The sequence below is a fragment of the Paraburkholderia sp. Clong3 genome (assembly GCF_050436485.1).
In the GTDB taxonomy this organism is placed as follows: domain Bacteria; phylum Pseudomonadota; class Gammaproteobacteria; order Burkholderiales; family Burkholderiaceae; genus Paraburkholderia; species Paraburkholderia tuberum.
Genome location: NZ_JBNDMH010000002.1, coordinates 3,213,387 through 3,270,485, shown reverse-complemented (window position 1 = coordinate 3,270,485; position 57,099 = coordinate 3,213,387). Strand labels below are relative to the sequence as shown.

Genomic DNA, 57,099 nt, shown 5'->3' with positions numbered 1-57,099 from the left:
ACTCCGAGTTGCGATCGCCGATGTTCATCGTCGTCATGCCCGCGAGCACCGCGCCGCCGCCGAACACCTTGGCCTCGAAGCGCTCGCGCCGCCCGCCCGCCTTGATCAGTTCGTTGATCAGCACTTCCATCGCGTACGCGCCGTAGCGCATCGAGTCCGACGCGGCCTGCGCGACGTCGGCGCCGTCGTCGGGCAGCATGAAGTGATTCATGCCGCCGATGCCCGCGGTGCGGTCCTGGATGCAGGCCGCGACGCACGAGCCGAGCACGGTTACGAGCACCATGTCTTCGCTCGTCGTATAGAACTCGTTGGGCAACAGCTTCACGCCGGGGCGCTGGAAGTGGTTGTCGTAGTACAGGTTCGAAGCGATCGGCAGCGTGCTGCTCATGCGGCCACCCCGCTCGATTGATGCGCGTCAGGCGCGTTGGCGCGCGACGGCGCGCGAGTGCCGCCCGCGTCGCGGGTCAGTTCGTAGACGGTCTGGCCGCGCAGCCGGAACGCTTGCGTCACGTACGTGAAGTTTTCCGAATGGCCGGCGAACAACAGGCCGCCCGGTTTCATCAGCGGCTCGAAGCGCGTCAGCACCTGCGCCTGCGTCGGCTTGTCGAAATAGATCATCACGTTGCGGCAGAAGATCGCGTCGAACTGCGTGCGCAACTGGTAATCGCGATTGGTCAGGTTCAGTTGCTCGAAGCGCACGAGCGCGCGCACTTCGGGACGCACCTTGACCATCCCCGCATGCGCGCCCGTGCCCTTCAGGAAGAAGCGCTTCAACCGCTCGGGCGACAGGTGCTTGACCTGGTCGAACTGGTAGACGCCGGCCTCGGCCTTCGCGAGCACCTGGGTGTCGATGTCGGTCGCGAGCACCGACGCCTGGCGCGCGCCGCTGTCGCCGAGCGCTTCGATCAGCGTCATCGCGATCGAGTACGGCTCCTCGCCCGTCGATGCCGCCGAGCACCACACGGACACCGGTTGCGCACGGCGCGGCACGAACTCGGCGAGGATCGGAAAGTGATGGGCTTCGCGAAAAAACGCCGTGAGGTTGGTGGTCAGGGCATTGGTGAACGCTTCCCACTCGGCCGGATCGTTTTCCGCTTCGAGCAGATCGAGATACTGCCGGAACGTATCGATGCCGCGCGCCCGCAAGCGGCGCGCGAGGCGGCTATACGCCATGTCGCGCTTGTGGTCCGACAGCGAGATGCCCGCCCCGCGATGAATCAGCTCGCGGATGCGGGCGAAATCCGCCGCCGTAAATTCGAAATCGCGGCCCGTCTCGACGGACCTGGCCGGCTCTGTGCCGTCAGGTGCTGCCCGCGCGGGGCGTTGTGTTGCGCGCGTTGCCATCATGAAAATTCCTGTCTGCGATATGAGCCATCACGCTCGCCGCCCAGCCGGACTGCCTGGGAGGTAGGAATTGTCGTCGCGGGGTCGCGCCCTCCCGCGAGTACCATCGCCATATGGCCGGCTCGCGACACGCGTACTGTGCGTGCTTCGATGCTTCGCCCATCCGCGGGCGCGATGCCGGTTGACCACATGTCACTCTGCCGTTGCCTAAAACGTTTCCCAGTCCGCGTCCGAACTCGCCTTCGCCGTGCCCGGCGGAGCGCCGCGCGTGGGCGTGTCGGTCGTGACGCGAGCCGCTACTGCGACCGGCCGGGGCTTCAATACCGGTTCGACGCGTGCGGTTGCGTCGTGCTGCGTCGGGGTCGCCGCGCTCGCCGCGATTGCCTTCGATTCCTTGCTCGCGCCCACCGGGTTCACCGGAGTCGCCGCGCTCGCCGCTTGCGGTGCAGCCCTGGCGAGCTGCGCGGGCGTCTGCGCACGCGTCGCCGGGGCGCTCCGACGCGCCGGTGTGCCGGTTACCTTCCAGCCGCCCAGCACCGCCTGCAACTGCCGCGTCTGATCTTCGAGCGACGCCGCCGCGGCCGCCGCCTGTTCGACCAGCGCCGCGTTCTGCTGCGTGACCGAATCCATCTGCACGACCGCGCGGTTGACCTGCTCGATGCCGCCCGACTGCTCTTCCGACGCCGCGCTGATCTCGCCCATGATGTCGGTCACGCGACGCACCGCCTGCACGATTTCTTCCATCGTCGTGCCCGCGCGGCCGACCAGCTCGGAGCCGCTCCTGACCTTGTCGGCCGAATCGCCGATCAGCTCCTTGATCTCCTTCGCGGCGCTCGCGCTGCGCTGCGCGAGGCTGCGCACTTCGCCCGCGACGACCGCGAAGCCGCGGCCCTGTTCGCCGGCGCGTGCGGCTTCGACCGCCGCGTTCAGCGCGAGGATGTTGGTCTGGAACGCGATGCCCTCGATCACGCCGATGATGTCCACGACCTTGTTCGAACTGGTCGCGATTTGCTGCATCGTCGTGACGACCTGGCTCACCACGTCGCCGCCGCGCGTCGCGATGTCCGACGCGTTGACGGCGAGCTGGCTCGCCTGGCGCGCGTTCTCGGTGTTCTGCCGCACGGTGCCGGTCAGCTGATCCATGCTCGATGCGGTTTCCTGCAGCGACGCCGCTTGCTGCTCGGTGCGCTGCGACAGATCGGTGTTGCCCATCGCGATTTCGCGCGCGCCGGTGTCGATCGATTCGGTGCCGCTGCGGACTGCGCGCACCATCGTCGCGAGGCTTTCCTGCATCCGCTTGATGCCCGCGAACAGACGGCCGATTTCATTGTTGCTGAACACCTCGACGGGGGTGGACAGGTCGCCCCCAGCGATCCGCTCGAAGCACGCGGTCGCGTCGTTCAGCGGCTGCACGATGAGACCGCGCAGCGCGAAACGGATGCCGACCACCACCAGCAGCGCGAGCACCGTGGTCACGCCGATCAGCATGATCATCAGCGACGCGCTCGACTGCGCGCTCGTTTCCTGATCGGCCACGCTCTGCCGCAACGCCTGGATCACCGCGGCGGCGGCCGCGTCGTAGGCGATGAACATCGGGCTGATCTTCGTGTCCGCGACCCCGTGATACGCGTCGAGATTGTTCGCGTTCAACGCGGCGAATTCGACGTCGACGCCGTCGTGCATCACCGTCGTGTGCTTCGCGAGCACATCGTCGAGCAAGGCCTGCTCGACGCGGTGCTTCGGCGCGTCGAGATACGCCTGCCAGCTCTGCTTGCTCTTGCCGAGCAGCTCCTGCGCGCGATCGAGCGCCTTCTTCGCCTCGTCCGCGTTACCGGCGGCCGTCAGCGTGTTGAAGCGATCGATCGCGATGCGCGAACGCAACAGATACGCCGACGCATCGTCGAGCGCATGAATCGCGACCAGTTCGCCGCGTGCGACGCGATCGAGCGAGCCGCTCGCGCGATTCAGCGCGGTCAGCCCGAGCGCGCCGACCACCACGGTCAGCGTCGCCAGAAGAATCCCCACCATCGTCAGCGACGTGCGGATCGACCACCTGCTCAGCATTTTGATGCTCCTTGTGCCGGGTTCCGTTACTGCCTGCGCTCAGACGCCGAGCGTTTCGGTCAGCGACATCTCGGAGCTGGTCATCAGCTTCTCGATGTCCATCAGGATCAGCATGCGGCCGTCGACCGTGCCGAGACCGGTCAGGTATTCGGTCGTCAGCGTCGCGCCGAATTCCGGCGCCGGCATGATCTGATCGACCGCGAGCGTCAGCACGTCCGACACGCCGTCCACGACCATGCCGACCACGCGATGCGCGACGTTCAGGATGATCACGACAGTCTGATGGTCGTACTCGACGCGGCCGAGATGGAACTTGATCCGCATGTCGACGATCGGCACGATGATGCCGCGCAGGTTGATCACGCCCTTGATGAACTCGGGCGCGTTGGCGATGCGCGTCACGTTGTCGTAGCCGCGGATTTCCTGCACCTTCAGGATGTCGATGCCGTACTCTTCCGCGCCGAGCGTGAAGACGAGGAATTCCTGACCGCCGGCGTCCGCCTGCGCGTCGCGGCGACCCTTCGCCCCGCCCGCGACGCTCGAATTGATGGATTGGACTTCTGCCACGTTAGCCCCCAAACGGTTGGGATGAATTGAGTTGAAGTTGTGTTGCGAATGTCTGTCAGTGCCGCGTTTGCTGCGTGCGTTACGCGAGGCTCATCGCCTGCGCATGCCCATGCGCATGACGCGATTCGCGGTTCAGCGCCGCAACGTCCACGATCAGCGCGACGCTGCCGTCGCCCAGAATGGTCGCCGCGGAAATGCCGTGCACCTTGCGGTAGTTCGTTTCCAGATTCTTCACGACCACCTGCTGCTGGCCGACGAGTTCATCGATCAGCATCGCGAAGCGCCGTCCCTCGGTCTGCATGATCGTGACGATGCCCTGGGTCGGCTCCTGCTTCGCATCCGACACGTTGAACACCTCGTGCAGCGCGACGAGCGGCAGGTATTCGCCGCGCACGCGCACCACGCGCTCGCCGTTGGCGACCGTGTAAATGTCTTCGGCTCGCGGTTGCAGCGACTCCATCACGAAGTTCAGCGGCAGGATGAAGATCTCGTTGCCGACCTTCACCGACATGCCGTCGAGGATCGCGAGCGTGAGCGGCAGCACGATCCGCGTGGTGCTGCCCTTGCCCGCGTGCGACGTGATCTCGACGTGACCGCCCATCGACTGGATGTTGCGCTTCACCACGTCCATGCCGACGCCGCGGCCGGACACGTCGGTGACCTGCTCGGCGGTCGAGAAGCCCGGCAGGAAGATCAGGTTCCAGACTTCCTCGTCGCTCATCGTGTCGCTGACCTGCATGCCCTGCTTGGCCGCCTTCGCGAGAATCTTGTCGCGGCGCAGGCCCGCGCCGTCGTCGCTGACCTCGATGACGATGTTGCCGCCGTGGTGCGCCGCCGACAGCACCAGCTGACCGGTCGAATCCTTGCCCGCCGCGCGCCGCGCCTCGACGGTTTCGATGCCGTGGTCGAGACTGTTGCGCACGAGGTGCGTCAACGGGTCGATGATCCGTTCGATGAGGCTCTTGTCGAGTTCGGTCGCCTGACCGAAGGTGACGAGTTCGACCTCCTTGCCGAGTTTCGCCGCGAGATCGCGCACCAGACGCGGGAAGCGGCTGAACACGTAATCCATCGGCATCATGCGGATCGACATCACCGCTTCCTGCAGATCGCGCGCGTTGCGCTCGAGTTGCGCCATGCCGTTGAAGAGCCGGTCGTGCAGCGCCGGATCGAACGTGCTGGTGGTCTCCGCGAGCATCGCCTGCGTGATCACCAGCTCGCCGACCAGATTGATCAGCTGATCGACCTTCTCGACGCCGACGCGAATCGAGCTGCCTTCGCCGCCGGCCGCCGCGGCGGCAGGACGGGCCGCCTTGCGGTCCTGATCGGCGGACGCGGCCGAAGCCGGTTTGGCCGCCGCCTGAGCCGCCGCGGGTGCCGCGGGCGGCGGCTCGATGCTGTCCGCCTGAGCGGGTGCGCTTGCGGCCGCAGCGGCGAGGGCCGCCGGGGTCGACGATGCTGCGGGCTCCGTGTGAAGGACCGGCTGCGCCTGCGCTTGCGCCGCGGGAGCGGCGGGCGCGACCTGCGCGGATTGCGCCGGTGTCGGAGCGGCAGCGTCGGGCGTTCCAGGTTCGCCCTGCTGCGCGTCGTCCACCGGCGCGGTGCCACGGCCGATCGTGATCTGACTTTCGTCGATCACGAAGCAGCACACGGCGATGATGTCGTCGGAGGATACGTCGCTCGAGAGCCACAGCGTCAGATCGCTGCCGCTCTTGACCTGCCCGACGATGTTGCCCAGGTTGCCCAGCTCTTCGGTGAGCAGTTCCTGGTCTTTCTCTCCCACGCCCCGTAGCGTAATTTTCAGATGTGGGCCGGCGCTGTCGGCCGTGCCCGCGGCTTGTCCGGTCTGTGCCGGTTCGCCGTCGATCCATTCGCCCGCCGCCTGCACCGCCTGTTCGACGACGTGCTCGGGCGGGGTGCCGCCTTGCTGCTGTACCGCGGTTGCTTGTGTTGTTGTTTGGGTTGCCGTCGCCTGCGCTGCCGCGGGCGCGGGGGCGCTCACGGCCGGCGCGGTTTCGGCGCTCGACGCCGCTGCCGGCGCGCCGCCCATGCGGCTTTCCGCGTGCAGCTGCTCCAGCTTCGCGCAGATCGCGCGCGCCACCGCCGCATCGGGCTCGGCGCTCGCGCGATAGTCGGCGAGCTGGCCGGACAGCACGTCCTTGGTTTCGAGGAACGTGTCGATCATGTCCTTGCGCAGCACCAGCTCGTTGTTGCGCGCGCGATCGAGCAGCGACTCGAGAATGTGCGTGGTCTCGGTGAGCGCGGTGAAACCGAACGTCGCCGCGCCGCCCTTGATCGAATGCGCGGCGCGAAAGATCGCCGCGAGGTCTTCGGGGTCCGGGTGGGCCACGTCGAGATTGAGCAGCAATTGCTCCATCTGCGCGAGCAGTTCGTCCGCTTCGTCGAAGAACGTCTGATAGAACTGTGTGATGTCGAGTGTCATGCCTGGTTCACCGCGAGAGTGCCTGTCTGGCGTAAGTCGCCGTAGAGGCGCGTCGAGAGCTATCTGTACTGTGTCTAAAGGTGTTGATGACGCGGATCAAGCCGGGTCCGGTTCGGCCAGCGCCGCCACCAGCTCGGTCAGCATGTCCGGGTCGAGCGGCTTTTCGATCCAGCCGGTCGCGCCCGCCGCGCGCGCCGCCTCTTTGAAGGGTTCGCCCGATTCCGTCGTGAGGACGAGGATGGGCGTCGCCTGATAGGCCGGATTTCCGCGCAGCGCGGTGATCAGATCGAGACCGGTCTTGCCGGGCATGTGCTGGTCGGTCAACACGAGATCGAACGCCATCGCGAGCGCGTTTTCGAGCCCTTCGTTGCCGTCCGCCGCGAGCGTGACTTCATAGCCGGCGCCCGTCAGCGTCGCGGCGAGGATCTGCCGCATCGATGCCGAATCGTCGATTGCCAGGATGTGCCTGATCATGAAAACCTCGCTGCGCTTAACACTGGGCCGCCGGGCGGTGCGCGCCGGTCGGGCGCGGGCCGCGGCCCGGCGGCCGCGGTCTGTTACTGGGCCGGTGGCGCCGCCGCCGGCAACTTCGGTGCAGCCGTCACCGGCTGCGCAAGTCTTTGCAGCAGCGGCTTCGAGCCGGCTGCGTCGTCCGACAGGGTCGTCGTCGTGGAGTCGTCGTGATCGAGCGCCTCCTCGGACTTCCTGTTCAACACGATGATGCTGATGCGACGGTTTTCCGGATCGAGCGGGTCCGCCTTGTTCAGGTTCTGCGTCGACGCGAGACCGAGCACGCGCATCACCTTCGCTTCGTCCATGCCGCCCGCGACCAGCTCGCGCCGCGATGCGTTGGCGCGGTCGGCCGACAGCTCCCAGTTGCTGTAGCCCTTCTCACCGCCCGCGTACGGCACGGCGTCGGTATGGCCCTGCACGATGATGCGGTTCGGCACGTCGTTCAGCGTGTGGCCGATCTCGCGCAGGATGTCGCGCATGTACGGCTCGACGACGTCGCGTGCGGTCGCGAACATCGGCCGCTTCTGCGAGTCGACGATCTCGATGCGCAGGCCGGTCAGCGTCGAGTCGATGCGGATCTGCTGCTTGAACTGGCGCAGCACCGGGTTCGCCTCGATCGCGGCCATCAGCTTGACCTGCAGGTCGTGCAGGCGCACCTGTTCCTGGCGTTCGAGCGCGCCCGTCAGCTGCTTCACGGAGTCGTCGTCGTTGTGCGACGCGGTGCGCTCGGCGCGGCTGCTGCTGCCGTCGGTCGAGCGGGTCACGCCCTGCGCGTCGGTCGAGATGTCGCGACCGCCGCCCTTCAGGATGCTCGAGTCTTCGGCGCTGCGATCGCCGCCCCACAGCGTGATCTTCAACGGCTGGTTGAAGTAGTCGGCGATACCTTTCAGCTGCACGGTGGAGGCCGAACTCAGCAGCCACATCAGCAGGAAGAACGCCATCATCGCGGTCATGAAGTCCGCGTACGCGAGCTTCCACGCGCCGCCGTGATGACCGGACTTTTTCGGCGCGCTGCGCTTGACGACGATTGCGCGGTCTTTGTCCTTGCTGCTCATCGGTTCGGTTCCCGTCGCCTGCTTATTTCGCCTTGACGCGGCGCACGTGCTCTTCGAGCTCGGCGAACGACGGGCGCTCGGTCGAGAACAGCACCTTGCGGCCGAACTCGACCGCGATCGCCGGCGCGTAGCCGTTCAGGCTCGCGAGGATCGTCACCTTGATGCACTGGAACATCTTGGTCGACTCGGTCACGCGCTGCTCGGCGACGCTGGCGAGCGGCCCGATCAGCCCGTACGAAAGCAGAATGCCGAGGAAGGTGCCGACGAGCGCCTGCGCGATCATTTCACCGAGCACCGCGGGCGGCTTGTCGGCCGAGGCCATCGTGTGCACGACGCCCATCACCGCGGCGACGATACCGAACGCCGGCATCGCGTCGCCGACCTTGGTCAGCGCATGCGCGGGCGCCTCGCCTTCCTGGTGGTGCGTCTCGATCTCCTCGTCCATCAGGCTTTCGATCTCGAATGCATTCATGTTGCCGCCGACCATCAGCCGCAGGTAGTCGGTCAGGAACTCGATGATGTGCTTGTCGGCGAGGATCTTCGGGTACTGCGTGAAGATCGGGCTCTTCGACGGATCGTCGATGTCGGCTTCGAGCGTCAGCGTGCCTTCCTTGCGCGCTTTCGCGAGCAGCACGTACAGGAGCCCCATCAGCTCCATGTAGACGTCCTTGTTGTACTTCGCGCCCTTGAACAGGGTCGGAATGACGCGCAGTGTCGCCCGGATCGTCTTCATCCCGTTACCGAGAATGAATGCGCCGACTCCGGCGCCGACGATCATCAGCACCTCGACGGGTTGCAGCAGCGCGCCGAGATGGCCGCCTTCGAGCGCGTAACCGCCGAAAACGGACAACAGCGTCACGAGTGTTCCCACGAAAATCAGCACTGCCGAGCCCTCACAAAAAAGCGACGGTTACCGTCGTTAGTCAGGTTTACGGCACCGAGGCGGAAAACTTTGGGGAAAAAGACGGCGCTCGAGTCCGGTGTAAACGAGAGGCTTGCGCTGCCTCAACGCGTGCTGCTCAGACTTCGGCGGTGACGACGGTATCGAGCGTGGGGGCGGGGCAGCGGGCCTCGTGAGCTCGCGCGTCGGACACTTGCGGCACCTCGGCCGGCACTCCGGCGACGGCGATTTGCCGCTCGGCCCGCGTTTGCGCCGCCTTCTTCGTCTTGCCCGCGCGCGACGGCGGCTGACACAGCCCGCAAACGAACCCGTGCTGCGGATCGTGCGCGTGCGCGACGAAGTGGCCGCCGCAGCGGCGGCAGGCGCTCATCTGCAGCATGCCCGAGTCGAAGAAGCGCGCGAGCGTCCAGGCGCGCGTGAGACTGAGCACCGGCTCGTCGTCGTGCAACTGCACGTGCTCGAGATACAGCCGGTAGCTCTTCACGATCGATTCGATCGCGCGGCAGCCGCCGTGACCGGCCATGAAACGGTAGATGTTGTAGAACAGCGACGAATGAAAGTTCGGCTGCCAGGTCATGAACCAGTCGGTCGAAAACGGCAGCATGCCCTTGGGCGGCGACACCCCTTTCAATTCCTTGTACAGCTTGACGAGCCGGTCGCGCGACAGGCTGGTTTCCGCCTCCAGCAATTGCAGACGCGCGCCCAGTTCGATCAGCTCGATCGCGAGGGTGATTTCCCGGACTTCGAGTACGACGCTCTTACTGGCCATCAGCCGATCTGCTCGACCGGCTGGCTCGCCATCAGGATCGCCGAATGAGCCTGTGCGATCGCGCTGGACTTGTCCTTGTCCGCGAGGGCGGTCAGCACCGCGTGATCGTCGAAGCGGAAGCGGCACAGCATCTGGTTGGACGCCGCGAGCTTGACGGTCTGCGCCAACGACAGATTGGCGAGCACGTCGGCCAGCTGGTCCGAAATACCCATGCGGAACATGCCCATCGGCTTGTCTTCGCGCAGCAGACGCTGGGCGAGCAGCAGATAGGAAAGATTGACTTCCCTGATCTCACTGAGCATATGGCTAGTCGTGCTCATGATTTCCCCCGTTCGTATGCCCGGCTGGTCAGGCCGATTTTTGCGGAAACGTTTGCTCGAACGCGCGCGCTGAATCCGCGCGAATCCGCTCGTCTCTGGTCTTGCAAGCATTGTCTCGAAAGGGGGCACAGCCGAAAATCGGAGAGACACCCCAGCTGGGTGACGGATTAATCCGTCATTTGTGTAGGAATTATTCCTACAACCCGGGTTGCGGCGAGGCACGAATTGGGCCGAATTGATGCGCGGGGCGGGACTGACGATGCGCGCTGGGAATTTATACGGCTGCGGCGTGTACCGGATGGTGAGTTTTCAGAACTTCACCGCCGCACCGTAAAACGGTGGAAAAGAATTATAAGACGTTTTCACCCGGCTGCAATCTGGCTCGGTTAGAGATCTTTCCCGGCTCATCCGACCCTCGGGTCCGCCGCTTGCTACGGTGCATTTCGCCTGTCGAGCTTGATTGAGTCGGTCGAATTACGCTTCCCGATTATGGGGACCTGTTGGCTGCTCGACCTTGCGCGGCAGCTGTAACGGTCCATGTTTCGCGCTGTAACAACATTAAGCGTTTGAAAAATAACTCGAATTACCGCGGTCGATCCCGATAATGAAGGCTAAGGGATTACCCGATAGCTATTTCGGAGCACCCTCGGGCGGGGCAAACCGCGCCCAACCGTCCGGTTAGGCAGACGTACCACGCGCCATTCAGCCGTCGTGCGAAGCCCCGGTAAGTATCAAAAATCCGCATGGGATCCGGGTCGGCGCGACAGCGCTAACTCTGATCGACACAGGAGAAAACGCATGCGAATCGCACAAGTCGCGCCGCTCTACGAAGCTGTCCCACCGAAACTCTATGGCGGCACCGAACGTGTCGTGTCGTATCTGACCGAAGCGCTGGTCGAACTCGGCCATGACGTCACGCTGTTCGCGAGCGGCGACTCAGTCACGTCCGCCAATCTCGAGGCATGCTGGCCGCGCGCGCTGCGCCTCGATCCGACGATTCGCGATGCATTGGCGCCGCACGTGCTGATGATGGAAAAGGTCCGCAAGATCGCGCACGAGTTCGACGTGCTGCACTTCCATCTCGACTACCTGCCGTTCCCCCTGTTCACGACGATGGACACGCCGTTCGTGACCACGCTGCACGGTCGTCTCGACCTGCCGGAATTACAGCCGGTGTTCGACGCATTCTCGCACGTGCCGGTCGTGTCGATTTCGGATTCGCAGCGTCTGCCGCTGCAGCAGGCCAACTGGCTCAACACGATCTATCACGGTCTGCCGGACCAGTTGCTGACGCCGCAGCCGCACAAGAAGCCCGAATATCTCGCGTTCCTCGGCCGCATCTGCCCGGAAAAACGCGTCGATACAGCTATCAGGATCGCCGCGCAAAGCGGTCTGCCGCTGAAGATCGCCGCCAAGGTGGACAAGGTCGACATGGAGTACTTCAAGCGCGAGATCGAGCCGCTGCTGTCGATGGCGCATGTCGAGTTCGTCGGCGAGATCAACGAGGCGCAGAAACCCGAGTTTCTGTCGGGCGCGAAGGCGCTGCTGTTCCCGATCGACTGGTCCGAGCCGTTCGGCCTCGTGATGATCGAGTCGATGGCCTGCGGCACGCCGGTTATCGCGTTCAACCGCGGCTCCGTGCCTGAGGTGATCGACCACGGCGTGACCGGCTATATCGTCGAGGACGTGCAAGGCGCGGTAGCGGCTCTGCAGCGTCTCGACGAGCTGTCGCGCATCGAAATCCGCGCCCAGTTCGAACGCCGCTTCAGTTCGAAAACGATGGCGCAGAACTATATCGACGGCTATTCCGCCTTGATTGAAACGTCGCGGCGCCCGGTATTGCGCCAGGTCGCGGTCGGCTAGGCGCGCCTGAAAACGGCCGGCGCTTTTACGGCTGGCCGTTTTCGGCCCGCATTGAAGCGGCGCTGTGAACCTTCGCTTATAACGCCGCAATAGCGGCGAGTCCGGCATCGGAATCGTTTGCGCGAGCGAAAAACGAAGTCTTTTGGCTGCCGGACGCGAAAAAGCCGCCCTGTATGGGCGGCTTTTTTAATACAGGGATGGTTGCGCTTCCACGGTGGATTTGCGAGCGGCGAATAAGTCAAACAGCAAAGAAACCTTCAGACCGCCTTCACCCCGTCTCACATCAGGTCGGGCGAGCGTCACGCCGAGCCAATCAGAAATCGCTCGCGATTCTTGCCGACGATCCATTTGGGCGGCTTGCCGCGCCCGCTCCATGTATTGCCCGACTTCGGGTCCTGATATTTCGCCGGCAGCGGCGTCTTCTTGGGCGGGCGGCCGCGCTTGGCGGCGACCGCGAAACCGAGATCCTGCGCGGTCAGACCGTATTCGGCGATCTTTTGGCGGATGTCGGCGACGACATTGTCGATTTCCGTGCGTCGCGCTTCTTCTGCCTGTGCCTGCAATTTGGCAATCTGCGCCTTGAGGTCTGCATATTGAGACATTCGGTTCTCCCCTTTTCTAGAACTCATTCGACCGCAGACTAGCTGCAATTATAAAAATTCGCAATGGCGACTAATACCGGTTTAGCGAATTTTCCTCTGATAATTATTAAAGAGTGTGAATTGTAAAACCTGCGCTTTATCTCGCAATAGTTTATAAATTCTGTGCGGTTTGACAATCTTTGACACCCGATTTGGCGCTGTCTGCCTAGAATTGCGCGCTCAAGGTACGTACTCGCCCTTTCGATGCGTGCTTCTGAAGTACCCATTCTTTTTAGGATCGCCAAACATGCAGTTGTCAAAGCGCCTCGTTGCCGAATTGTTCGGCACCTTCTGGCTCGTGCTCGGAGGCTGCGGCAGCGCGGTCCTCGCCGCCAACTTCGCCGGGCCGTTTCACGGATTGGGCATCGGCTTCGTCGGCGTGTCGCTGGCCTTCGGCCTGACCGTGCTGACGATGGCTTTTGCGATTGGCCACATTTCGGGCTGCCACCTGAATCCGGCGGTGAGCGTCGGACTGGCCGTCGCCGGCCGATTTCCGGTGCGCGATCTTCTGCCCTATGTCGCCGCGCAGGTGGTCGGCGCGGTGCTCGGCGCATTCGTACTGTCGCTGATCGCGTCGGGCAAGCCTGGCTTCGACCTCGTCGCGAGCGGCTTCGCGACGAACGGTTACGGCGAGCAATCGCCGGGTCACTACTCGCTCGCCGCTGCCTTCATTTGCGAAGTGGTCATGACTGGCTTCTTCCTGTTCGTGATTCTCGGCGCGACCGACCGCCGCGCGCCGGCCGGCTTCGCGCCCATCGCGATCGGCCTGTGCCTGACGCTGATCCATCTGGTCTCGATTCCTGTCACCAACACGTCGGTCAATCCGGCGCGCTCGACGGGCCCGGCGCTATTCGTCGGCGGCGTGGCGATCGATCAGCTGTGGCTGTTCTGGGTTGCGCCGATCATCGGTGCGGTGATCGCGGGTGTCGTCTATCCGCTGATCGCTGACGATCGCAGCAGCGATGCGCGCAGGCTGGCGCTCGACTGACGGCCAGTTCGACGCGCCGGTCTCGCGATCGTCGCGTAGTGGGCATGAATGGGCGCCTCGGCGCCCATTATTCATTGCGCTCGCCAATGCGATATGAATGCCGCGCCGGCCGCGTGCCGGTGGGCACCGCTGCTAGAATCGGGCGACTTCCCAGCCTCGCACAGGTGCTTTCGATGAACCGTTTCCGCGGATTCCTGCATGGCGTCGCACTGTCGCTCGGCGGTCTGTGCGCGAGCACGATGACGTTGCCGGCCGCGTCCGCGGCGACGAACACGGCGACCGTCGTTGCCGCGGCGGGCGGCAATATCGAAACCCTCGTATTCGTTCGACACGGCGAGAAACCCGCGCAGGGGTACGGCCAGCTAGACTGCCAGGGGCTCAACCGTGCGCTCGCGTTGCCGGCCGTGATCGCCGCCAAATTCGGCAAACCCGATGCGATCTACGCGCCCGACCCCGGCCAACAGAAAGACGACGGCGGTCATCCGTACTATTACGTGCGCCCGCTCGCGACGATCGAACCGACCGCGATTCAATTCCAGATGCCGGTCCAAACACCGTACGGTTTTGCGCAGATCGACCAGCTCGGCAACGCGCTCGTCGACCCGGCCAATCGCGGCAAGCTGATCGTCGTTGCCTGGGAGCACAAGCTGATCGAGAAGCTGTTGCGGCAGATGTTGAGCACGCATGGCGGTCGCGCGGCCGACGTGCCGAAATGGCAAAGCGACGACTTCGACAGCATTTACGTCGTCCGACTCGACTGGCAGAACGGCACGCCGCGCGCGAGCTTCAAACACGATCGCGAAGGGCTCGACGGGCGGGCAACCGATTGCCCTTGCGCGGCCTTGCCGGGAGTGTCGGCATCTTCGGCAGGGGCGGCCTCTTCCGCAACTTCGGCCGCTTCGGCGCCCGCGGCGGATTAATTGAGCAATACAGATGTAAGCCGTGTTTACGTGCGCCGGCGCGGCAAGCCGCGAGCGTGCGCGAAGAGCCGTCTGCCGGCTTGAATTGACCGGCCGCAAAGCCCCGTGGGGCGCGGCTGCAAGCGAAGTAAGGTGTTTGCGCGCAACGTCCGCGCGAGCGTTTTTTCTAGCTTCGATGACTTCGACGATGCTTGCAGTCCGTAACATCTGGTCGCAGTCCAGCCCGCCTCGAGTGCGTACATTGGTCCTGTGCGACAAACCTACGTCGCCTCACAGGAGAGACCAACATGAAACGCATCGTCACTCACTTGCTGGTTGCTGCCGGACTCGCGGCGGGCGCATGCGGTGTCGCGCAGGCGCATACGGATCTGAGCGTCGGCCTATCGCTCGGCGCCCCGGTTTATGCCGCGCCCGTGAGCGTCTACGCCGCGCCGGAGCCGGTGTATTACGGCGGCGGGGATCATCGCTACCCGCGTGGTGACTACTACCGCGACTATCACCGCGATGATCGCGGCTGGGGTCACGACAACCGTCGCTGGGGTCATGACAATCGAGGCGAGCACCGCGGCTGGCGGGATTGACGAGCGCAAGCGGAGCGCACGCTGCGCGCTTCGCGAGCAACTTCTGCGGCCCGCATCCACGCGAGTGGATGCGGGCCGCTTTCAATCGCAGTGACTGCGGTTCAAGATGCCAGTTCGTCGTTGAGCGCAAACAGTTTGCGCAGATGATGCGCAACGCCTGCCTCGAAGTTGTTGCCGATGCGCGGCACATGCGGCAGGCGGGTGATCAGATCGGGATTGGCGTTGTTCATCATGAATGGATGGCCGGCCGTCTCGAGCAGATCGATATCGTTCATGTTGTCGCCGAACGCGACGCAGTGCGACGCGTCGACACCGAGACGCTTGAGCACGATCTGCAGGGCGCGCCCCTTCGACACATTCGCGGTCATCACTTCGAGACAATCCGGCAACGAATACGTCACGTACAGTCGTTCGCCGAAGTCGCGTTCCAGATTGGCGGCCACCTGCGCGAGATCGGCGGGGTCGCCGATATACAGCGCCTTGGCAATGTCGACGCCATCGTGCTTCGGCAGGTCGGTCACTTCGTACGTGAAGCCGGAATCCTGGTGAAATTCCAGCAGATGGGGCGCGTCGCGGTCGATGAGCCACGCCTCGTCTGCAAACAGACTGACGATCACTCGACCATGCGCGCCGACAATTTCGGGCTGCACGAGACGCTGGACGATCGCCGGCGGCAAATCGTCGGCGTGGATCACCGTGTTGTCAGGCGCGTGAATGCGCGCGCCGTTCGACGTGATCAGATACGGATTGATGCCGAGCAGATCGCGGATGCCCGCGACGTCGCAGTAATGCCGCCCGGTGGCGATCACGAACTGCAGCCCGTCGCTTTCGAGCTTGCGCACCGTGGCGACCGTGAACGGGTCTACCTGGTGATCGGCGTTGAGCAGTGTGCCGTCGAGATCCGTGGCGATGACTTTATACATGGTGAGTCCGGCGGCTGAACCGTCGAGGCAGCGTCAAAGCGGGTATTTTACAGGTCTCCTCGAGCCAGCCGCTGCGCCTCGCGCTGCGCCAGTTGCAAGCCGCCATGCGCCGAATCCGCCCGCGGCTCGCGCAGGCGCGCCTGATACGCCTGCGGCACGTACTCGCGCAACGGCGTACCGAGGCCTCCGCATAACGCGACCGGCAGCGCGCCCGTCGCGTCCAGCGCGGTGATCATCTTGCCGACTTCGACGCCGGCCTCGCCGAGCAGCCGCGCCGCGAACGGATGTGCGCGGTGTTCGATCGCGATCGGCGCGAGCCGCGCGTAGGCAGTCTGATTGGCCGTGCACAGCCACACGACGAGACTGTCGCGATCCCGCGCGCCGGTATGCGCGAGCAGCGCTTGCGTGAGATCGTCGACGGCAACGCGGCCGTCCAGCGCCTGTTGCGCGTGCACGATCAGCCGGAGGCCGAGCCACGCGCCGCTCGCTTCGTCGCCCGATGGAAAGCCGTAGCCGCTGGCCATGCGGAATTCGCCGTCGCTCGCGAGCGAAGCCGCGACGCTGCCGGTGCCGAGTGCGACGATCACGCCGGGCGCGCCGTCGTGCGCGCCGAGCAGGGTCGTGTAGGCGTCGGTTTCGACGGCCAGTCCGGCGAGCCGCGGCGCCTGCTGGTGAAACTCGGCGAGCCAGTCGCGATTGTTGACGCCCGCCAGTCCGCAACCGAGCACGCAGCGCGACCAGTCCAGCGCGACTCCGGCTCGCTCGAACGCTTCGCCGCAGGCGGCCTGAATGGACTGCCATGCGCGCGGGATGCCGAGCCCAAGGCCCGATGGGCCGCTTGCCGCTTGTGCCAGTTGACGGCCCTGCGCGTCGCCGAGCACGACGCGCGTGCCGGTGCCGCCGCCGTCGACGCCGATCAGAAAGAAGTCGTGGTTCATCGAATCGAATCAGTTCCGTGGGTGAATAACGCTTAGCGTGGCAGGTCAGTTTGAATCGCGCAATTAGCCGATTGGCCAGCTTGCGGCGCACACCGCTTCCGCTATGCTGGCGAACGACATGACCACGCGGGGGCACGACAGTGACACAACGATGCAACTGGGTATCGAGCGAAGCGCTCGCACAGTACCACGACACCGAATGGGGTGTGCCCTCGCGCGACGACCAGCACCTGTTCGAGATGCTCGTGCTCGAAGGCGCGCAGGCCGGTTTGTCATGGTCGACGATCCTCAACAAGCGCATCGGCTACCGCCGTGCATTCGCCGACTTCGACATCGACAAGGTCGCGGCCTTCACGCCGAAGCGCGTGGATGCGCTCGTCGCCGATGAAAGCATCGTTCGACATCGCGGCAAAATCGAGGCGGCCATCCTGAACGCGCGCGCTGTGCAGCAGATTCAGGCCGAACATGGCTCGCTCGCGAACTTCGTGTGGTCATTCGTCGACGACACGCCGATTCAGAACGAATGGGCTTCGTATAAGCATGCACCTGCGTCGACGGAAGTATCGGACGCGCTAAGCAAGGCGCTCAAGCGCTACGGTTGCAAATTTGTCGGTTCGACGATCTGCTACGCATTCATGCAGGCGGTCGGCATGGTCAACGATCATGAGACGACCTGCATGTGCCGTGAGCGATGCGTGTCGCTGGGCAAGAAGGGGCGTGGTCGGAAGGCGAGGTGAGGCCACGGCGTCCGCGGGAGGCGCAAACGCGTGAATTGGCGCCCTTTCATGCCCGTAGTCGGCCCTTCGTCGGACGACGCACGGCGGATACTCGTCGCCATGCGCTCACGCGATGCGCGCTCAACAACAAATAACTACCGCCTCGGACGCGGGAGACCAACCATGAAAACACTTAGCTTCCTGACCCACCAGGACATTTACGATCAGTCCGTCACGCATCTGTTCGAACAGAAACGCGCTGCATTGCTACCAAGGGGCGGCGGCGCCTACCGTGGCTATTGCGGCGGCTGCCCGGTCGGCAACCTGATCAAGCCGCGCGATTACATGACCGCAATGGAAGGCGTGCCGGTGCGCTTCATCGGCAAGCCACTGGCCGAAGTGCCCGCTTACATGGATGTCGGCCTGGCCGCGCTGAAAAAAGCGCTGCTTCGCGCCCGCATCAACGTATACGATCCGGTGGCCATCGCTTTGCTCAGTTGCCTGCAAAACGTGCACGACGTGTTCGGCACATGGGAGTGGCACGACCGGCTGGGCTCGATCGCGCGCGAGTTCGGGCTGTCGGCCGAGCGGCTGAGGAGCGCGGCGTAACGGCTGCACGCAGGGGCAAAATCCGACGCCGCAAAAGCAAAACGGCGATGTGGCTTCTTTCGAAGCTCACACCGCCGTTCGGCGTATCTAAAAAGCGTGCTTAGTGCAGCTTTTTCGGCAGCATCTGGCTGCGCAGACGCTTGTGCAGGCGCTTAACAGCTGCTGCCTTCTTGCGCTTGCGAGCCGTGGTCGGCTTTTCGTACGACTGGCGTTCACGCAGTTCAGCGATCAGGCCATTCTTTTCGATTGCGCGACGAAAGCGGCGAATTGCCACTTCGAACGGCTCGTTTTCCTTCAGAAGAATCGTCGTCATGTAATTCCTAACTCAATCACTAGATACGGGTTTAATTGCATGGCGGTAACCGCTCAGGTCACCACTCACGCGCCGGCCCTCCGGTCGCTTCGATTCATGGCCAGTAACAGGCAAACGCGAGGCTGATAAACAACCCCGGCCAAACCACGAATGAAGCGAGAGGCAAAGCGGCCACGGAGGCCGGAAAAGAGAGGTGGGGAGTTCACCGCGGAACGCGGACAGACGTAATGCAAAAGCCGCGTCTGTTGCCGTTTCGCCAACCTTTCATCAACGAAGAACACTGACGAAACAGGCAAAGATCTCAATTCACTCCCGATCATATCAGGAAACTCCCCATCCTACCAGGGGTTTACCGATTGCGCCAGGCTTTTCCCTGGCGCGGATCGCCCCCGCGTTGGCGGCCGAGGTGTTCGCCTTATCAGGCGCTCGCTTCGTCCAGCTCACGAATATCGTCGGCGGCGAGGGACAGCTGGACGGCCGCGACCAGGCTCTTCAACTGCTGGACCGAGGTTGCGCTCGCAATAGGGGCCGTAACGCTCGGGCGCGCCATCAGCCATGCAAGCGCGATCGCCGCCGGCGTGCTGCCGTGCCGTTGCGCGACGCGGTCGAGCGCGCCGAGAATCCGCAAGCCGCGCCCGTTCAGGTATTTTTCGACCCGGCTCCCGCGCGCCTTGCCGGCCAGATCGGCCTCGCTGCGGTATTTGCCTGACAGGAACCCGCTCGCGAGGCTGTAATAGACGACCACGCCGAGATGATTCGCGAGCGCCACCGGCTCGCTGTCGCTCTCGTATTGCGCGCGGTCGTACAGATTGTATTCGGGCTGCAGCAACTGATACCCGGGCAGCCCGTGCTCGCGCGACACCGCGAGCGCTTCCTCGACGCGCGCGCCACTATAGTTAGACGCGCCGATCACGCGCACCTTGCCCGCCTCGATCAACTTCTGATACGCACCGAGCGTTTCGGTGAGCGGCGTCGCGGTGTCGTCGTCGTGGGAGAAATAGACGTCGATGTAATCGGTTTGCAGGCGGCGCAGCGAGTCTTCGACCGCCGCCTGGATATTTGCAGCCGATAGCCCCTTGCGCTGCGGATGCTTCGACACCTTGGTCGCAAGCACGATCCGCTCGCGCTTGCCGCTCTGATGGAACCACTTGCCGAGGATCGTCTCCGACTCGCCGCCCTGGTTGCCGGGCACCCAGGCCGAATAGACATCGGCGGTGTCGATGAAATTGAGTCCGGCTTCAACGAACGCGTCGAGGATCGAGAAAGAGGTGGCTTCATCGGCCGTCCAGCCGAATACGTTGCCGCCGAACATGAGCGGGGCGACCTGCAACGAGGAAGTGCCGATCCTGCGTAGTTCCATGATGGCTCCAGGTATGAGTGGGCGAACGCAATGCGGGAAAATGGCCGGGCAAACCCGGGACCGTTGAGCATACGCCGCCTTGCACTACGTTGCAGCCCCGGGCACGAAGGCTACGCCGCACGCCTCGCGCTTGAACGCGGTCGATGCGTGGCGCAAAAGATGGCGCAATAGTTTGCGCGCGTCTCAAGTTTATTCAGAACACCGCTGGTGTTCACGAATGCCGCCGGCGGCAGCGTCACGAACAACCGCGACGCGGGCACGCGCTACGTGCAGGTGTCGGTCCCGCGGCAGATCACGATCATCGACAACGGTCAGACGGTGTTCCAGAGCGTGCAGGCAGACGGCTCCGCCTACGTCGCCGCGGCCGGCTCGTCCAATCAGGGCACGGGCACGCGACCAACCGGCGGCGTCTGACGTCAACGACAACCACTCAATCCAGTTCGCGACGGACACTACCACCGGCGCGATGATCTATAGGGTCAGGACAACTCGGCCAATACGACGACGCAAACGACCGGCACGTACACAGACATCTCGATAATTGTGGCCGGCTCCGTCTTGAGCGTCCCGATCTTGAGTACGCCCGAAGGACGGCGACGCGTTCAGCGTGACGCCCGGCAATGCGAGCGCCCAGGCAACACGCCTGCGGGTACGGCGGCGCTCGATAATGCGCTCGCGACGGGCGAGGCGCGGCTCTCCAACTCGTACTCGAACGTGGTCACGATCCTGGCTTCGGTAGGCGGAGGCGTCGCAGAAAACCTTCTCGTCCGCGCAGAACCTGTCGCTCTTCCAATACATCAATCCCTGGTGTGGGCGAGAGGCTGGCACGCGCCGCCAGGCACACCAGCCTCCCCGAAAGCGCAGCCGCACAGCGCATATTTTTCAAGCGCGCTCCCAAAGCGCCCGCTCAGCCCCTGGTCGTAGCGCCGCTGCCACGCACCCCAGCTCCTCGACACATGCTCGCGCTGCTCGATGCGCTGCCGCCGGAATTGCGCGTCGGTCTCGTTTGGCGGGGCAAGCCGCAACATCACAACGACGCAAACCGGTCGTTGCCGGCGGTCGCGTTGCTCGCGCCGCTCTGGCGGAAGAGGTGGTCGAGCGGGTGCGGGAGAGGTTGGCTAGTTGGCCCTCATTGAGTGCACGCCCAGGGCTACGGGATACCGGGCATTAGCACCGCCGATAGTCTGTCGCCTGAACTATCGCTCTACCCCACGCGCCCGCAACAAAGCTTTAGTTGACCGACCAGGCGCAATGGTCATTTCAGGAACGTCGACCATGCCTGGTGTTTGCGGTAGTACTGATCCTCCGCAGCATCCAGTCCGTTGTCCTTGTACCAGGGCAGATGCCTGCACGTGTACCGTCCACCGAAACGCACCGCAGCCAGATGAGTTTCGCGGCGGAAGTACCGCTTGTTGTAGACCGCAAAGGTCGTATCGATCGGCGCGCGAAAGATCGGGTCACCGTTGGCGCTCGCCGCGATCTGCTGTTGCCAGAAGCGTGCTTCCCAGTCGATCAGCCCATAGTTCTTCACGCCGTCCGACTGCATGATGGAGAGTGCTTTCTCGTCCATCAGCGCGGGTTGCGAGATGTCGAGAGCAAAGCCGGCCTTGCCGATTTTCAAAGCTTCCGTGGCGTCTATCAGGTCGAACAGGAAAGTATCGGGCAACTCGGGATTCAGTTCGAGATCGGGATCGGTAATGCAGAAAATGTCCGGCAGCCGGTGATAGATGACGTCTGAAAGCGTGAACGCGCGCGGCCCGACATTGTGGTCGAGCCGTGCGACGCTCACCGTATCCTGGATGCTGGCGAGGTAGTCGAGCATACCGGGGGCGCTCGATGCGTTGTCCACGACGATGAGATTGCGCAATCCTCTGCCTTGGAGCTGCGACACCATCCGGCGCAGATATGTGACGTTGTTAAAGGTCGGGATCAGAACCGGCACGTTGGCGATCAGGGCGCCGACTGGATGCCGGTATTGCCGGCTATCCGCCCTGAGCGCTGCCAGCTCGCTCGCTGGCTCACCCTGGTTGACCGGCGCGATGCGCTCGAGATCGCTCACGTATTGTGAGACTCGGCTCAGTTCCTGGCGGATGTTCCTGTCGTTCGGCAGCAGGGTATTGGCCTTGCGCAAAGGCTCCAGTGCCTCAAAGGGTTTCCCTTGCTGCCGTAGCGACGTCGCCAGCATGTGCCATGCCTTGCCGATTTCTGGCAAGAGCGTGGTGAACTGGCGGGCTACAGCTTCGGCCTCGGCAAACTGCTGCTTGTCGAGCAGGAGCGTGAGCGTATCGACGAATTCACCGGCCAGCGCGGCGCGCTGCTCGGGCGACAGGCCTGCTGGGCTGTCCCCGGCGGTGTGCGCATTGCTGACATGCGCCAGAACCTCGAAATGCTCAGGCTCCAGTCCGTCGCACCACCGCTGCCACATGGTGCGAAACGCGCGCGAGGCGGCGTTGGAGATCGCGCCGGCGTCGATCAGGACCGACTGTCTGCAGTACTCGCGCAGCTCGCCGCGCACTACCGCGAGCGCTTCGGGGTCGGCGGCCAGCGCGGCGCACTTGTGCACGAAGTCGTCCTTGTCCTGCGCAACGAAGGCTGAGTCGAGCCCGAGGTGCGAGAGCCACCCCGTGCTGCCGCGGCTCGCCATCGAAACGCCGGGCAGGGTCATGGTGGGCACGCCCATCCACAACGCTTGCATGGTCGTGGTCGAATTGCCGAAGGGCAACGTGTCGAGACAGACGTCGATCAGATTGTGCTGCTGCAGGTAAGTCGAGACATTCCCGCGCTGCAGAAAACTGATACGGCTCAAGTCGATCCCTTCGCTTGCGAACAGCCCGGTCAGCTTGTCCATCTGCTGCCGTGCCGTAATCGCGCCGACGACCATGCGCGAATCCGGTACCTCGCGCAGCACGCGTGCCCAGAGCGCCACGACTTCAGGCCCGATCTTGACGATGCGGCTGAAGCTGCCGAACGTGATGAAGCCGTTTCTCAGGGCAGGTAACTCGTTGACGTCCGGCGCTTGCGGGTGCGGCTTGAACGGCGCGAGCGCCGGCAGGAACACGAGCTTTTCCGAGAACTGGCGCTCGAATTGTTCGAGCGGCGTGACAAAACGGTCCGACAGGTAATAGTCGACGGCATCCAGCCCCGTCGTGGCCGGATTGCCGATCCAGCTCGCCTGGACCGGCGCCGGCTTGTGCGCGAAGGCCACGAGCCGGTTGCGGCCGGTATGGCCGGACAGGTCGATGAGGATATCGATGCCGTCGTCGCGGATCTTCTGCACGACTGCGTCGTCGCTCATGCCGAAGATTTCGCTCCACGTCTGCGCATGCGCACGAATCTGCTCGGTGAAGCCGTCGGTCACCGCGTAGTTCGAATAGATGTGCAGTGACAGACTTGAATCGAGCGCCAGATGCTCTAGCACCGACAGGAAGAAATACGCAACCGGGTGACCGAGCAGATCGCCGGAAACAAAACCGACTCGCAGGCGCCGCGACGGATCACGGTCATTGGTGTGCCGGGGCCGACGCGCACGCAGCGGCGCTTCGTGGCGCGCTGCAAACTCGCGGAACTCCGCGAATGCGCTGAGCGCATCGAGGTCCGGCTTGTGCATCAGGTTGAACAGCAGGTTGCTGTGGGTTATCGCCTGCATCGGTGCCAGTTTTAGCGCACGGCGGAAAGCGGTTTCGGCTTCGTCGTACAGACCATGCTTGAGTAGCGAGAGGGCAAACGCGTCGCACTCGATGGCGTCGTTCGGCGCCAGTTCCACGGCACGGCGGAGATGGACGATCCCCTCGGCGTACCGGCCCATCTCCTCTAAGGCGGTACCCAGGTTGCGATGTAGCGCGGCGCTTTCGGGATATTTTTCGAGCGCCTGCCGGCAATGCGCTTCGGCTTGCTGATACTGGCGGGTGGTAATCAGCCCGTCAGTCAGCATCGTCCGGGCGGCAATGAAGTTGGGCAGCAGGCGGGCGGCGTGCTCGGCTGCCTCGACGGACTCGTTGTAGCGGCCCGTGCGTTGCAGGACACGCCCAAGTTCGTACCAGCATTCGCCATGCGACGGATATTGATGCGTCAGGCGGCGGGACACATTCAGCGCCGCTTCGAATTTCCCGCTGTTGAAGAGATGCTGGAGCTGGCGCATCTCCTTGAGGCTTGCGCGGCGCGTATCGAGCTTCACGCGCTCGTCCGTATCGGATGCCGCAGCGGGGCGCGAGTCGCTCCCGCTCGCATCAGCCTTGGGAGCGGGAGCGGTCGCAGCCTCGGGCTCCGGCGTGGCCGGGAGTGGCGCTTCTTCCCCATTGATGCGCGCGTGCAGCATCTGGACGGCCGACTCGGGCAGGCCTTGATGCCGCGCGAGGTCGAGCACGACGCGCGCCGCCTCGGTCTGCTGGCTGGCGACGAGGGCGTTGATGTAGTAGACCCAGATCTGCCCATTTTTCGGCATCTGCCCAAGCGCCGCCTCGAAATGCGGCACTGCTTCGGAGGGCCGCCCCGTTTGCATGAGCAGCACGCCGAGGTGGTAGTGCGCGTCGGGGTGATCGCTCGCGGCCTCCAGGACGGAGGCATAGCGCGCGGCCGCCTCGTCATATTCCTGCTGGCGATGATGTTCGATCGCGCTCTGCATGGTGAGCGCGATGTCGTGATTCTGCTGCAATTTGGCAGCAGGTGTGGCGGTGCAGCCCGGAGAGAGGAAGGCGGTCATGACGAAGGCGCGCGTACGCGTCAAGAACTCGGAACGTTCGAATTATGGGCGGCGGCCAATTACGCCGATCGTCCGAGCTAGCGCCAAAACGGCCGCCAATTTGCCTTCGATGACGAGAGCTACACGAGAGACATCAAGCGAGAACTCGGCCTGAATGAAAGAAATGATGGGCCGCGAAAAGCTTTCTTGCCTGAGGTGACTGTGGAAACAGTCCACTCTCAGGGCAAAGAAGAGGAAAAGAAAAGCCCGCACAGGGCGGGCCAAGGTACGCGCTTGCGCCGCGACGGACGCAATGAACCGTTGCTCCCTCTTCAGTACCGCGCCATGTTCAGATACTGACCGGCATTGCGGCTCGCTTGCATGTTCGCCTGATACTCGGCGCCCAGCTCCTGCTGCGCGACATGCGCGGCTTCTACGATGCGGCTGTCGATCTCGTGGATCTCCTTGAGCCGCACGATGACCTCCTGCGGCTGGGGCGCGCCGAGCGCCGTCAGGAGGGGCGAGCGCTCGTCCGCGAGCTGCGCGGCCCGCTCCCACTCGCCAACAGCGACCGCCAGTTCGAGGTCTTTCGTTATCTGCCAGATGCGCTCGATCGGGGCGACGTTCTGCATGGCTCGCTCCTCGTCGCGCTCAGCTCTTGTTCGTGGCGAGCGCGCCTGCGCTGTTGGCGCCACCGAACAGTTGCGTGAGGTATTGCGAGTTGTTGTTCATCGTTGCCATCAGCGAGTTGAGTGCTGTGAACTGCGCGGTATACATACTGGTGAGCTGAGCCTGCCACGCTGTAAGCGTCGTCTGCTGGTTCGAGAGGCTAGTCAGGTCGGCGTTGATCGCGTCCGTACGGTTTTGAATGATGCCGCCGGACGAGGTGTAGTTTGTGATGCTGTCGTCCAGTTGCGCGGCGATGCCGTTGGTCGAATTGAACAGCGAGGCTACAACCGACTGGTTGTTCTGCAACGCATTGCTGAGCGTCGTGTTGTCCACCGACAGCGTGCCGTCCGCCTGGAGCGTAATGCCGATCGCGGCAAGCGTCGTCTGCGAGGTGCCGCTGCCCACGCCGCCGCTCACGATCTTGGCGAGCTGGTTCTGGATCGTGCTCAACGTGGAATCGCCGATTAGCACGCCCTGCGACGTCGAGTTCGCGTTGTACGCCGTCAGCGCCCCCATCGTCGTGACGAGCGTGTTGTAGAGGCTGACGAAATTGTTGATCGCCGAGGACTCCGCGCTGGTGTTCTGCGCGATCGTGAGCGTCTGCGTGGTGCCGACCGCCGCTGCCGTGAGGTTCAGCGTCACGCCGGACACGGCCGTCGTCACGGAGTTCGAGGAGCTGGTTACGCCCACGCCGCCGAGCGTGAAGTACGCGTTCTGGGCGGCCTGCGTCTGGGTCCAGCCTGTGCCGGTAATGGCCGACTGGCTGGGGTTGTAGGTCTGCGGGTTGCCGTTGCTATCGAGAACCGGGTTGCCACTGCTATCCAGAACTTGAGCGGTGAGGTCGCTCGCGCTGGAGATCGCCTTGCCGTTGGTGGTCGTCACCGCGAGCTTGTTCAGGCCGTCGGTCGAGCTCGAATCGTTGATCGCGATGCTGATGCCGCTCGACGCGCCGGTCGAGGTCGATTGCAGCACGAGATGCGCGCCGTCCGCGCCGGTCACCACGGTCGCGACCACGCCGGGATTGTCGTTGGCCGAATTGATCGCCGATGCAATGCCGGCAATCGTGCTGTTCGAGCTATTCAGGGAAATCGTGCTGGTCTTGCCGTTGACCGTCAGGGCCATCGTGGCCGCGCCGGAAGCCAGGTTTTTGGTCGAGCTGTAGCCCGCCGAGGTGAGCACTTGCGACGTGGCGACCTGCGCCACATTGAGCGAGTACGAACCTGCCACCGCGCCCGTGCTGGCCGTGGCCGTAACGCCGCTGCCGCTCAAGGTGGACGAGAACGAGTTGAGCGTCGCACCGTCGCTGAGCGGCTCGGCGGCGGCCTGCAACGCGGACAGTGCCGCGGAGAGCGTGCCGTAGGCCGAGATCAGCGTGTTGTCCGCAGTCTGCTCGGCAGCGATGGTCGCGGACTGGCCGGCGGTCTTCGAGTTGACGAGCGCGGTGACGAGCGAACTTGTGTCCATCGACGAATTGGTCGAGCCGCTAATGATCGACTGGGCGGCTGCCTGCACCGTGGCGTTGGCGTCGGCTGTCGTGGTGGCGACTGCACTCGCGATCGCGCTGGTGGTGGATCCGGTTACGGTGGAGGTAGATCCGGTTACGGTGGACATGAGGAGGCTCCGTGCGTCGGCAATGCCGGTTAAAGCGATTTAACAAGCGGGGTAACGCGGGAAAAGACAATCGGGAGGCAAGCCTCCCGACGGGTTTGCGTCCGGCGCGCATCGAGCCGCGCGCCGGCTGCCTGCAGCGGGAAGCGCCTTACTGGAGGAGCTTCAGGATCTGCTGCGGCTGCGAGTTCGCTTGTGCCAGCACCGAGATACCGGCTTGTTGCAGAACCTGTGCCTTGCTCAGGTTAGCCGTTTCTTCTGCGAAGTTGGCGTCCTGGATCGACGATTGTGCGGTCGACAGGTCGGTCGACTGAGCTTGCTGCGTCGTGCCGATTGCGCTGAAGCGGTTTTGTGCCGCGCCGAGCGTTGCTTGCAGGTTGTTGACAGCGCTCAGCGCGTTGTCGATGGTCAGCATTGCTGCCGAAGCGCCGTCCTTGGTCGAGATGTCGATCTGCGAAACCGTGTTCGACTGGCTCAGCTTGTCGATGGTCGCGCCCATTGCGTCTGTAGTCTTGCCCGCAGCATCGAGATTCGGGTTATCGCCGGCCGCTTGACTCGCGGTCGCGATAGCGCCCGTTACCGCTTCGACTTCGGTCGCCATAGTCGCACCGGTGTCGCCAGTCAGCGTGGTGTTGCCGTTGCTGTCCGTACCAACAGTACCGCTGGTGAAGACTGCGCTAGCAACAGCGTTAGTCAAGGCCTTACCGTTCTGGTCCGTGAGCGTGAAGCCGCCCTTACCGTCGGCAATCACGTTGATCTGCGAGACAGTAGCGTTCTCGCTGCCGTTCGTCTTAAGCGTCCACGTCTGCGAAGCATCACCTGCTGCAGCCGGAAGCGCGGCGCCACCGGTCACTTCGGCCGCGGGGGCATTCGAGAAGGCCGTGATCGTCGAAGCATCGGTGATGGCGTTACCGTTTTGGTCCGTGTACGAGACCGAATTCGTAGCGTTGTCCCACGAAGCCGTGACCGACGTGATACCCGCAGCCGCCGCCGCAGCGCCGTTGCTATCCAGCGAGACCGAGAACGAGCCGAGCGTGTTGCCCGCTGCCGGAACGCCGCCGCCAATCGAAGCAGCGGACATCGACTGCGAGAGATTCAGCGAGATCGACTGACCGACGTTTGCGCCGACCTGGAACGATACGTTGCCCAACGAGCCGTCGAGGACGTTCATGCCGTTGTACGTCGTTTGCGACGCGATACGGTTGATTTCCGAGACTTGCTGGTTCACTTCCTGTTGAAGTGCAGCACGGTCGTTGTCGGTCATCGAACCGTTAGCTGCTTGCGTAGCAAGCTGGCGGATACGCTGGAGCGACGAAGTCAGCGACGACAGACCCGACGATGCCGTTTGCACCATCGAAGTACCATCGTTCGAATTCGACACACCCTGGTTCAGACCGTTGATCTGGGTCTGCATGATGTTCGAGATCGCAAGACCTGCTGCGTCGTCTGCTGCGCTGTTGATGCGCTTGCCCGACGACAGACGCGTGATCGCTTGCGACAGTGCGCTACCCGAGCCGGTCAGGTTTTGTTGCGCGATGAGCGAGTTGGTGTTGGTGTTGATTCCGAGCATTGAGATTCTCCTGATGGGGCTATCGGCCCAGTAACGGCAGCGGGTTCGTTGGCCTGCCGCCTTGTTTGTGATTACGACCCCACCTGGAAAAACTTTAGCGACTTGTTGATACGCCCCTGCAGCCCTTTTCGCGCCAGCGCGTCGCGGGGATGCACTATTTAAGATTGGGAACCTGGGCTCCGTCCTTCGGGTTTCTGCGGTTTGAGGCCCGCGGGTGTCGATGACCTTCTTCGCTTCGAAATGCTGATGTGCCCCAATCGCGCTTGATATGCACGCGGCCTTACGACTTCGAAAGACAAAGCCCGCGCAGCGCGTCATCGGTCGAATTGAACCGCGCTGCCCGCTCAATTCGGGCCGCCACCGCGCGTGCGCATGCCTTAAGCTGCGAATCCACCGCCCCGCCAGGACCACCGTGACCGCTACGAGCCCACTTGCCCCCACGCACCCGCACATTCTGAGCGCGGCCACTGCCCTCAGCGCCAGCGGGCAGTTCGCCGACGCACTGGCGCTGCTAGCACCGCTCGTCGGCGCGAAGGCCACGCCCGAGGACACGAAGCACGCCGATGCGCTCAACCTCGCAGCCATGTGCGCCGCAGGTGCCGGCCAGCCCGCACAGGCGCAAGCTTTTTGGCTGCGCTGCATTCAAGCAAAGCCGGATTTCGCCGACGCGTATCTGGGCCTCGGAGCGATGCTCGCGATCCTCAACCAGCTTGCCGAAGCGGAGGCGGTTTACGGGCGGCTTGCCGCGATACGCCCCGATGACGCCGATCTCCACAGCAATCGCGGGATCGTGCTGCACCGTCTCGGACGACACGACGCGGCCGAGGCTTCGTACCGCGTGGCGCTCGCACATCGCCCGGATCACGCCGACGCAAACTACAACCTCGGCATCGTGCTTCACGAACAGGGCCGCCTCGATGAAGCGGAGGCGGCCTATCGCACAGCGCTCGCCGTGAATCCGCAATTTGCCAAGGCGAACAACAACCTCGGCAATCTATTGCACGAACGCGGCCGAATCGAAGAGGCTGAAGAAGCGTATCGGCAGGCACTGCTTGCGCACCCGCAATACCCCGAGGCACTGAACAACCTGGGGGCCCTTTACAGAGCGCGCGGCCAGCTCCGCGAAGCCGAGCTGGCCTGCCGCCTCGCACTTCAGATCCGCCCGGCCTACGCGGATGCGCTGAATAATCTCGGTTGTGTGCTGACCGAACTCAAGCGTCTGCCCGAGGCGGAAAACGCGTACCGGCAGACGCTAGCGTTGCGCCCCTCCTTCGCCGAAGCGCATTACAACCTCGGCTGCGTCCTGCACGCACTGGACCAACTGGTCGATGCCGAATGCGCGTATCGCGAGGCGCTTCGGCTCGCGCCGAACCGAGTCGAAGCGGCCAATAACCTGGGTTGCACGCTGCTTGCGCAAGCGCGCCTGCCCGAGGCTCTCGCGGCGTTTCGCCACGCGCTCACATTGCGCGCCGACATCGCCGAAACACACTTCAACATCGGCAGCATCGTGAAAGAGCTCGGCGACCCGGAGCAAGCCGAAGCCGCCTACCGCCGCGCGCTCGCGCTGCGCCCCGACTACGGCGACGCGAAGTTCCGTCTCGCCACGCTGCTCATCGGCATGGGCCGCTTCGAAGAAGGCTTTCTCCTCTACGAATGCCGCTACGAGATGGCTGGGTTCGCGCATCACGCCACGCAGTCGATGCTGAGGTGTCCGCGCTGGCGAGGCGAGCCGCTCGCCGGCAAATCACTCCTCGTTTGGCAGGAGGATGGACTCGGCGACATGCTGCAGTTCGGGCGTTATCTGCGCCTGTTGAAGGCTCAGGGCGCCGCGCACGTCGCGTTTGCCTGTATGGCACCGCTACAACGCCTGTTCGCCGATGTCGATGGAGTCGACGCGGTGCTCAGTCATGACGAAGCCTCGGCGCGCGCCGGCGATTTCGATTGCTGGATCAGCGCGCTCAGCGCACCGCTGTATCTGGGCACGACGCTCGACACGATTCCGCCTCCCCTGCGCATCACCCTGGCCCCGTCGCGCGTCGAGCATTGGCGCGCGCGCCTTGCTGTGCTGGGCGCGGGACACCGGGTGGGTCTCGTCTGGAAGGGCAACCCGAAACACCACAACGACGTGCACCGTTCGCTACCGTTGCTCAACACACTGGCGCCGCTCTGGAGCCTGCCGGGCGTGAAGTTCGTGAGCCTGCAAAAGGGCGCGGGCGAAGACGAAGCGCTGTCGTTTCCTGCGAGCCTCCCGATCCTGGCTCTCGGCGCAGATCTCGAAGACTTCACCGACACGGCTGCGGTCATCTCGCAACTCGATCTGCTGATCTGTGTGGACACTTCGACAGCACATCTGGCAGCCTCGCTCGGCAAACCATGCTGGGTGCTCTTGCCGGCACGCGACGTGGACTGGCGGTGGATGCACGGCCGTGACGACTCGCCGTGGTATCCCAATACGGTTCGCCTGTTCAGGCGAGGGCTGGATGAACCGTGGCCCGCAGTCGCGGAGCGCGTGCGACAGGCCTGCGCTGCGTGGTTCGGCGCGTGACATCAACGCCGCGCTTGCGCTGAAGTGAGGCTAGTCACACATGCTGCGAAACACCACGGCAGCGATCATAGGCGCGCAGAGCACGAGCAGCCCCAAGGCATCGGGCAGGCGAACCAGGCGGTGTCGCAGATGGGCCAGATGACGCAGCGGAACGCGGCGGCGGCCAGTTCGTTGCACGACCATGCCGGTCAACTGGTTCAGCAGGCCTCGGATTTCAGGGTGGCTTGAAGCGGCTTCCGGGTTCGCGCAGAAAGTTTTCCGGTCGTCGGTGTTGCTGGGGCGTGATGAGACCGGCAACTGATGCTGGAAGCACGCCATGTTGGAGCGCAAGACGTTGGTTCTGACGCCACGACAAAAAACTAAAGGCCCTAGGCTATCGCCAAAGGGCCTTGTTTTATCGGGTTTTGTGTCGTTACGCCACTGATGTCGCGAAGTACACCCTGCCGGTGTCGTTTGCGGAGTTTATCGACCAGATTTCAGGGGAATACGGCCGCTTCAGAAGGCCGTTTTAGAGGGCCGTGCACCCTACCGACGTCGCACATCTATCTCAGTGCACTCCACAGGTGTCGCACCTGGCATCTCTCTCAAAGCCCGGTCGGACAAGGCTAAGCAGCGGTAGCCGGCCAATTTTCTTGCGCCGAGGCGCCGAAACTGCAGCCCTGGCCACGCCGTCGCGCACTCAGACACGCCTCTATATATGATGCGATGCACTTTATATCTCGTCGTTCTCAGCCAAGCGGGTCTTCCAAGCTAGCAAATCGCAGATTTACTGTATATATATGCGCCTTCACTTAGTCGTCAATCCTAGCGAGGCCCTCGAGCAACGTGACCGTTTTGCGAGCATTGTCCAAGGCGCCCTTAATTCCATCCGCCGAGCTTGAGTTTGCCATCAGGAATTCGGCGAGCTGCGACAGGCAGTCATTTAAGAGGCGCGTGGGTGCCCCGAGTTTTTCGGCCTCGTATCGCGATAGCGACGACTTGGCGACCCCATGGACGGCGGCAAACTCAGCTTGAGTGCTTTTGCCGCGTGCCCACCGAATCAGTTCGCCTTGCGTTCGGGGTGGAAACATTCGAGTATTGGTGCTGTTATTGCATCAGGTTGCTATAATAGCATCGTCAAATCGGCGTGAAGTCTATACTTCGTTTCGAGACTTTTTGAGGTTCCTGATGGCACGTTCCGACCAAGTAAAGGCACTACTGCGCGCATATGCTGGTGACAGCCACGAGCATTTCTACGCGGTCGCCATGCAGATGGCCGCAGACGAAGCGCATCGTGGCCACACAAAGTTGGCGGCAGAGCTGCGTGACCTCGTCGATGCTGCGAAGGCAGGAAAGAAGCCCGGGCTGTCCACAGTACGGAGCAAAGGCGTGCAACGTCCGACTCCGTTGGCTCAGCCGAAGGGTGAACTGTCTGAACTGCTTACGGTTCAGTACCCGCACGAGCATCTGCAGCACATGGTCCTGTCGGACTCAGTTCGCAGGAACCTTGACCGGGTTCTGCGCGAACAGCGCCATCACGAGCAGCTACGCGTTCATGGCCTGAGCCCCCGACGCAAACTCCTGCTCGTTGGGCCGCCTGGAACCGGGAAGACGATGACCGCTGCCGCCCTCGCCGGCGAGTTGCGGCTTCCGCTATTCACTGCGCGATTCGACAGCCTGATAACTAAATTTATGGGCGAAAGTGCTTCCAAGCTCCGGCTGGTGTTCGAAGCACTGAAATCGACGCGCGGAGTCTATTTCTTCGATGAGTTCGATTCGTTAGGCCTGCAGCGAGGCAGCCAGCACGACGTCGCCGAGATGCGGCGTACGTTGAACATGTTCTTACAGCTGATTGAGCAGGACACGTCGGAGAGCTTGCTGATAGCGGCGACGAATCACGGCAAAGACCTCGATAGAGCACTCTTCCGTCGCTTTGACGATGTAATCCAATATGAGGCGCCGGACGAACGCCAGATTGAAGCCCTTCTGCGGAACAGCCTTGGGACGTTTGCAACCTCAAATATCGACTTTCGCGGCCTGGCGGGCATCGGTCACGGTGAGTCTCATGCTGACATTGTCAAGGCATGCCTTGATGCGTTGAAAGACGCAATCATGGAAGGTGAAGACACGGTAAGCGAAGCGAGCGTGGCGCGCCACCTGGAAGAACGTACACAAGGACGCGATTTGCGCACGTAAAAATCAGTAAGAGTTGCTGTAGACTCTCAAGGCAATAAAACGAAATCTTGAACTTGAGAGAATGGCAGACGAACTTAAGAGTCACCTGCCCGTAAGCGGGCACGTGACAATGCTTGAATTTCGCTCACCGCTTTCAGTACAACGCGAGCGAGCGCCACAAAGAGACCGGGGAACCCACGGACGCCGTCTGCTAGGCCAGCTCGGGGCGCTCAATGACAGCATCGCTGACCTTGAAAAGGCTCGCCAGGAACTGGGGCTTCCAGAAAGGCGCGGGATGTCTATCTCTCTCGAGTTCAAACCCCGTGGCGCCTACGACTATACCGGCGTTGAGTGGAAACGAGAGGGTATCGAACTGCTTACCGTTCATGCCCACGAAGACCACGATGTCGTCGTGCTACACGTTCCCGACGGCAAATTGTCGGCATTCGTAAAGCGCGTCTCAGAGTACATCTCGCAAAATAACCGCGCCGGTACCGCACCGAAGAATGCATCGCTGGTAAATGCAATTGAGAACATCCGGCGCACCGCCTTCTCGGAATTGTGGAGTGATTCGGCAACGCCGCCGGAAGACAGGCAGCCTCATTGGTTTCAAATCTGGTTGCGGCACACCTCCGGAAAGATTGACGACCTGGTCACAAGCTTCATCGAGCATGCAAAGAAAGTCGGCATCGACGTCGAACCCGGCTACGTCCGCTTCCCGGGGCGGCTGGTAGTCGCTGCTTGCGGAACTCGCGCGGCGCTTGAGCAGACCATCGAATTGCTCGATATGGTCGCGGAAATCAGGTTTGTCGAACCGAGCGCCGAGTTCTATCTGAGCGACCTGACGCCGGAAGAACGCGCGGATTGGGTCAACGACCTGCTCGGCCGCACTACCTTCACCGTCGGCGGGGTGCCGCACGTATGCATTTTGGATACAGGCGTGAACTACGGCCATCCACTGCTCGACTTCGTCCTCGACGAAGTCGATGCTCATACCTATGACCCGGCTTGGGGAGTTCATGACCATGCTGGCCATGGGAGCGAAATGGCTGGAATCGCCATCTACGGCGACCTGACGGCAGCTCTGAATGGCGAGCACGAAATTGAAATCCCTCATCGACTCGAGTCGGTCAAGATACTTCCGCCAGACGGAGCCACGCCGCCGAAGCTATGGGGCGCTGTCACAACTGAATCAGTCAGTCGGGTCGAAGTTGGTGACCCCGACCGTGACCGGCTGTTCGCCATGATGACAACGTCCGTCGGCCATCTGGAGGGCAATCCGTCGGAATGGTCCGCTACGGTTGACCAACTCGCTTACGGACGGCCGCCGCTCGATATCACGTCAATAGACGACGAGCCTGACGACACACCTTGGGTTCCGCGGTTGTTCGTGCTGTCGGCAGGGAACGTGCAATGGGCCGAGTGGACCGGGTATCCAAACGTGAATGCCAACAGCCCGGTGCAGAATCCGGGACAGGCATGGAATGCGCTCACCGTGGGCGCTGCGACCAACCTCGTCCAAATCGATAGCGCCAAGCACAAGGGATTGAAGGCTATCGCTGAGAAGGGACATCTTTCGCCGGCGTCCACCACGTCAGTTTTATGGGCCAGATCCCCATGGCCATTCAAACCAGACGTAGTTGCGGAAGGCGGTAACGGCTCGCTGGAGCGTGGAGCTTTCGTCACTGTCGGGCCCGAGTCTCTCCGCGTACTCACGACATCCAGCGACGCGACCGGAGAACTCCTTTGCTCGTCGGGCGATACCAGCGCGGCCGCAGCCGATGTTGCACGCATCTGCGCGCATATCAAAGCGCGGTACCCGGACTACTGGCCAGAAACTATCCGTGGGTTGGTCGCTCATGGCGCGGAGCATACCGCTGCAATGCGCGCCACGCTTCCCGAAGTGCCGCGCCGACAGGAGAAGGAACAGCTGCTCCGTACTTTCGGCTACGGCCTGGCGACGCAAGAGCAATCCGAGTTCTCGACAGCTCATCGACCGACGCTTGTCGTTCAGCGAGAGTTCAACCCTTATCGCAAAGGTGACGATGGTGGAATCGTCCTCGGTGAAATGCAATTGCACGACCTTCCGTGGCCCACCGACGAACTCCACCGTCTTGGCCCGGCGCAGGTCGAGATGCGCGTGACCCTCTCCTATTTCGTCGAACCCAATCCGAGTTCGCGGGGCTGGCAAAGCAAATTCCGCTACCAGTCCTACGCGCTGCGCTTTGCGGTAAAGGGGGCTACAGAGGACGACGACGAGTTCATGCGCCGAATCAATAAGCTGGAACGGAATCCAGAAGAAGACGCGGACTACGGCGACCCGGAAATCGCACAGTGGAAGTACGGCGCGCAACTTCGTGCTCGAGGCTCGTTGCATTCGGACGTCTGGACGGGCACGGCAGCTCAGCTCGCATCAAAAGCGCAGATTGCGGTGTTTCCGGTAGGCGGATGGTGGAAAGACTGGAAGGAGCTGAAGCAGTGGAATTCGACAGCGCGCTACGCTTTGCTGGTGTCGCTTCGCGTCGCGGATACAGTGGAGACTGACATCTACGCGCCGATTGCCACGATTATCGAGCAAGAAGTTCAAATCGATATCGACGCGGGTGACCTCTAACGCAGCTTTGGGCCGTAGATGCACGGTGTTTCTGCGCGCGTTGGCAGTATCGGACGCGGTTGATGCAGCTCGCATATATCGGCGATTTCCCGGTGGACAAATCCTTGCCGAAGGTACAGTTCCATGGCCATAGACCTTTTTGCACACACTGGGAAGCCGGACTCCGAGCTTCCTCCGCAATTCCTGAGCGTGCGGGATATGCCTGGCTATGCTCCAGCGCGTAATCGAATTCGCGAGTTGCAGCAGGAATTTTCCGACCCGGACGGCAACTTCGTTGAGCAGTTCCAGACTTTCGGATTTGACGCACGCACCTTCGAGTTCTTTCTGGCGGTGATGCTTGAACACGTCGGTCACAAAGTCGACAGCAGCTATGACCGCCCCGACTTTCTCGTCACCAAAGATGGACTAACCGCTGCAGTCGAAGCCGTTACCGCGAATCCGCCACCCAGTGAGGTAATTCAACCCTTTGTGCAGCCCCGGTTTTCGATCGGACGGTTATGTCTGGACTATTCTCGACGCCGCCACTGTTCCGCCAAATGGCGCATACGGTGGGGTTTCCGACGTCGTCCAAAATGAAAAAAGGCCCTCGGCATTTGCCTTAGGGCCTTGATTTATCCAGGTTTCATCGACCTAGCATCACTTCGAATTTTGGTGCGCCCGGCTGGGATCGAACCAGCAACCCCTGCCTTCGGAGAGCGTGAAAAGGTGTTTTTGGGGGTGCGCGGGTGTTTTTTACACCCTTTAAAATCAATGACTTAGTTCCACAGCGTTCGTCTGTGTATTTTGCTGTTCGGCGCGAGGTTTGCCCTAGTTTTGCCCTAGCCTATACTTTTGCCTTCTTCGCAGGGGATAGAGCATGGGGCAGAGATTCAAAATCGACCGCGAATTCATGCGGGCAATCAAGGCGAACGGCAAGTATCAGGAGTTCGTGGATTCGGTAGAGCGCGGATTCGTCGTCAAGGTGACGCCCGCCGGGAGTGTCGCCTACACGATCCGATGGACGAAACCGGACGGGCGGCAGGGGCGGCGCGTTATCGGCTACTGGCCCGGCGAGGAGCCCAAGCCGATGCGCGACCGGGCGAAGGTTGAGTTGCGCGACGTGGACAAGCGCGGCGACACCACGGCGGACGTGCTGGAGCGCCGCCGCCGCCGGGTGGAGGCCGAGAAAGTCATTGGCACGCCGACACTGGCGGCCTTCATAGGCGACCGATACGGCGATTGGCTGGCAGCCAACACTCGGGGCAGCGCCGCGACGCTCGCGCGCCTACGTGCGTCATTCGCTCACCTGCTCGACAAGCCGTTGGGCGACTTCAACGCGTGGATCATTGAGAAATGGCGGTCCGCCCGCCTCAAGGCCGGAGCGAGCGCGGCCACGGTCAACCGCGACCTTTCGGCGCTGCGCGGCCTGTTCTCCCGTGCCGTGGAGTGGGGCGTGATCGCGGAGCATCCGTTGGCCACGGTCAAGGCGTTGCAGGCTCCGAGCGGCAAGGTGCGTTGGCTGTCGGACGACGAGGAAACCCGGCTCCGCGCGGCGCTCGACGCACGGGAGGAGCGCGAACGCGGCGGACGTGAGAGCGCGAACGCATGGCGCGCGGCGCGAGGCTATGAGCTGATGCCGGAGCTTCGCGGTGCGGCGTTCGTGGACTACCTCAAGCCCGCCGTGCTGCTTTCGATCAATACCGGACTTCGGCAAGGCGAACTGCTCAAACTCGACTGGCAACACGTCAACCTTGAACGCGCGATTCTGACCGTAATCGACACGTCCGCGAAGTCAGGGAAGCAACGACACATTCCGCTCAACGATGAGGCGCTAGCGACGCTCAAGGCGTGGCACGCGCAGCAGACAGAACACGGGATTGTTTTCGCGAGTGCGTCCGGCGGCGTGCGCGTGGACGTAAAAACTGCATGGAAAAAGCTGCTGGCGGACGCCAAGATTGCGAATTTCCGATGGCACGACATGCGCCACCACTTCGCATCGCGGCTCGTGATGGCAGGGGTGGACCTCAACACCGTGCGTGAGTTGCTGGGCCATGCCGACCTTACGATGACGCTGCGTTACGCGCACCTTGCGCCAGAGCACTTGTCGGCGGCTGTCGCGAAGCTAAACCGGACGCCGGGCGATGGCACGGCCAATGCGAACACGGAGAGGCAGGCATAACAGGCGGAGGATTCTAGCTACGCGCCCTCACTCTTCACGCCCCGCATAATCGAGTTATCCAAACGGATGCTTGCAAACACGATTGACTAAGGGGCCGTGACAATGAAACCGACGTACACCGTTAATGAATTCCTTGAAGCGCACGGCAGAATCTCGCGCACTTTTTTTTATAAGCTCCTCAAGGAGGGCAAAGGCCCGCGTCTGATGAAGATCGGAGGCCGCACCCTTATCAGCCAGGAGGCCGCTGCGGACTGGCGGCGCGAGATTGAGGCGAAAACGAACGCCGCCGCGCCCCAAATGGTGGGGGCCTAATGGTGGGGGCGCATATGGAGAGCACAAAAACAAAAGCCGTGGCCCCCTGCAAGGTATCCACGGCTTCGCAAAACGACCACGACGCGAAGTTTACCGCACTTAGCCTCACGGAGTCACGCGGCGAGCAGCGCGTTGATAGCCGCGTGATCGCAAGCCAACTCGGAAACGACCACAAGAGTTTGCGAGAGCTGATCGTGGACCACGGCCCGCACTTTGAGCGCTTCGGAATTCTTCGGTTTGAAACCGCAGAAATACGCGGGCGCGGGCAACCCGAACGATTCGCGCTTCTCACCGAGGATCAGTCTTATTTCCTCCTGACGCTCGTGCGCAACAGTGATCGCGTGGTGGAGCTAAAGGCGCGCTTGGTTGCCGCGTTTCGTGACGCCCGCGACCGCGCGCGCCCCGCGCCGCTCAATCTGACCGACCCGGCCACGCTGCTATCGCTGCTGCAAACGCACGCCAGTCAGTCGCTCCAACTCCAACAACAGGTTGCAGTGCTCGAACCAAAGGCGCAAGCCCTTGATAGGCTTGGCTCCGCCGAGGGCTCCATGTGCATTACGGACGCCGCCAAGAGCCTCAAGATTCAGCCGAAATCCCTGTTTGACTGGTTGGCGAAGCACGAATGGATTTACCGCCGTGGAGCGACGTGGACCGCCTATCAACCGGCGATCATACGCGGCGTGCTTGAACACAAGGTAGCGACGATTCAGCGCGGCGACGGAACCGAGAAGGCCGCCACGCAGGTTCGTGTGACTGCGAAGGGTTTGGCCGTGCTCGCGAAGCATATGGCGGAGGCCGCTTGATCCAGTCCTGCAAAAACACGTTGCATCCGGAAGGCCGCCGGACTTACACTGCAAGTCCAGTCGAAACAACGGCTGGCGGGCGTGGAACCCCGAACAATCGAAGCGCACAGCCGCGCCGAGCGGCTTTTTTGTGCGTGTCGCCTTCGTGCGCCTCTTTCTATGGGCGGGCCTTGGCGGGGACGGCGCAAGCCGTGCCGGTTTCTTCGGTTGCCGGTGTTCCAACCCTGCTTAGTGCCCGCTCACCCCGTTTGGAACCGGGAAGCGGGCGGAACCAATAAACCGAAGGAGGCCGCACAATGCGCCTTATGTCCGCTCGTCCTGAGCAAAACCAATCCCCTATCGAACTGGCCAATAGCGCCCTTCGCGCTGCTGCGCTCGCTCCTAGCGTCTTTGACGCGCTCGACATGCTGGCGGACGCGCTCCAAGCGCTCGCCGAGTTGGCCGCGTTTCAACCGGCGGAGCGCGTGCACCATGTTTAAACGCAACGAACCCGGCCTTAGCGCCGACGACGTGGCAACGATGCTCGCTTATGCGGAATCAAGCTTCGCTGCGCTCGCGGCCATGAATTTCGCAATCTCCGAACTGGCAGACCGCCCCGAACTGGCCCGCGACCTTGCGCGCACGGCGCACGACATGGCCGAGGAACTGGCGGAGAGCTTCGGTGAGTACAAACGGGAATACGACGCCGCGCGCGCCGCCGAATGTGAGGCTGAAACGGCATGAGCGCAAAGGCCGAATATTGGCTTGAGGAGCAAGCCGTGGGCGGCTCGAACGCAAAGCACGTGCTACGCGTGCTCGCGGCGCTCGCGAACGGCTCCTATACCACGTGGGCAACAATGGAAACGCTCATGACACGCACGGAGATTGCAAACGAAAGGACTGTGCGCAAGGCGCGGGACGTGGCGATTGAAGCCGGGTTTCTCGTAAAGACCGATAAGACGGTTGGGGGCTCCGCGCGTATCCCCGTGTATCAAATGCTCTGCCCGGTTGGCGCTAAGTCCGTGTTTAACGCGGACGGGACGATTGCGAGCCGACCGCCGACGCTGGCGGAGTATTTGCAAGCTGGTGGCGCGCGTGCATCCACGGACGCCCACGACGACGAGCAAGAAAGCGCGACCGAAACCGACCATGACTCTGGCTCTGTGGATAACTCTGAAACAGTCCCGCTTTCGGATGGATGCGGATTATCCGCCCCGGCAAAACTGCTCCCCCACAACGGGCAAAATTGCTCCCCCACCCCCGGCAATATTGCCCCCCCTAGCCACGGCAATATTGCCCCCCAAGATAGAAGTAGAGAAACCTTAGAAAAACGGGAGATAGAGTACGGCGGCTCCGCCGCTCGCTCGCCTTCGGCTCCCGTATCCGAAACTACCTGCGAGTTTTCATTGAGCGAACGGGAAAGCGTTACGCGATTGGTGAAGTTCGGAGCGGCGCAGGAGGACGCGGAGGGGATGGTGGCAAACCGCAAAGGTCAGTACGTGACCATTCGGGACGTGCAAGGCATCGCATGTGAGGCGCACGCCGCTGGAATCACTCTGGCGCTGGCGGTGGAGTGGGCGGCGCGCAATGGCAAGTCCACATTCACCCGCGCGGCATACGCAGCAAAAGGCGGCTTGCAGGGGGGCGGTGAGCCGGAGCCGGAGTCTAGCGCGAGCGCCGACGAGTTGGACGTGAACGAGTTGGACGTGATTGAGAGCTTGGCCGGTGGATGGAACCCGGCGATGCACGCGACAACGACGCACGGAGGATGCACAAATGTCCATTGACGAAAGGAGGCTTGACTATGCGTTGGGCGAGGCGAGGAGGCTTTTTTATCGGTGGCGAAGCCGATACGGGAATCACGCTACAACGCGATTCGAGCGCGGCCAAATGTGTGAGGACGGACAGGATATCGGCGTCAAGTTAGCGGTCGAGGAGTGGGCCGTGGCGTTCTGCGACGTGGGCATACGGGACGTTGATGCTATTGCAGACCGCGCCGAGGCAGAAAACCCAAAATGGCCGCCGACACTCCCGCAATTCCTCGCGGCGGCGCGCGCAGTGCCTGCCGCCAAGGTTGCGCTGCGCGCTACGGAGCAGCGGATTGAATGCACCCCGGCTACGCGCGAGTCAGAATTCGAGGCTATCAGGGCAATCCTGAAAGCGGCGGCAATCCCAAAGCGGAGGCCGGGACGCCCCAAAAAGGAGAATCCGGGGCAAGGGAGCTTGCTGGCGGGATCGCCGGAGGTTCGGGGGTAAGCAGGTACAGGCAGGATCGTGGCAAGGCCACCACGGGGCCCATATAGGGTCAGCCCCTCTATAAAAACACCATAAGGATCGAGTAATGCAAGAGAGCATCCAAGGAAAGGACGTGAGCGTAACGGGTAACGCAACGGTGATCCGTGGAGTGACAGTCTAGAAAAACACGGGGAAGTATCACTACCTGCTGGTAGTGAATCGCCCGATTCAGGGGCTACGCGGCCCCCCGAAGCGCACCCCTCATAATCCTCATCAGCGCATACGAATCCAAGCGAACACTTCGGATGCTGGGGGGTGTTCTTCGGAGCGTGTTTTATCGGAGCGTTGCGCCGCCCGCACGTCGAATCTGTGCGGGCAACCTTTCGAGGCGGTGCGCAACTCGCTATCTCTACCGCGTTTAAACGAATTGAATTTAGGAGTATTAAGTTTATGGGTCACCACACGAACATCGCATCATCGGCAATCCGCAACGCATTGGCCGCTCAGGCCGCATACGCCAAGACTGGCGAAATCCAACGCGGCGCGTTTGCCGTGCGTGCGGATGCTGGCGTGAATGGCGTAAAGGCCGCCATCGAAGGTATGAACACCGCTTTCGCAGGCTTCAAGGCCTCACAAGAGGCGAAGGTGGACGGCCTTGCATTGGAAGTCGCGGACATTAGCGCGGCAATCGACAAGATGGCGATTCAGATGGCGGGCGGCCTTGGCAACCCCAAGGCAATGGGTACGGACACGGACGAGGTGCAATCCGTCCACGCATCGACCGGCCTGCGTGGCTCGCAAATCGGCGCGTTCTATCGCAAGCGCGCTCAAGCATCGGCGCGCGGCGCGTTCAACCCGGCGGCCAGTATTGGTATCGCTGAATTCATTCGCGGCGCTGCTGGTATGTCGGTTGGCGACGGCGTGCGCGCCGCCCTGTCGGAAGGCGTGGGCACGGATGGCGGCTATGCGGTGCCGGACGTCATCATGCCGACGATTCTGGACGCGATGGTGAGCGCATCGGCGGTGTTGGCCGCTGGCGCTAGCATCCTGCCACTTGGCGCTGCAAAGAGCGTGAGCCTTGCCGCTGTTGACCAACTGCCGACGCCTGCATGGCGAAACGAGAATGACCCGCTGGCAACCGGCGGCCCAACGTTCCGCAAGGTGGAGGCCACGCCGCGCTCGCTCGCAATCGTGGTTCCGATCAGCCGTGAATTGTTGGCCGATGCCGTGGATATGGACCGCGCCGTGCGACAAGCGCTCGCGGCGGCGTTCGCCAAGGCGTTCGATCGCGCCGCGCTGGTTGGCTCAGGTACGGCTCCCGAGCCGTTGGGCCTGTATGGCATGACGAACGTGCAGAAGATCAATCAAACCGGCTCCGCGTTCAAGCATTCCGACATGCTGGCCGCGTATCAAGCGCAACTCGACGCGGACGCGCCCGCGCCTACGTCTATCATCATGGCCCCGCGCACGCTGACCGGCCTTGCTGGTTTGGTCGATACGCTCGGCCAACCGCTCAACGCTCCGGCTCTGCTGGATGGCGTGGTGCGCCGTCCGTCCACTGGCGTTCCAACCAACCTTGGCGCTGGCGCTAACGAGTCGCTGGCGTTCATCGGAAATTTTTCAACTGTCCAATTCGTGATGCGAGAAAACTTCAATGTTCGCCTGCTGCCGGAGCTGCCGGGTTCTAACGGTCAACTCGCGTTCATCGCTCACGCCCGTTTCGACGTGGTGGCGAACTACCCGCAAGCAATCACGGTGATTGAAGGCGTGATCTCGTAAGGCCGATCGGCGGCGCGCTGTCTGCCGGTGATGCACCGGCACGGCGGCGCGCTGCCAATGGGTTGGTATGGGTGAGCGGACGCGGGCGGCGTGTAGCGCGTTTTGGTGCGTGGATTGGTGAAAACCCGGTATCAATAGACACGGCATATGGCAACAGTACGGCGATAGGCTATCGGGGCCGGGGGGAGTGATAAGTTTTTCGACCCCCGGCCCCTCGGACCGACCGTTCCCGCACGCGCAGAAAATTTTTCCTTTTCAAGATTTTGTTAAAGCCTTTAACAATCATGAAAAGCGGCGCAAAGCACGATCCGGAGTAGCGTTGAGCGGACAAGGGGCACTTGAAACCTGTTAATGCGCCCGCCCGAAATGTTAATGGTCGGCGCAACAGAGCTCTTGATACCAGGCTGCGGAAACAAAAAAGCCGCCCCATCGGCGGCTTTTTGACGGCTGCTCTAGAAGTCAGAAGCAGACCGACGGGCGGGACAGCATCTGAAGCCGCCCCTCAAACTGATACTGAACGGATACACCATCAACGACGCTTGGCAAGTCTTTACGGATTGACGAGCAAGACTCCGGAAGGCTGGCAACTATGTAGTCCTCGCCGGCAACGGTGCGAGTGGATAAGGTGACGCTATTTCTTGCGAAGGCCGGTAGTTGCTGAAGCAGATCGTCCGCAACCTTATCCAGCTCTTCATACGATAAAGTCGTCATCGCAATCTCTCATTGGATGTTGTGGCCACCAACCAAGGTTACACCGAGTTTGGCCAAGATAGGGGCGATCGGGACAATACATGACATCTTTCCGCCCGGTGCCTGTGTATCCGGACCACCAGCAAAAATCAGGCCTACTGCTGCCGTTACCCCGTTCGCATCAGTTGTCACGACGAGGGAACCAGAGTCGCCGCTGTCCGAGAATGGATTGTTTGTATCACTATGGACAATCCAAGCGCCCGGAAACCAAAAATGCCCGTTGAAACCATTGCTCGCGGAACTGGCGCCAACACGGATGGGCCGCAGAAACCTCCCGACAATTTTGCCGGTCGTATGTCGGGTAGTCCGTCCTACCTTCTGGACAACCATTCCATCCGCTGGGGCGACCACGTTCGTGGGCGTGTCGTAGATTGTCCCCTGCATCGAACTGATACTACCTTGCGCCACTATTTCGAATAGAGCTGCATCAGTATTGTCTGCAATGCTGACGTTGCCGCTTGTTCCAAGCGCATAGGGAATAACTCGGTCATGCACTCCAAGCGTAAACGGATTAAGAGCGCCAGCGGAAACGTCCATGATGCCGGGCGCAACGATCGGAAGACCGATCTCCGAGTGGTTGCAGCCGCCCGTGACATGGTTATTCGTCAACCCGAACAACTTTCCGGCTCCGTCGCGAACCAGAGCGCCCAACGTGCCTGCCGATGCTTCATTTCCCGGGGAAATGGATGATCCGCAGGTATAAAACCTAGCGTTGGCGCCCTGAAACAGGGCGTATGAGGCACCGTGCGCGACGACCGCGCTTCCATTGCCCAAATCATCCACAGCGCCGTGCGAATACGTAACACGACAGTCCGCGTAAAGGTCAGGAAGGACATCTAATTCGCGCTGGAAAAGCCGCTTTGACGTGTAGAGCAAGACCTCTGCCGACGCGTCATTAAATGCGATAGACACAATGCTACGGCGCCGGAGAATATCCTCTGTTTCCGCGTCGAAATTCGCCGGTTGCACACCTGCCACATACTCCTCCTCCATCCCAGCGGGAAGGGGAGCGATCAAGTTCCGAGCAAGCGCCCAACGAGTAATGGAACTCGCTGCTTCAAACGCGGTAGCCATAGGTCTTCTCTCTTTTTACTTTGTATTCAGTCCGTTCCGATTGAAGCGGCGCATCGCAGTCTAACCGCACTTCGGAACATTCGGCACAACCCCGAACTAGTCCACAAAAAGTCCACATACAAAAAAGCCCGCGTCGAACGACTGCGGGCTAATTGATGCTTTCAGCCGACTCTGCCCTCTCGATGCCCTACTTGCAGGTCACCAAAAGGCATACGGGTGACAAAAATCGCGGAAAGGCTTGTCCTGCTTGGTGCGCCCGGCTGGGATCGAACCAGCAACCCCTGCCTTCGGAGGGCAGTACTCTATCCATTGAGCTACGGGCGCTTCACCACAAAACTGCGGGGAATCTACGCGAAAGCGCGCCAACCAGAACGGACGCGACGCCAACGCGAGAGACCGCAAGGATACCCGGTTTCGGCCGAACCGTCCACAGGACGGCCTCCGACGCCCATCCCAGCGTCTTCCCCGACTCCTGCCATCGTCCATGCCGATCCGGGTAAACGCCTGCTGAACACCGTCCTGGCCCCCTCGCCGCCGCCGAAAGCTTGCGTCTATAATCGTCCGTGGCTGATAAAGAACAAGAAGTTGCCGTCGCGCTGTACCGCTCACACACCCACGGAGACGAGACAAGCATGAGCGAAGCACCACACGGAGCCCCGATCAAAACCCCAGCACAGCTTATCGCCGCGGTCATCGCCGGGTTTGCTGTGCCGATCGTCATCATCGTTCTGCTCGCCGTCTACGTCGATAATTCGACGCGCACCGGCGCCGGCACCGACTCTCTCTCCGAAGCCGAAGTCACCGCCCGCATCCATCCGATCGCCCAAGTCGAGATCCGCGACGCCAACGCACCGCGCGTCTACAAGAGCGGCGAGGAAGTCTACAAGGCGGTCTGCTCGGCGTGTCACGCGTCGGGTGCCGCAGGCGCGCCGAAATTCACCAACACCGCCGACTGGGCGCCGCGCATCGCGCAGGGCTTCGACACGCTGTGGCACACCGCGCTGTCCGGCAAGGGCGCCATGCCGCCGCGCGGCGGCACGAGCCCCGACGACTACAGTGACTTCGAGATCGCGCGCGCGGTCGTCTATATGGCGAACAATTCGGGCGCGAGCTTCCCCGAGCCGGCGCAGCCGGCGGCGGGCGCGGCTGCGGCATCCGGTGCGGCCGCGGCATCCGGTGCAGCAGGTGCATCGGATGCGGGCGCGGCCCAGGCCGCCGCGGCGCTGGCCGCAATGGCCAACGTGCCGCAGACTCCCGCCCCGGCAGCAGGTGGCGCGCAAAGCGCGGACGCCTCGCAGGCCGGCAAGGCGCTGTATCAGTCGGTATGCCAGGCCTGTCACGCGACCGGCGTGCTGAACGCGCCGAAGTTCGGCGACAAGGAAGCATGGGCGCCGCGCCTGAAGGACCCGATGGACACTGTCTATAACTACGCGCTGCACGGCAAGGGCGCGATGCCGCCGAAGGGCGGCTCGAACGCATCGGATGCGGACGTGAAGGCCGCGGTCGACTATATGGTCAGCGCGGTGAAGTAAAGCACGCGGCATCGGTCGTCGCTGAAATGAAAAATCCCCGCATGCGCTAACGCGATGCAGGGATTTTTTATCTGCAATCGCAAGCAAACGTACCTGGCGGGCACTTGCAGTCCCGCCCGCTCACGACTTCTGCAACAACGCCTTCAGGCTCGCGAGCCGGTCCTTCGGCGACATCGGCGCTTCTTCCGGTGTCGGCGGCGGCGCATCGTCGAGCAGCATTTCGTTGATGAAGCGCGACGCCTCGCAGACGACCGTCTCCCGCGCCCGCTTGCGCTTCTTGCACCAGTTCAGATGCAGGCTGCGCTGCGCGCGCGTGATCGCGACGTACATCAGCCGGCGTTCCTCCTCGATGCGCGCGTCGTCGATCGGCTCGTCGTCCGCGCCGCCCCGATGCGGCATGATGCCTTCCTCGACGCCGACCAGGAACACGTGCGGATACTCGAGCCCCTTCGACGCATGCACGGTCGACAGCCGCACCGCATCCGGATCTTCCTCGCGGCCCTCGAGCATCGACATCAGCGCGACCGTCTGGATCAGCCCGAGCAGGTTCTTGCCGGTGTCGCCGAAGCCGTCGGCGGTGTCGTAGCCGGTCGCTTCGCTGCCGCTGCCGTGCTCCGGCTCTTCCTTGGTGCCCTTGCGCTTGAGCCACTCGATGAACTCCAGCACGTTCTGCCACTTCGCCTGCGCCTGGCGTTCGTCGAACGCGTCGTACAGATACGCTTCGTAGTGGATCGCCTCCATCAGCTCATTGAGTAGCGTGCCCGCCGCGTCCTTCTCCGCGCGGTCGGTCAGGCGCTGCATGAAGTCGCAGAACGCGCGCATCGGCTCGATCTGACGCGGCGACAGACGCGCCTCGATGCCGCCCATGTAGACCGCCTCGAACAGCGACACCTTCGCCTGACCCGCGAACGCGCCGAGCGCCTCCAGCGTCGTATTACCGACGCCGCGACGCGGTGTCGTGATCGCGCGGATGAACGCGGGATCGTCGTTCGCGTTGGCGATCAGACGCAGGTACGCGCAGATGTCCTTGATCTCGGCCTTATCGAAAAACGACTGGCCGCCCGACAGCACGTACGGAATCCGTTCGCGGCGCAGCACCTGCTCGAAGATGCGCGCCTGGAAGTTGCCGCGATAGAGGATCGCGTAGTCACGGAAATTCGCGCGCCGCTCGAACTTGTGCGCGGACAGCCGAAACACGACGGACTCCGCCTCGTGCTCCTCGTCGTTGCAGCCCGTCACCGTGATCGTGTCGCCCATGCCGTGCTCGGACCACAGCTTCTTCTCGAACAGCTTCGGATTGTTCGCGATCACGTTGTTCGCGGCGCTCAGGATGCGCACCGTCGAGCGGTAATTCTGTTCGAGCTTGATCAGGTGCAGGTTCGGGAAATCCTTGCCGAGCTGGCCGAGGTTTTCGAGGGTCGCGCCGCGCCAGCCGTAGATCGCCTGATCGTCGTCGCCGACCGCCGTGAACGCCGCGCGCTTGCCGGCCAGGAGCTTCACCAGTTCGTACTGGCATGCGTTGGTGTCCTGATACTCGTCGATCAGCAGATAGCGCAGCTTGTTCTGCCAGCGGTCGCGCACCTGCTCGTTGCTCGCGAACAGTTCGGCGGGCAGGCGGATCAGATCGTCGAAATCGACCGCCTGGTACGCATGCAGCGTCGCCACGTAGTTGCGATAGACGATCGCCGCCTGATGCTCGTCCTCGGTCGAGGCGATCGCGATCGCCTGCTCGGGCATGATCAGTCCATTCTTCCACAGCGAGATGATCGACTGGATCTTGCGGATGAAGCCCTTGTCCGTCGAGCTGACCTGCTCCTGGATCATGCCGAAGCAGTCGTCGGAATCCATGATCGAGAACTGCGGCTTCAGGCCGACATGCTCCGCCTCCTGACGCAAAATCTGCACGCCGAGCGAGTGGAAGGTACACACCGTCAGCTGGTTCACGGGCACCTTGCGGCCTTCCTTGCCGGGTGCGGTCAGCGTCTTGCCTTCGAGCAGCTTGCCGACGCGCTCGCGCATCTCCGCCGCGGCCTTGTTCGTAAACGTGACGGCGGCGATGTGGCGTGGCTCGAAGCCCTTCGCTTCGATCAGGTGCGCGATTTTCTGCGTGATCACGCGCGTCTTGCCGCTGCCGGCGCCGGCGAGCACGAGACAGGGACCGTCGAGATAACGGACCGCTTCACTTTGAGCGGGGTTCAGGCCTGCGGACATCGTTTGTGGATGGGTAATGCGGTTGAGGGCCGCTGAGGTCGGACCGGCGGGTGGCGCCGGCCGAAGGCCCGGGGCATGCTGCGCGGCGCAATGCGCGCGGGAGGTGCGATGTTAACATGGCCACTGCGATGGCCACTGCGATAACCACCGCGATGACCACCGCGATGGACGCCCTCGTTGGATGCCCTCGTTGGATGCCTCGATGGTTCGGACGCCCCGACGGGCTGCGCGCAAGGCCGGCCGTCATGCTCAGCCCCCAGTCCAGCCCACAAATGCCACAATGATGAGATTGCGCGCCGCCGCCGCGGTGGCAAGGCGGCGCGCCGCTCCTCCAGGAAGACTCGCATGTCCGCATCGCTGAAAATTGGATTGATGGGCTACGGCTTCGCCGGCGCGACGTTTCACGCACCAGTGATCGAACACTGCGGACGCGCGAGGGTCGCCGCGATTGCGACCGGGCAATCCGAGCGCGCGCACGCCGACTATCCGCACGCGAAAATCGTCGCCGATCTCGACGCGCTGCTCGCGCTCGACGACCTCGACTGCGTCGTGATCGCGACGCCCAACGACACCCACTTCGACCTCGCGCGCCGCACCCTCGAAGCCGGCAAGCACGTGGTCGTCGACAAGCCTGTCACGCTGAGCGCCGCCGACGCCCACACGCTTGCCAATATCGCGCTCGCGCGCGGCAAGCTGTTCGCGCCCTTTCACAACCGCCGCTGGGATGGCGATTTTCTGACCGTGCGCGATCTGCTCGCGCGCGTGGAACTGGGTCGCGTCACGCAGTACGAATCGCATTTCGACCGCTTCCGGCCGGGCGTGCGTCAGCGCTGGCGCGAAGACGTGACGCGCGGCGGCGGTCTGCTATTCGATCTCGGTCCGCATCTGATCGACCAGGCGCTCGCCCTCTTCGGCGCGCCGCGGACCGTATCGGCGACGGTGCGCACCCATCGCGACGACGCCAAGTGCACCCGACTACGTGCACATCCAGCTCGGCTACGACGAGTTCGAGGTCGTGCTGCACGCAAGCGCGTTGACCGCATTGCCGGGAGCGCGCTTTGCTATCCACGGCACGCGCGGCAGCTACGTGAAGTACGGCCTCGACACCCAGGAAGATCAGCTGAAAGCGGGCCTGCGCCCCGGCGACGCAGGCTTCGGCGCCGGCAACAGCCCCGGCGTGCTGCGCGTGCTCGAAGGCGACGAGGAAGTCGAGTGCGAATTGCCGACCCGCAACGGCGAGTACGCAGGCTTCTATATTGCGTTGACCGACGCGATCCAGAACGGCGTCGCATTTCCGATCAGTACGCGCGACGCGGTCGACGTGATGACGATCATCGACCTGGCCGCGCGCAGTTCCGAGCAGGGCGTGCGACTGCCGTTCGAGCGCATTCGCTGAACCCCGCCCCGCTGCGCGTCGACACCGCGCCACCACGATCTGTGTACCAAAAACGGGACCGCCTTTAGCGCCGCGAAGGCTGTCGGCGCGGGCTTTCCTGACGCTCCGGAAAGGAACATAACGTTACAAATTCGCCCGCTGCCAGGTCAGCGGGCGTTCTTCGTCAGCCGTTGCTAATGAGGTAGCAATCCAACACGACAACGACTCCGGGAGAATCCATGTCTCGAATCATCCGTGCCCTTGTTGCATGCGCGCTGCTCGGCTCCGTCGCCGCCTGCGTGGTAACGCCCCCGCCGGCGCCGCATCCGGGCCCGACTCCGCAGCAGATCGCGGACCAGCGTCTGCATCAGGTCGACGGCCGCATCGACAATCTCGCGCACCGTATCGATAACCGCGTGAATCAGGGCTATTACCCGCCGCCGCAAGGCGCCGCGCTGCATCACCGTCTCGAGACGATCCGCCAGGAAGCGCATGACATGGCCGCCCAGCATGGCGGCGGTTTGTCCGCGGAAGAACAGCGCGTGCTGAATCAGGAACTGGACAATGCGGCTCATGCGATCGGCGAGTGAGTCAGCGAGCAAGTGGGCAAACCGAATCGGCAAACGAGCCACCAGGTGAGCCCCCACTACCGCTCATCGTGCGGTCACGGATGGCACCGGGAGAAGCAACTGAAAAGCGCGGGCACCACGGTCCGCGCTTTTCTTTTTGACGCCCCCGAACAGCCACAGCCGGCCCCACACCGCTCCCGGGCCTTTATTTGACAAGCCCCGGCCCGTCGCGTAAATTCGCCGCACGCGTCGGGAGAGCGTGCTGGCAGGCGAAAAATCGCAGGCCGCGCCGCCGAAGGGGCACACCCGCAAACTCTCAGGCAAAAGGACCGACCGCGTCGAAAAACCCGTCTTCCGGCGGCTTTTTCGCACTCTGGAGAGCGGCAGTAGCCATCCGCGTCGCACCTCGTGCACCGCAGGCAGGCTGCCCACCGAAGGGGCGCGCGTTTCACCGTGACGGATCGAGCTCATTGAGCCAGTCGCGGCGGCGCAATCTCTCAGGTATCGAGGACAGAGGGGTCATGCAGAACCACGCTCGCAGGCACACGGCCGCGAGGCAGTGCGCCGCATGGCCTTTTTTGTTTCGCGAGATGCCCGAGGCCCCATGACCGAACTCAAACACACCCCGCTCCACGCCGCTCACCGCGCGCTCAATGCTCGCATGGTCGACTTCGGCGGCTGGGACATGCCCGTCAACTACGGCTCGCAGATCGAGGAACATCGCGCGGTGCGCACCGACGCCGGCATGTTCGACGTGTCCCACATGTGCGTGGTCGACTTCACCGGCGAGCGCGTCCGCGCGTTGTTCGAATACGCGCTCGCGAACAACGTCGCGAAGCTGCAAACGCCGGGCCGCGCGCTCTACTCCTGCATGCTGAATCCGAACGGCGGCGTGATCGACGATCTGATCGTCTATTACTTCGCCGAAGACCACTTCCGCGTGGTCGTCAACGCCGGCACCGCCGACAAAGACATCGCCTGGTTCGGCCAGCTCAACGCAGGCGGCTTCGGTCTCACCATCACGCCGCGCCGCGATCTGGCAATCGTCGCCGTGCAAGGCCCGAACGCACGCGAAAAGGCCTGGCAAACCGTGCCGGCCGCGCGCGCCGCGACTGAAGCGCTGAAGCCGTTCAACGCCGCGCGCGTCGACGGCACGCCGTTCGGCGAGCTGACCGTCGCGCGCACCGGCTATACCGGTGAAGACGGCTTCGAGATCATCGTGCCGGCTGCCCACGTCGAAGCGCTGTGGAATGCGCTCGCGGCCCACGGCGTGCGCCCGGCCGGTCTCGGCGCGCGCGATACGCTGCGCCTCGAAGCCGGCATGAACCTGTACGGCCAGGACATGGACGACAATGTCTCGCCGCTCGACGCCGGCCTCGCATGGACCGTCGACCTGGCCTCGCCGCGCGAGTTCGTCGGCAAGAGCAGCCTCGAAGCCGACGGCTCGCGCGCCGCGTTCGTCGGCCTGATCCTGCTGAAGGAAAACGGCAAGGCCGCGGGCGTGCTGCGCGCGCATCAGAAAGTCGTCACGCCGCACGGCGACGGCGAAATCACCAGCGGCACGTTCTCGCCGACCATGCAGGAATCGATCGCCTTCGCGCGCGTGCCGAAGGGCGTGCAGCCGGGCGACACCGTGCACGTCCAGATTCGCGACAAAGCCTGTCCCGCAAGCGTGGTAAAACTGCCGTTCGTGCGCAACGGCAAGGTGCTGGCGGTCTAAGCGGCCGGCGCACGCCCCTACATTCAAACACTACCGAACATACCGTTCAGGAGCATCCAATGAGCATCCCGGCCGAACTGAAATACACCGAATCGCACGAATGGGTCCGCACCGAAGCGGACGGCACGCTGACGGTCGGCATCACCGACCACGCGCAGGAAGCGCTCGGCGACATCGTCTTCTTCGAAGTCCAGGAACTCGGCAAGTCCGTGACCGCGGGCGACACCGTCGCCGTGATCGAATCGGTGAAGGCCGCCTCCGATATCTACGCGCCGGTCTCGGGCGAAGTCATCGAGGCGAACACGACCGTCGCCGACTCGCCCGACACCGTCAACAGCACGCCGTACGACAGCTGGCTGTTCAAGATCAAGCCGGCCGCCGATGCGTCGCTCGACCGTCTGCTCGACGCCGAGGCCTACGCGAAGTCGATCGGCGCCTGAGTCACCTTTCGTTTTAACCGTCAGGCGCGGCGCTCGCACAACGGCGCGCCGCGCCGCCAGGAACACCCATGAAGCTCGAACACCCGGATCGTCTGATGAACCGCACTCCTCTCTCGCTCGCCGCGCTCGAAGTGCACGACGCCTTCGCCGAACGGCATATCGGCCCGGATACGGCCGACCAGCAAGCGATGCTCGAAGCACTCGGCTTCGCGTCGCGCGCGGCATTGATCGACGCCGTCATCCCGAAGACGATCCGCCGCACCGAAACGCTGCCGCTCGGCCCGTTCGCGCAACCGAAGAGCGAAGCCGAAGCGCTCGCCGCCTTGCGCGAGCTCGCGGACAAGAACCAGGTGTTCCGCTCCTACATCGGCCAAGGCTATTACAACGCCCATACGCCGACGGTGATCCTGCGCAACGTGCTCGAAAATCCGGCTTGGTACACCGCGTACACGCCGTACCAGCCTGAAATTTCCCAAGGCCGTCTGGAAGCGCTCCTGAACTTCCAGCAGATGGTCACCGACCTGACCGGCCTCGCGATCTCGAATGCATCGCTGCTCGACGAAGCGACCGCCGCCGCCGAAGCGATGACGCTGCTGCAACGCGTCGGCAAACCGAAGTCGAACGTGTTCTTCGTTGCCGACGACGTGCTGCCGCAGACCATCGAAGTCGTGAAGACGCGCGCGACGCCGGTCGGCATCGAAGTGAAAGTCGGCCCGGCCGCTGAAGCCGCCGACGCCAACGCATTCGGCGTGCTGCTGCAATACCCGGGCGTGAACGGCGACGTGCGCGACTACCGCGCGCTGACCGAAGCGATCCACGCGGCGGGCGGCCATGTCGTCGTCGCCGCCGACCTGCTCGCGCTGACGCTGCTTACGCCGCCGGGCGAATGGGGCGCGGACGTCGCGGTCGGCAATACGCAGCGTTTCGGCGTGCCGGTCGGCTTCGGCGGCCCGCATGCCGCGTACCTCGCGGTGCGCGACGAATTCAAGCGGCAAATGCCGGGACGTCTGGTCGGCGTAACCGTCGACGCGCAAGGCAACCCCGCGCTGCGTCTCGCGCTGCAAACGCGCGAGCAGCACATCCGCCGCGAGAAGGCGACCTCGAACGTATGCACCGCGCAGGCGCTGCTCGCGATCATGGCGAGCATGTACGCGGTCTATCACGGCCCGCGTGGCCTGAAGACGATCGCACTGCGCGTCAATCGCATCGCCACGCTGCTCGCCGAGGGCGCGAAGCAGCTTGGCTATAAGCTCGTCAACGAAACTTTCTTCGACACGCTCACGTTCGATACCGGCGCACGCACGCAAGCGCTGCACGACGCGGCGACGGCCAGGCGCATCAACCTGCGCCACGTGAGCGCGACGCAAGTCGGCCTGTCGATCGACGAAACCACCTCGCGCCACGATCTGGCCGACCTGCTCGCGGTGTTCGCTCAAGCGGCCTTCACGAGCGACGTGCCGCAAGTCGACGCGCTCGACACCGCGCTCAACGCATCGAACTCTGCGTCGGTGCCGGCCGCGCTCGAACGCACGAGCGCGTACCTGACGCATCACGTGTTCAACCGTCATCATTCGGAAACGGAAATGCTGCGCTATCTGCGCAGTCTGTCGGACAAGGACCTCGCGCTCGATCGCTCGATGATCCCGCTCGGCTCCTGCACGATGAAGCTGAATGCGACGTCGGAAATGCTGCCGGTCACGTGGCCCGAGTTCGGCCAGATCCATCCGTTCGCACCGACCGAGCAAACCGTCGGCTACCGCGAGATGATCGATCAGCTCGAAGAGATGCTGGTCGCCGCGACCGGCTATGCGGCCGTGTCGCTGCAGCCGAACGCGGGCTCGCAGGGCGAGTACGCGGGTCTTTTGATCATCCACGCCTATCACGCGTCGCGCGGCGAAGCGCATCGCGATGTCTGTCTGATTCCCGCTTCGGCGCACGGCACGAACCCGGCGTCGGCGCAAATGGCCGGCATGCAGGTCGTGGTCGTGGCATGCGACGCGCAGGGCAACGTCGATATCGAAGACCTGAAGAAGAAGGCCGCGCAGCACGCCGATAAGCTCGCGGCGATCATGATCACGTACCCGTCGACGCACGGCGTGTTCGAGCAGAACGTCCGCGAAATCTGCGAGATCGTGCATGCGCACGGCGGCCAGGTGTACGTGGACGGCGCGAACATGAACGCGATGGTCGGCCTGTGCGCGCCGGGTCAGTTCGGCGGCGACGTCTCGCATCTGAACCTGCACAAGACCTTCTGCATTCCGCACGGCGGCGGCGGACCGGGCGTCGGTCCGGTCGCGGTCGGCGCGCATCTCGCGCAGTTCCTGCCGAACCAGACTTCGTCGGGCTACCAGCGCTCGGAGGATGGCATCGGCGCGGTGTCGGCCGCGCCGTACGGCTCGGCGTCGATCCTGCCGATCTCGTGGATGTACATCGCGATGATGGGCGCGAAGAACCTGACCGCCGCGACCGAAACCGCGATCCTCAACGCGAACTACGTCGCCAACAAGCTCGCGCCGCACTATCCGGTGTTGTACTCGGGCCCCGGCGGCCTCGTCGCACACGAGTGCATTCTCGATCTGCGTCCGCTCAAGGACACGAGCGGCATCACCGTCGACGACGTCGCGAAGCGCCTCGCCGACTATGGCTTCCACGCGCCGACGATGAGCTTCCCGGTACCGGGCACGCTGATGGTCGAACCGACCGAGTCGGAGTCGAAGGAAGAGCTCGACCGCTTCATCGAGGCGATGATCGCGATCCGCGAGGAAATCCGCGCGGTCGAGGAAGGCCGCGCGGACCGCGAGGACAATCCGCTGAAGCACGCGCCGCACACGGCGGCGGTCGTGATCTCGGACGACTGGAAGCACGCGTATGCGCGCGAGACCGCCGCCTACCCGCTGAAGACGCTGATCGCGAACAAGTACTGGCCGCCGGTCGGTCGCGCGGACAACGTGTACGGCGATCGCAACCTGTTCTGCTCGTGCGTGCCGATCGCCGATTACGAGTAAGCAGTGCGAGTCGGCGAGACGTCATGCGCGGCGCTCTGAAGGTCCGTCGGCGTCCGCGAGCGGTCCACCCGCGGTCCTGTCGTTGAAAGCCGCAACCGGCTAACATCACACACCGAATCAGCCTAACGAGGAGTTTCGCATGGCGCGAAAGGTGCGATTGATGCAAAGCCGGGCCGAGGCGGCAGGCGTCCGTCCGTGGCGGCCCGCTTACGCGGTACTGTTGGCCGCAGCGGCCGCGTTGCTGCCGCTGCGCGCGGCGCAGGCCGCGATGAATTTCTGCGCGGCGCCGGCGCTGCAAACGAGCGAGCGCACCAATGCCGACCCCGGCGTCAAGGCGCTCGTCGCCAACGTGCAGGCACATCTGAACGAGCAGCCGCATGCGCTCGCCAAATTGCACACCGAGGGCACGCTGCCGCACGAGGGCATCTACGATCAGAGCGTCGAAGCGGAGAAGGATCTCGACCTGCTGCGCGACGCCGCGCTCGCGTGGCGCGCGACCAGCGACGACCGCTTCCTGAAGCTCGTCGACCGTCTGCTGTACGCGTGGGTCACGACCTATCAGCCGAGCTTCAATCCGATCGACGAAACGCGTTTCGAAGGTCTGATCCTCGCGTACGACATGACCGCGAGCGCGTTGCCCGTCAAAACGCGCAACGCGGCGATGGCGTTTCTGACAAAGCTCGCGAACGGCTACATCGGGCAGATCGACGCGCAGCCGCGGCCGCTCACGGGCACGTTCCGCAACAATTGGCAAAGCCACCGCATCAAGCTGATCGCGATGGCGGCATTCACACTCGACAACCGCAAGATGATCAACGCCGCGCAGCGGCTGTTCGTCGAGCATATCGGCGACAACATCGCCCCGGACGGCTCGACGATCGACTTCGGCGAGCGCGATGCGCTGCACTACGTGACCTACGATCTGCAACCGCTGGTGACGGCCGCGCTCGCCGCGCGCCGCCACAACCGCAACTGGCTGCAGGAGAAGGGCGCGAACGGCGCGACGCTGCTCGCCGCGCTGAATTGGCTCGTGCCGTTTGCTACCGGCGCTCAGACGCATGAGGAATTCGTGCATTCGAACGTCGCGTTCGATGCAAAACGTCGCGAGGCCGGCTTGCCCGGCTATTCGGGTCCGTGGGATCCGAAGAACGCGACGGAACTGTTTCACCTGGCGGCCCGTCTCGATGGACGCTTTACGCCAGTCGCGCTGCAGCTCGCACCGACGCCGCCCGCGTGGCTCGCCGTGTGCTTGCCGCTGCCGGCGCGCTAAACTCTTTATCTATAGGCAGGGAGCAGTACATGGCAGTCAGCGTCTTCGATCTCTTCAAAATCGGCATTGGTCCGTCGAGCTCGCACACGGTCGGGCCGATGCGCGCGGCGCTGATGTTCGTCCAGGGACTCGAGCGCGACGGGCTGCTCGCTTCCACCGCATCGGTGAAGGCGGAGCTGTACGGCTCGCTCGGCGCGACCGGCAAGGGACACGGCACCGATCGC

General features: G+C 63.1%; 49 protein-coding genes, 1 tRNA gene, 1 pseudogene and 2 riboswitches (2 of these 53 running past the window's edge). Of the genes and pseudogenes, 27 read left to right on the top strand and 24 right to left on the bottom strand.

The window, feature by feature from the left end; genetic code table 11:
• The 10 genes from cheD to flhD form a co-directional block, all read right to left on the bottom strand.
• Window positions 1-388, bottom strand: partial view of a chemoreceptor glutamine deamidase CheD gene (cheD, locus tag OKW30_RS19125; RefSeq protein WP_184069775.1) — the 5' portion only. 332 nt of this gene lie to the left of the window's left edge; the window shows 388 of its 720 coding nt (coding positions 1-388); its start codon is at window positions 386-388; its stop codon lies off the left edge, out of view.
• Window positions 385-1,347: a CheR family methyltransferase gene (locus tag OKW30_RS19120; RefSeq protein WP_429347377.1), complete on the bottom strand. Its 963-nt coding sequence runs from the start codon at window positions 1,345-1,347 to the stop codon at window positions 385-387. Before OKW30_RS19120 ends, cheD begins: the two co-directional genes overlap by 4 nt.
• Before the next feature lie 204 nt (window positions 1,348-1,551).
• The gene (locus OKW30_RS19115) at window positions 1,552-3,408 is read right to left on the bottom strand and encodes a methyl-accepting chemotaxis protein (RefSeq protein ID WP_429347376.1); all 1,857 of its coding nucleotides are present in this window, start codon (window positions 3,406-3,408) and stop codon (window positions 1,552-1,554) included.
• A gap of 39 nt (window positions 3,409-3,447) precedes the next feature.
• Complete coding sequence (locus OKW30_RS19110) at window positions 3,448-3,975, bottom strand: chemotaxis protein CheW (RefSeq protein WP_184069781.1); 528 nt, start codon at window positions 3,973-3,975, stop codon at window positions 3,448-3,450.
• Between the two features lie 79 nt (window positions 3,976-4,054).
• Entirely contained in the window at window positions 4,055-6,415 is a 2,361-nt protein-coding gene (gene cheA, locus OKW30_RS19105) for a chemotaxis protein CheA (protein WP_429347375.1), read from the bottom strand.
• A 96-nt stretch (window positions 6,416-6,511) separates the two neighbouring features.
• On the bottom strand, window positions 6,512-6,889 hold the full coding sequence (locus OKW30_RS19100) for a response regulator (RefSeq protein ID WP_018418789.1): 378 nt from the start codon (window positions 6,887-6,889) through the stop codon (window positions 6,512-6,514).
• Window positions 6,890-6,972: 83 nt separating this feature from the next.
• Window positions 6,973-7,983 carry a flagellar motor protein MotB gene (gene motB / locus OKW30_RS19095; protein WP_090802477.1) on the bottom strand — a complete coding sequence of 337 codons (1,011 nt, stop codon included), beginning with the start codon at window positions 7,981-7,983 and terminating at the stop codon, window positions 6,973-6,975.
• Between the two features lie 22 nt (window positions 7,984-8,005).
• Window positions 8,006-8,866 carry a flagellar motor stator protein MotA gene (gene motA, locus OKW30_RS19090; protein ID WP_090802475.1) on the bottom strand — a complete coding sequence of 287 codons (861 nt, stop codon included), beginning with the start codon at window positions 8,864-8,866 and terminating at the stop codon, window positions 8,006-8,008.
• Between the two features lie 136 nt (window positions 8,867-9,002).
• A complete protein-coding gene (gene flhC, locus OKW30_RS19085; RefSeq protein WP_429347374.1) occupies window positions 9,003-9,653 on the bottom strand; it encodes a flagellar transcriptional regulator FlhC in 651 nt (216 codons plus the stop codon).
• Window positions 9,653-9,973 (bottom strand): flagellar transcriptional regulator FlhD, encoded by a 321-nt coding sequence (gene flhD, locus OKW30_RS19080; protein WP_260336525.1) that lies wholly within the window; start codon window positions 9,971-9,973, stop codon window positions 9,653-9,655. Before flhD ends, flhC begins: the two co-directional genes overlap by 1 nt.
• A gap of 798 nt (window positions 9,974-10,771) precedes the next feature.
• Here flhD and OKW30_RS19075 point away from each other — a divergent pair.
• Window positions 10,772-11,836 (top strand): glycosyltransferase family 4 protein, encoded by a 1,065-nt coding sequence (locus OKW30_RS19075; protein ID WP_090802471.1) that lies wholly within the window; start codon window positions 10,772-10,774, stop codon window positions 11,834-11,836.
• Window positions 11,837-12,135: 299 nt separating this feature from the next.
• Here OKW30_RS19075 and OKW30_RS19070 read toward each other — a convergent pair whose 3' ends face one another.
• The gene (locus OKW30_RS19070; RefSeq protein WP_013090908.1) at window positions 12,136-12,438 is read right to left on the bottom strand and encodes an H-NS family nucleoid-associated regulatory protein; all 303 of its coding nucleotides are present in this window, start codon (window positions 12,436-12,438) and stop codon (window positions 12,136-12,138) included.
• A 286-nt stretch (window positions 12,439-12,724) separates the two neighbouring features.
• Between OKW30_RS19070 and aqpZ the strand changes: the two genes are divergently transcribed.
• The 3 genes from aqpZ (at window position 12,725) to OKW30_RS19055 (ending at window position 14,966) form a co-directional block, all read left to right on the top strand.
• A complete protein-coding gene (gene aqpZ, locus OKW30_RS19065; RefSeq protein ID WP_429347373.1) occupies window positions 12,725-13,465 on the top strand; it encodes an aquaporin Z in 741 nt (246 codons plus the stop codon).
• A 173-nt stretch (window positions 13,466-13,638) separates the two neighbouring features.
• Window positions 13,639-14,385, top strand: coding sequence for a histidine phosphatase family protein (locus OKW30_RS19060; protein ID WP_184069791.1), 747 nt, complete (start codon window positions 13,639-13,641; stop codon window positions 14,383-14,385).
• 287 nt (window positions 14,386-14,672) lie between these two features.
• Complete coding sequence (locus OKW30_RS19055; RefSeq protein WP_429347372.1) at window positions 14,673-14,966, top strand: PXPV repeat protein; 294 nt, start codon at window positions 14,673-14,675, stop codon at window positions 14,964-14,966.
• Window positions 14,967-15,067: 101 nt separating this feature from the next.
• Here OKW30_RS19055 and OKW30_RS19050 read toward each other — a convergent pair whose 3' ends face one another.
• Both OKW30_RS19050 and OKW30_RS19045 read right to left on the bottom strand, forming a co-directional pair.
• Window positions 15,068-15,889: a Cof-type HAD-IIB family hydrolase gene (locus OKW30_RS19050; RefSeq protein ID WP_429347371.1), complete on the bottom strand. Its 822-nt coding sequence runs from the start codon at window positions 15,887-15,889 to the stop codon at window positions 15,068-15,070.
• A gap of 47 nt (window positions 15,890-15,936) precedes the next feature.
• Entirely contained in the window at window positions 15,937-16,827 is an 891-nt protein-coding gene (locus tag OKW30_RS19045; RefSeq protein WP_429347370.1) for a BadF/BadG/BcrA/BcrD ATPase family protein, read from the bottom strand.
• A 140-nt stretch (window positions 16,828-16,967) separates the two neighbouring features.
• Here OKW30_RS19045 and OKW30_RS19040 point away from each other — a divergent pair, with 140 nt between their 5' ends.
• Together OKW30_RS19040 and OKW30_RS19035 are read left to right on the top strand one after the other, a co-directional pair.
• Entirely contained in the window at window positions 16,968-17,564 is a 597-nt protein-coding gene (locus tag OKW30_RS19040; protein ID WP_187613887.1) for a DNA-3-methyladenine glycosylase I, read from the top strand.
• A 162-nt stretch (window positions 17,565-17,726) separates the two neighbouring features.
• Window positions 17,727-18,152 carry a hypothetical protein gene (locus tag OKW30_RS19035; protein ID WP_429347770.1) on the top strand — a complete coding sequence of 142 codons (426 nt, stop codon included), beginning with the start codon at window positions 17,727-17,729 and terminating at the stop codon, window positions 18,150-18,152.
• A gap of 100 nt (window positions 18,153-18,252) precedes the next feature.
• Here OKW30_RS19035 and rpsU read toward each other — a convergent pair whose 3' ends face one another.
• Both rpsU and OKW30_RS19025 read right to left on the bottom strand, forming a co-directional pair.
• Complete coding sequence (gene rpsU, locus OKW30_RS19030) at window positions 18,253-18,465, bottom strand: 30S ribosomal protein S21 (RefSeq protein ID WP_006050883.1); 213 nt, start codon at window positions 18,463-18,465, stop codon at window positions 18,253-18,255.
• Window positions 18,466-18,883: 418 nt separating this feature from the next.
• A complete protein-coding gene (locus OKW30_RS19025) occupies window positions 18,884-19,825 on the bottom strand; it encodes an aldo/keto reductase (protein ID WP_429347369.1) in 942 nt (313 codons plus the stop codon).
• A 207-nt stretch (window positions 19,826-20,032) separates the two neighbouring features.
• Here OKW30_RS19025 and OKW30_RS19020 point away from each other — a divergent pair, with 207 nt between their 5' ends.
• Window positions 20,033-20,239 (top strand): hypothetical protein, encoded by a 207-nt coding sequence (locus tag OKW30_RS19020; RefSeq protein WP_184069803.1) that lies wholly within the window; start codon window positions 20,033-20,035, stop codon window positions 20,237-20,239.
• An 841-nt stretch (window positions 20,240-21,080) separates the two neighbouring features.
• On the opposite strand, the gene OKW30_RS19015 is transcribed toward OKW30_RS19020, so the two are convergent.
• From OKW30_RS19015 to OKW30_RS19000, 4 genes are all read right to left on the bottom strand, one after another.
• The gene (locus tag OKW30_RS19015; RefSeq protein WP_429347368.1) at window positions 21,081-24,524 is read right to left on the bottom strand and encodes a tetratricopeptide repeat protein; all 3,444 of its coding nucleotides are present in this window, start codon (window positions 24,522-24,524) and stop codon (window positions 21,081-21,083) included.
• A 311-nt stretch (window positions 24,525-24,835) separates the two neighbouring features.
• On the bottom strand, window positions 24,836-25,135 hold the full coding sequence (locus OKW30_RS19010) for a flagellar protein FliT (protein ID WP_429347367.1): 300 nt from the start codon (window positions 25,133-25,135) through the stop codon (window positions 24,836-24,838).
• A gap of 19 nt (window positions 25,136-25,154) precedes the next feature.
• A complete protein-coding gene (gene fliD, locus OKW30_RS19005) occupies window positions 25,155-26,783 on the bottom strand; it encodes a flagellar filament capping protein FliD (RefSeq protein ID WP_429347366.1) in 1,629 nt (542 codons plus the stop codon).
• Window positions 26,784-26,931: 148 nt separating this feature from the next.
• A complete protein-coding gene (locus OKW30_RS19000; protein ID WP_184069948.1) occupies window positions 26,932-28,350 on the bottom strand; it encodes a flagellin in 1,419 nt (472 codons plus the stop codon).
• A 412-nt stretch (window positions 28,351-28,762) separates the two neighbouring features.
• Here OKW30_RS19000 and OKW30_RS18995 point away from each other — a divergent pair, with 412 nt between their 5' ends.
• Window positions 28,763-30,895, top strand: a complete 2,133-nt coding sequence (locus OKW30_RS18995) for a tetratricopeptide repeat protein (protein WP_311540094.1) — start codon at window positions 28,763-28,765, stop codon at window positions 30,893-30,895.
• Window positions 30,896-30,925: 30 nt separating this feature from the next.
• Here the strand turns inward: OKW30_RS18995 and OKW30_RS18990 are convergent, their stop codons facing one another.
• Window positions 30,926-31,225 carry a hypothetical protein gene (locus tag OKW30_RS18990; protein WP_184069815.1) on the bottom strand — a complete coding sequence of 100 codons (300 nt, stop codon included), beginning with the start codon at window positions 31,223-31,225 and terminating at the stop codon, window positions 30,926-30,928.
• An 837-nt stretch (window positions 31,226-32,062) separates the two neighbouring features.
• Here OKW30_RS18990 and OKW30_RS18985 point away from each other — a divergent pair.
• From OKW30_RS18985 to OKW30_RS18935, 11 genes are all read left to right on the top strand, one after another.
• The gene (locus OKW30_RS18985; protein WP_429347365.1) at window positions 32,063-33,070 is read left to right on the top strand and encodes an AAA family ATPase; all 1,008 of its coding nucleotides are present in this window, start codon (window positions 32,063-32,065) and stop codon (window positions 33,068-33,070) included.
• Window positions 33,071-33,344: 274 nt separating this feature from the next.
• On the top strand, window positions 33,345-35,663 hold the full coding sequence (locus tag OKW30_RS18980) for a S8 family peptidase (RefSeq protein ID WP_429347364.1): 2,319 nt from the start codon (window positions 33,345-33,347) through the stop codon (window positions 35,661-35,663).
• Between the two features lie 123 nt (window positions 35,664-35,786).
• Window positions 35,787-36,239: a hypothetical protein gene (locus OKW30_RS18975; protein WP_184069821.1), complete on the top strand. Its 453-nt coding sequence runs from the start codon at window positions 35,787-35,789 to the stop codon at window positions 36,237-36,239.
• A gap of 280 nt (window positions 36,240-36,519) precedes the next feature.
• A complete protein-coding gene (locus OKW30_RS18970; protein ID WP_429347363.1) occupies window positions 36,520-37,821 on the top strand; it encodes a tyrosine-type recombinase/integrase in 1,302 nt (433 codons plus the stop codon).
• 102 nt (window positions 37,822-37,923) lie between these two features.
• Entirely contained in the window at window positions 37,924-38,133 is a 210-nt protein-coding gene (locus tag OKW30_RS18965) for a hypothetical protein (RefSeq protein WP_429347362.1), read from the top strand.
• Between the two features lie 14 nt (window positions 38,134-38,147).
• Window positions 38,148-38,936: a phage antirepressor KilAC domain-containing protein gene (locus OKW30_RS18960; RefSeq protein ID WP_429347361.1), complete on the top strand. Its 789-nt coding sequence runs from the start codon at window positions 38,148-38,150 to the stop codon at window positions 38,934-38,936.
• A 296-nt stretch (window positions 38,937-39,232) separates the two neighbouring features.
• On the top strand, window positions 39,233-39,415 hold the full coding sequence (locus tag OKW30_RS18955; RefSeq protein ID WP_429347360.1) for a hypothetical protein: 183 nt from the start codon (window positions 39,233-39,235) through the stop codon (window positions 39,413-39,415).
• Window positions 39,408-39,659 (top strand): hypothetical protein, encoded by a 252-nt coding sequence (locus OKW30_RS18950; protein WP_429347359.1) that lies wholly within the window; start codon window positions 39,408-39,410, stop codon window positions 39,657-39,659. Before OKW30_RS18955 ends, OKW30_RS18950 begins: the two co-directional genes overlap by 8 nt.
• A complete protein-coding gene (locus tag OKW30_RS18945) occupies window positions 39,656-40,702 on the top strand; it encodes a hypothetical protein (RefSeq protein WP_429347358.1) in 1,047 nt (348 codons plus the stop codon). Before OKW30_RS18950 ends, OKW30_RS18945 begins: the two co-directional genes overlap by 4 nt.
• Window positions 40,692-41,171, top strand: a complete 480-nt coding sequence (locus tag OKW30_RS18940; protein WP_429347357.1) for a hypothetical protein — start codon at window positions 40,692-40,694, stop codon at window positions 41,169-41,171. Before OKW30_RS18945 ends, OKW30_RS18940 begins: the two co-directional genes overlap by 11 nt.
• A 429-nt stretch (window positions 41,172-41,600) precedes the next feature.
• Window positions 41,601-42,929, top strand: a complete 1,329-nt coding sequence (locus OKW30_RS18935; protein ID WP_429347356.1) for a phage major capsid protein — start codon at window positions 41,601-41,603, stop codon at window positions 42,927-42,929.
• Window positions 42,930-43,388: 459 nt separating this feature from the next.
• On the opposite strand, the gene OKW30_RS18930 is transcribed toward OKW30_RS18935, so the two are convergent.
• The 3 genes from OKW30_RS18930 to OKW30_RS18920 form a co-directional block, all read right to left on the bottom strand.
• Window positions 43,389-43,640 carry a hypothetical protein gene (locus OKW30_RS18930; RefSeq protein ID WP_429347355.1) on the bottom strand — a complete coding sequence of 84 codons (252 nt, stop codon included), beginning with the start codon at window positions 43,638-43,640 and terminating at the stop codon, window positions 43,389-43,391.
• A 9-nt stretch (window positions 43,641-43,649) separates the two neighbouring features.
• Window positions 43,650-44,753: a hypothetical protein gene (locus OKW30_RS18925; protein ID WP_429347354.1), complete on the bottom strand. Its 1,104-nt coding sequence runs from the start codon at window positions 44,751-44,753 to the stop codon at window positions 43,650-43,652.
• Window positions 44,754-45,001: 248 nt separating this feature from the next.
• A tRNA-Arg gene (locus OKW30_RS18920) sits at window positions 45,002-45,077 on the bottom strand.
• 308 nt (window positions 45,078-45,385) lie between these two features.
• Between OKW30_RS18920 and OKW30_RS18915 the strand changes: the two genes are divergently transcribed.
• Entirely contained in the window at window positions 45,386-46,285 is a 900-nt protein-coding gene (locus OKW30_RS18915; protein ID WP_184069823.1) for a c-type cytochrome, read from the top strand.
• Window positions 46,286-46,405: 120 nt separating this feature from the next.
• On the opposite strand, the gene OKW30_RS18910 is transcribed toward OKW30_RS18915, so the two are convergent.
• Window positions 46,406-48,496 carry a UvrD-helicase domain-containing protein gene (locus tag OKW30_RS18910; protein ID WP_429347353.1) on the bottom strand — a complete coding sequence of 697 codons (2,091 nt, stop codon included), beginning with the start codon at window positions 48,494-48,496 and terminating at the stop codon, window positions 46,406-46,408.
• Window positions 48,497-48,841: 345 nt separating this feature from the next.
• On the opposite strand from OKW30_RS18910, the pseudogene OKW30_RS18905 reads away from it, so the two are divergent.
• The 7 genes and pseudogenes from OKW30_RS18905 to OKW30_RS18875 form a co-directional block, all read left to right on the top strand.
• Window positions 48,842-49,892 (top strand): annotated as a pseudogene (locus OKW30_RS18905) (oxidoreductase).
• Window positions 49,893-50,110: 218 nt separating this feature from the next.
• Window positions 50,111-50,461 (top strand): hypothetical protein, encoded by a 351-nt coding sequence (locus OKW30_RS18900; protein WP_018418835.1) that lies wholly within the window; start codon window positions 50,111-50,113, stop codon window positions 50,459-50,461.
• A 219-nt stretch (window positions 50,462-50,680) separates the two neighbouring features.
• Window positions 50,681-50,782, top strand: a riboswitch (glycine riboswitch).
• Window positions 50,783-50,803: 21 nt separating this feature from the next.
• A riboswitch (glycine riboswitch) is annotated at window positions 50,804-50,964 on the top strand.
• 80 nt (window positions 50,965-51,044) lie between these two features.
• Window positions 51,045-52,160, top strand: coding sequence for a glycine cleavage system aminomethyltransferase GcvT (gcvT, locus tag OKW30_RS18895; RefSeq protein ID WP_184069829.1), 1,116 nt, complete (start codon window positions 51,045-51,047; stop codon window positions 52,158-52,160).
• 59 nt (window positions 52,161-52,219) lie between these two features.
• Complete coding sequence (gene gcvH, locus OKW30_RS18890) at window positions 52,220-52,600, top strand: glycine cleavage system protein GcvH (RefSeq protein ID WP_090802422.1); 381 nt, start codon at window positions 52,220-52,222, stop codon at window positions 52,598-52,600.
• Window positions 52,601-52,668: 68 nt separating this feature from the next.
• Window positions 52,669-55,605, top strand: coding sequence for an aminomethyl-transferring glycine dehydrogenase (gene gcvP / locus OKW30_RS18885; RefSeq protein WP_429347352.1), 2,937 nt, complete (start codon window positions 52,669-52,671; stop codon window positions 55,603-55,605).
• 139 nt (window positions 55,606-55,744) lie between these two features.
• On the top strand, window positions 55,745-56,875 hold the full coding sequence (locus OKW30_RS18880) for an alginate lyase family protein (RefSeq protein WP_184069833.1): 1,131 nt from the start codon (window positions 55,745-55,747) through the stop codon (window positions 56,873-56,875).
• A 29-nt stretch (window positions 56,876-56,904) separates the two neighbouring features.
• Window positions 56,905-57,099 carry the 5' end (the start) of an L-serine ammonia-lyase gene (locus OKW30_RS18875; RefSeq protein WP_429347351.1) on the top strand. It continues 1,194 nt past the right edge of the window, so the window shows 195 of its 1,389 coding nt (coding positions 1-195); it begins with the start codon at window positions 56,905-56,907; its stop codon lies off the right edge, out of view.

What these genes read in the sequence shown, in the direction of transcription:
- OKW30_RS19120 (WP_429347377.1), bottom strand. Translation starts at nt 1,347, where the DNA reads ATGATGGCAACGCGCGCAACACAACGCCCCGCGCGGGCAGCACCTGAC.
- OKW30_RS19115 (WP_429347376.1), bottom strand. Translation starts at nt 3,408, where the DNA reads ATGCTGAGCAGGTGGTCGATCCGCACGTCGCTGACGATGGTGGGGATT.
- cheA (WP_429347375.1), bottom strand. Translation starts at nt 6,415, where the DNA reads ATGACACTCGACATCACACAGTTCTATCAGACGTTCTTCGACGAAGCG.
- OKW30_RS19100 (WP_018418789.1), bottom strand. Translation starts at nt 6,889, where the DNA reads ATGATCAGGCACATCCTGGCAATCGACGATTCGGCATCGATGCGGCAG.
- motB (WP_090802477.1), bottom strand. Translation starts at nt 7,983, where the DNA reads ATGAGCAGCAAGGACAAAGACCGCGCAATCGTCGTCAAGCGCAGCGCG.
- flhC (WP_429347374.1), bottom strand. Translation starts at nt 9,653, where the DNA reads ATGGCCAGTAAGAGCGTCGTACTCGAAGTCCGGGAAATCACCCTCGCG.
- flhD (WP_260336525.1), bottom strand. Translation starts at nt 9,973, where the DNA reads ATGAGCACGACTAGCCATATGCTCAGTGAGATCAGGGAAGTCAATCTT.
- OKW30_RS19075 (WP_090802471.1), top strand. Translation starts at nt 10,772, where the DNA reads ATGCGAATCGCACAAGTCGCGCCGCTCTACGAAGCTGTCCCACCGAAA.
- OKW30_RS19070 (WP_013090908.1), bottom strand. Translation starts at nt 12,438, where the DNA reads ATGTCTCAATATGCAGACCTCAAGGCGCAGATTGCCAAATTGCAGGCA.
- aqpZ (WP_429347373.1), top strand. Translation starts at nt 12,725, where the DNA reads ATGCAGTTGTCAAAGCGCCTCGTTGCCGAATTGTTCGGCACCTTCTGG.
- OKW30_RS19060 (WP_184069791.1), top strand. Translation starts at nt 13,639, where the DNA reads ATGAACCGTTTCCGCGGATTCCTGCATGGCGTCGCACTGTCGCTCGGC.
- OKW30_RS19055 (WP_429347372.1), top strand. Translation starts at nt 14,673, where the DNA reads ATGAAACGCATCGTCACTCACTTGCTGGTTGCTGCCGGACTCGCGGCG.
- OKW30_RS19050 (WP_429347371.1), bottom strand. Translation starts at nt 15,889, where the DNA reads ATGTATAAAGTCATCGCCACGGATCTCGACGGCACACTGCTCAACGCC.
- OKW30_RS19045 (WP_429347370.1), bottom strand. Translation starts at nt 16,827, where the DNA reads ATGAACCACGACTTCTTTCTGATCGGCGTCGACGGCGGCGGCACCGGC.
- OKW30_RS19035 (WP_429347770.1), top strand. Translation starts at nt 17,727, where the DNA reads ATGAAAACACTTAGCTTCCTGACCCACCAGGACATTTACGATCAGTCC.
- rpsU (WP_006050883.1), bottom strand. Translation starts at nt 18,465, where the DNA reads ATGACGACGATTCTTCTGAAGGAAAACGAGCCGTTCGAAGTGGCAATT.
- OKW30_RS19025 (WP_429347369.1), bottom strand. Translation starts at nt 19,825, where the DNA reads ATGGAACTACGCAGGATCGGCACTTCCTCGTTGCAGGTCGCCCCGCTC.
- OKW30_RS19015 (WP_429347368.1), bottom strand. Translation starts at nt 24,524, where the DNA reads ATGACCGCCTTCCTCTCTCCGGGCTGCACCGCCACACCTGCTGCCAAA.
- OKW30_RS19010 (WP_429347367.1), bottom strand. Translation starts at nt 25,135, where the DNA reads ATGCAGAACGTCGCCCCGATCGAGCGCATCTGGCAGATAACGAAAGAC.
- fliD (WP_429347366.1), bottom strand. Translation starts at nt 26,783, where the DNA reads ATGTCCACCGTAACCGGATCTACCTCCACCGTAACCGGATCCACCACC.
- OKW30_RS19000 (WP_184069948.1), bottom strand. Translation starts at nt 28,350, where the DNA reads ATGCTCGGAATCAACACCAACACCAACTCGCTCATCGCGCAACAAAAC.
- OKW30_RS18985 (WP_429347365.1), top strand. Translation starts at nt 32,063, where the DNA reads ATGGCACGTTCCGACCAAGTAAAGGCACTACTGCGCGCATATGCTGGT.
- OKW30_RS18980 (WP_429347364.1), top strand. Translation starts at nt 33,345, where the DNA reads ATGTCTATCTCTCTCGAGTTCAAACCCCGTGGCGCCTACGACTATACC.
- OKW30_RS18975 (WP_184069821.1), top strand. Translation starts at nt 35,787, where the DNA reads ATGGCCATAGACCTTTTTGCACACACTGGGAAGCCGGACTCCGAGCTT.
- OKW30_RS18970 (WP_429347363.1), top strand. Translation starts at nt 36,520, where the DNA reads ATGGGGCAGAGATTCAAAATCGACCGCGAATTCATGCGGGCAATCAAG.
- OKW30_RS18965 (WP_429347362.1), top strand. Translation starts at nt 37,924, where the DNA reads ATGAAACCGACGTACACCGTTAATGAATTCCTTGAAGCGCACGGCAGA.
- OKW30_RS18960 (WP_429347361.1), top strand. Translation starts at nt 38,148, where the DNA reads ATGGAGAGCACAAAAACAAAAGCCGTGGCCCCCTGCAAGGTATCCACG.
- OKW30_RS18955 (WP_429347360.1), top strand. Translation starts at nt 39,233, where the DNA reads ATGCGCCTTATGTCCGCTCGTCCTGAGCAAAACCAATCCCCTATCGAA.
- OKW30_RS18950 (WP_429347359.1), top strand. Translation starts at nt 39,408, where the DNA reads ATGTTTAAACGCAACGAACCCGGCCTTAGCGCCGACGACGTGGCAACG.
- OKW30_RS18945 (WP_429347358.1), top strand. Translation starts at nt 39,656, where the DNA reads ATGAGCGCAAAGGCCGAATATTGGCTTGAGGAGCAAGCCGTGGGCGGC.
- OKW30_RS18940 (WP_429347357.1), top strand. Translation starts at nt 40,692, where the DNA reads ATGTCCATTGACGAAAGGAGGCTTGACTATGCGTTGGGCGAGGCGAGG.
- OKW30_RS18935 (WP_429347356.1), top strand. Translation starts at nt 41,601, where the DNA reads ATGGGTCACCACACGAACATCGCATCATCGGCAATCCGCAACGCATTG.
- OKW30_RS18930 (WP_429347355.1), bottom strand. Translation starts at nt 43,640, where the DNA reads ATGACGACTTTATCGTATGAAGAGCTGGATAAGGTTGCGGACGATCTG.
- OKW30_RS18925 (WP_429347354.1), bottom strand. Translation starts at nt 44,753, where the DNA reads ATGGCTACCGCGTTTGAAGCAGCGAGTTCCATTACTCGTTGGGCGCTT.
- OKW30_RS18915 (WP_184069823.1), top strand. Translation starts at nt 45,386, where the DNA reads ATGAGCGAAGCACCACACGGAGCCCCGATCAAAACCCCAGCACAGCTT.
- OKW30_RS18910 (WP_429347353.1), bottom strand. Translation starts at nt 48,496, where the DNA reads ATGTCCGCAGGCCTGAACCCCGCTCAAAGTGAAGCGGTCCGTTATCTC.
- OKW30_RS18900 (WP_018418835.1), top strand. Translation starts at nt 50,111, where the DNA reads ATGTCTCGAATCATCCGTGCCCTTGTTGCATGCGCGCTGCTCGGCTCC.
- gcvT (WP_184069829.1), top strand. Translation starts at nt 51,045, where the DNA reads ATGACCGAACTCAAACACACCCCGCTCCACGCCGCTCACCGCGCGCTC.
- gcvH (WP_090802422.1), top strand. Translation starts at nt 52,220, where the DNA reads ATGAGCATCCCGGCCGAACTGAAATACACCGAATCGCACGAATGGGTC.
- gcvP (WP_429347352.1), top strand. Translation starts at nt 52,669, where the DNA reads ATGAAGCTCGAACACCCGGATCGTCTGATGAACCGCACTCCTCTCTCG.
- OKW30_RS18880 (WP_184069833.1), top strand. Translation starts at nt 55,745, where the DNA reads ATGGCGCGAAAGGTGCGATTGATGCAAAGCCGGGCCGAGGCGGCAGGC.